Origin of the sequence: Nonomuraea cypriaca, from assembly GCF_015645445.1 — a bacterium.
GTDB lineage: Bacteria > Actinomycetota > Actinomycetes > Streptosporangiales > Streptosporangiaceae > Nonomuraea > Nonomuraea cypriaca.
The window spans coordinates 1-57,671 of the sequence record NZ_JADOGI010000041.1 but is presented as its reverse complement, the minus strand read 5'-3'; the positions used below and the strand labels follow the sequence as shown (position 1 = coordinate 57,671).

Sequence of the window (57,671 nt, the reverse complement as noted above, 5' to 3'; positions counted from 1 at the left end):
CAGCTGCTGGCGTACCATGCCGCCGTGGCGCTCGGCCGCGATGTGGACAAGCCACGCAACCTTGCCAAGAGCGTTACTGTCGAATAACCAGCAGCCAAATTAGCCACAATCACCTCAGGGTAGTGTTATTCGGCCGCTGACGGCATAAATTCAGAGATGTGCGGAAGTTCGACCAACTGCGGCCCCATCCCGCACGCATGTACGACTACATGCTCGGCGGGAAGGACAACTTCGCGGTCGACCGCCAGGCCATCGATCAGCTCGCTGAGCTGATCCCGGAGGCGGTACCGCTGGCCCGCGCCAACCGGGCGTTCCTCCAGCGTGCCGTGCGCTACGTGGCCGCCGCGGGGGTCCGCCAGTTTCTCGACCTGGGCAGCGGGCTGCCGACCCAGGGCAGCGCGCACGAGGTCGCACCCGCGGCCCGGGTCGTCTACGTCGATCACGACCCCATCGTCGCCGCCCACGCCACGGCCCTGCTCGGACGTTCGAGCAGGGCCGTGTTCGTCGAGGCGGACCTGCTCGATCCGGCCGGCGTGCTGGACCAGGCCGGCCGGTTCCTCGACCTGGACGAGCCGGTCGGCGTGCTGCTGGTGTCGATCCTGCACTTCGTGCCCGAGTCCGCGGAGCCGGGGCGGGCGGTGGCGGTGATGCGCGATCGGGTGGCGCCGGGCAGCCACCTGGTGATCACCCACCTCACGTCGATGGGCCGGGCGGAGGGCGAGGAGCGGCCCAGGGGCAGGGGCTCGTCCGGTGGCGGCGCCGACCGCACCCCCGCCGAGATCCGCGCGTTCTTCGGCGACTTCCCGCTGGAGCCGCCCGGGCTGATCCAGGCCGTCGACTGGCGTCCGGACCGCCCCAAGCTGGTGGGCGACTGGTCGTTGCCGTCGTCGCTGATGGCCGGAGTCGGTAAAAAGCCCTGAAAAATGGTTGAGCCATCCCGTACTGCGCGAGCATGGTCCTGATGTGTAACGGCGAGTGAATTGTCAATAACCATAGGTGATCGGGGCACTCGCCAAGCTCGGGGGAGGGCGCATGCACCGTCGGGGGTTCTTCGCGTGGAGCCTGGGCATGGCCGGGTTCCTGGCCGGTTGCGGTACGGAACGGGTCACCGGCGGCACGACCGTCATCCGTACGGAGTACGCGATCAACCCGGGCGGACCCCGGTGGGCCGACGTCGCTCAGGCGTTCGCCGACGCCGCCCGCGCGGCCGGATACCGGACCGGCGGGGGCCGGCCGATCACGGTGACCGGGCTGCCCGAGCTGGCCGCGGCCCAGCTGAACAACGGTCAGTCTCTGTTCAACGCCGCGACCCCGCTGTCCAGGCTGATCGGTGACGTGGAGGTCGTCGTGGTGCCGGCCGGCTCACCCTTCAAGAGCTTCGACGACTTCGGCGCCCAACTGCTCGCCCAGCCCGGCCGCACGCCGCTGGCCGGCGGGCCGCAGGGCGAGCCCGACCATCTGCTGTTCGGCCTGATCGCCAAGGGCCTCGGGGCCGACACCAGGCAGGTCGACTACACCGGCTACCCCAGCAGCGGCGAGGCCGGCGTGGCGCTGCTGGGCGGCAAGGCCGCGGCGGCCGCGGGACTGTTCACCGACTGGCGCACCGGCATCGGCTCCGGCCGGGTCAGGGTGCTGGCGGTGTCCTCGGCCGCCAGGATCCCCGACCTGGAAGACGTGCCGACGCTGCTGGAGTGCGGCGTACGCGTGGACTTCTCGGACTGGGTCGCGGCCTTCGGACCCATCGACATGACGGACGAAGGTCGCGAATCGGCCATCCGCATGTGCGAGGAGGTGACCGCCTCGCCCGGCTGGCGGGCGGCCTGCCGCGCGGCGGGGTGGATTTCCGCTCCGCTCAGCGGCGACGACTTCGGGACGTGGCTCGGCTCGGAGGCCGAGCGCACGCGTGCCGTGCTGCGGGATCTCGGGCTGATCGACACCACCCGATCCACAACATGCTGGGTCGGTTGCAGGAACGGCCACTAGATGTAGGATCCTGGACGTCGCTGGTTCGCCTCTCCGGAGGCGGAGCAAAAGGGAACCCGGTGTGATTCCGGGGCTGCCCCGCAGCGGTGAGCGGGAACGACCGCCGTCATTGTGCACTGGAGCGATCTGGGAAGCGACGGCCAGTAGGAACGATCGACACGCCCGCGAGCCCGAAGACCTGCCGGCGGCGCCGGGCCTCGTGCCCGGCGAAAAGTGTCCATGGCCTCGAGGGAGGGCCGGGAGCGAGGTGGCCGGGGGTTCCCCCATGCCGCCGTGCTCTCGCGCGCCCTCACGGGGATGAGCTCGCGAGGAGAGAGAGCACGTGACGCAGATCGTTGAGGCCGGCCCGGCAGAGCGGCGCCTGGCCATCGAGGAGGCCGCCGCCCGGGTGATCGCCGACCCGGCCAACTCCAGGGTCGCCGCCCGGCTGCTGTCCGAGGAGATCGCCGGCGAGGCGGCCGCGCACGGGGTGAGGTCGTTCTCCGAGTCGATCACGGCCACCCACGCGGCCGGGTTGATCCAGGACGGCCTGGCGGAGTTCGTCGCCGCGCACGCCGCCGAACTGGACGCGTTGATCTCGGACGAGGCCGACGGCCGGTTCGAGTATTTCGGCTTGCGCACGGTCTACGACCGCTACCTGCTGCGACACCCCGAGACGCGGGCGGTGCTGGAGCGGCCGCAGCACTTCTTCCTGCGCGTGGCCTGCGGTTTGTCGGAGTCGGTCGCCGAGGCGGCGGAGCTGTACGCGCTGATGTCCACGCTGTCCTACCTGCCGAGCTCGCCCACGCTGTTCAACGCGGGCGCGCGCCGCCCGCAGCTGTCCTCGTGCTTCCTGCTCGACTCGCCGCGCGACGAGCTGGAGGGCATCTACGACAGGTACGGCCAGGTGGCCAGGCTGTCGAAGTACGCCGGTGGCATCGGCATCTCCTGGACACGGGTGCGCTCCAGGGGCTCGCTCATCCGGGGCACGAACGGCCACTCCAACGGCATCGTTCCGTGGCTGCGCACGCTCGACTCGTCGGTCGCGGCGGTCAACCAGGGCGGGCGGCGCAAGGGCGCTGCCTGCGTCTACCTGGAGACGTGGCACGCCGACGTCGAGGAGTTCCTGGAACTGCGCGACAACACCGGCGAGGACGCGCGCCGCACCCACAACCTCAACCTGGCGAACTGGGTGCCGGACGAGTTCATGCGGCGGGTGGAGGCGGACGAGGTCTGGTCCCTGTTCGACCCGAAGGAGGTGCCCGACCTCACCGACCTGTACGGCGAGGCGTTCACGGCGGCGTACCGCGCCCACGAGGCCGCCGGGCGGTACGTCAGGCAGCTCCCCGCGCGGGTCCTGTACGGCCGGATGATGCGCACGCTGGCCCAGACCGGCAACGGCTGGATGACGTTCAAGGACGCAGCCAACCGCACCTCCAACCAGACCGCCCGCCCCGAGAACGTCATCCACCTGTCCAACCTCTGCACCGAGATCCTCGAGGTCACCAGCGACGCCGAGACCGCCGTCTGCAACCTCGGCTCCGTCAACCTGGCCGCCCACATCACGGGCGGGGACGTCGACTGGGAGCGGCTGCGCGGGACCGTGCGCACGGCCGTGCGCTTCCTGGACCGGACCATCGACCTCGGCTTCTACCCGACGCCAGAGGCCGAGGCTGCGAACAAGCGGTGGCGGCCGATCGGGCTCGGCGTGATGGGCCTGGCCGACGTGTTCTTCACGCTGCGCCTGCCGTTCGACTCGCCGCGCGCGCTGGAGCTGTCCACGCGCATCGCCGAGGAGATCGCGCTGGCCGCCTACGACACCTCGGCCGACCTGGCGGTGGAGCGCGGCCGGCACCCGTCGTACGCCGACACGCGCGCGGCCGGGGGAGTGCTGCACCCCGACCACTACGTCGCCGGCACGCCGCGCTGGGAGGCGCTGCGGGACAGGATCGCCACGACCGGCCTGCGGAACTCGCTCATGATCGCCATCGCGCCGACCGCCACGATCGCGTCCATCGCCGGGTGTTACGAGTGCATCGAGCCGCAGGTGTCCAACGTGTTCAAACGCGAGACGCTGTCGGGCGAGTTTCTGCAGGTCAACCGCTATCTGGTGGCCGACCTGCAGGCGCGCGGGTCGTGGACCCGGCAGGTGCGCGACGACATCAAGCGGGCCGACGGGTCGGTGCAGGACGTTCCCGGCATCCCCGACGATCTCAAGGCGCTCTACCGCACGGCGTGGGAGCTGCCGCAGAAGGCGCTGATCGACCTGGCCGCCGCGCGGCAGCCGTACATCGACCAGTCCCAGTCGCTCAACCTCTTCATGGCCGCGCCGACGATCGGCAAGCTCTCCTCGATGTACGCGTACGCGTGGAAGCGCGGCCTGAAGACGACGTACTACCTGCGCTCACGCCCGGCCACCAGGATCGCCCAGACCACGCTCGCCGCGCCCGCCGCGGCGGAGGCGGTGGCCTGCTCGCTGGAGAACCCCGAGATCTGCGAAGCCTGCCAGTAACCCCCGCCACTCAGCCCGCCCACCAAGGAGGACGACTCATGCTGCTCGACCCCGGCATGGACCTCACCCTGCGTCCCATGCGCTATCCCGAGTTCTACGACCGTTACCGCGCGGCCATCCGCAACACGTGGACGGTCGAGGAGGTGGACCTGCACAACGACCTCGCCGACCTGGCCAGGATGACGCCGCAGGAGCGGCACCTGATCAACCGGCTGGTCGCGTTCTTCGCCACCGGCGACTCCATCGTGGCCAACAACCTGGTGCTCAACCTCTACCAGCACGTCAACGCCCCCGAGGCGCGGCTCTACCTCAGCAGGCAACTGTTCGAGGAGGCCGTGCACGTGCAGTTCTACCTGACGTTGCTCGACACGTACCTGCCGGATCCAGACGAGCGGGTCAAGGCGTTCGCCGCGATCGAGCACATCCCCTCGATCCGGGACAAGGCGGAGTTCTGCTTCAAGTGGATCGACTCGATCGAGGAGTTGCGGCGGCTGGAGAGCGCGCAGGAGCGCCGCCGGTTCCTGCTGAATCTCATCTGCTTCGCCGCCTGCATCGAGGGCCTGTTCTTCTACGGCGCTTTCGCGTACGTCTACTGGTTCCGCTCCCGGGGCCTGCTCGGTGGCCTGGCCACCGGGACGAACTGGGTGTTCAGGGATGAGTCCATGCACATGGAGTTCGCCTTCAGCGTGGTCGACACGGTCCGGGCCGAGGAGCCCGAGCTGTTCGACGACGAACTGCGCGCGCAGGTGACCGAGATGCTGGAGGAGGCCGTCGCCGCCGAGCTGGCCTTCGCCGCCGACCTGTGCGGCGACGGCATGCCCGGCATGGGCGTCGCGCAGATGCGCGAGTACCTCGAGTACGTCGCCGACCAGCGGCTGACCAGGCTGGGCATGCCCAGGAGGTACGGCTCCGCGAACCCGTTCGCGTTCATGGAGTTGCAGGATGTGCAAGAACTGGCCAATTTCTTCGAACGGCGGGTTTCGGCTTACCAAGTGGCGGTTGGGGGCAACGTGACCTTTGACGAGACGTTCTAGACATTTGGGGGCATAAGCGTGCAGTCTCCAGCAGACTGGCCGATCCTTGTGATCTCGGTGATCGGGTCGATCCTCCTGGTCGAGCTGGGCCGGCGGGTGCTGGGCAGGGTCGGGCGCAAGTTCGCGCTCGCCCGGCATCTGGTGGAGCGCTGCACGTGGCCCGCGTTCGCGGTGGCCGCCGTGGTCGCCTTCAACGTCGTGTTCGGGCCGGGGATGTTCGGCCCCTCCCCGGCCGAGCGCGGCGTCGCGGCGTCGGTGGAGCGGGTGCTCGGCCTGGCCACGATCATCGCGGTCACCTGGCTGATCGTCGAGGCCGCGTACGCGCTGACGGACGTCATACTCGATCGGCTGGTGCTCGTCGAGGGCGAGCGCAACCGCCGGGCCCGGCGGATCATGACGCAGATCACACTGGTCCGCCGGATCGCCGTCGCGGTCATCATCGTGATCGCGTTCGGCGCGATGCTCTTCTCCTTCGAGCAGGTGCGGGCGCTCGGCGCCGGCCTGCTCGCCTCGGCGGGCATCGCCGGCGCGGTCGTCGGCATCGCCGCCCAGCCGACCATCGGCAACATGCTCGCCGGGCTCCAGCTCGCCTTCAGCGACGCGCTGCGCCTCGAGGACGTGATCGTGGTCGAGGACGAGTGGGGCCGGATCGAGGAGCTGACCCTGACGTACGTCGTCCTGCGCCTCTGGGACGAGCGCCGCCTCGTCCTGCCCGTCTCCTACTTCACCCAGACCCCGTTCGAGAACTGGACCCGGCACGGCAGCCGGGTGCTCGCCGTCGTGTTCCTGCGCGTCGACTGGTCCGTGCCCGTGGCGAAACTGCGCCACGCGCTGTACGAGTTCCTGCAGGGCAACCCGCTGTGGGACCAGAAGGACTGGGTGCTGCAGGTCACCGACGTGCTCCCGAACGGGCTGGTGGAGCTGCGCGCCCTCATGAGCGCGGCCGACTCGCCGTCCGCGTGGGACCTCAAATGCGACGTACGCGAATTCCTCGTCGACTACGTACGGGACAACCACCCGGAGTCGCTGCCCCGATTCCGCGTCGAATCGCCGGAAACCCGCGTCGGCGCGACCTGGCCCGCCAAATAAACAGGTGGCGCATACGCCGGCCTCCGGTTTACCGTGGACATCGTCCAGCGACGAGAAGAAAGGCGGCGAAGTGCCCTACCTGAGCATCTCACGACCGCCTGCGACCCGCTCTGAGCTGCGGCGGTGGCTTTCCGGATAATCCATCGACGGATTTCCAGGAAAGCCGTCTCGGGCCTTGTTCCGAGGCGGCTTGTTTCATTCACGACCGGGTGTGGGGCAGTTTGGTCAGCCCGCCTGCCTTGGGTGCAGGAGCAGCGCAGGTTCGAATCCTGCCACTCGGACGACGGCCCTGAAAGGAAAGGGCCGCGGGCCACGGCCTGGCCGGTGGGAATGGCGCCCCCCGGCCGGACCCGGCCCCGCCCCGGGCACGGCTCACGCCGGCCAGGCCCGGGGCCCAGCCGCTCTGGCCCAACAGGCAGAGGCGCCGTCTTCAGGAGGCGGAGGTTCAGGGTTCGAATCCCTGGAGCGGCACACAAACCCCCTTGCGCAAGATGAGTCACCGCCGAGCGCAAGAGTTGCGGCTTCTTGCGCGCGCTCGACGTCGCGCCTTGCATGCCACCACAACGCGCTGCCTGGCCAGTTCAGAGGTGCACGCAGGGCGAAGAACCCCAACACATGAGGATCCCTAAGTTATTTCTTTGCGCAATATCGTCGAAATATTGCGGCTATCTGCTCGACATCTTATGGTTCGGCCATCCGCCTTACCCGAAGGGCCACCCCCATGAGAGCACTGTTAGCCGCCCTTACGTTACTCATCGGAGTCCTCGTCGCGCCGCCCGCACAGGCCGCGGCCGACACCGACCTCGCCGCCGGCAAGACCGCCACGGCCAGCGGCTTCGCCGACGTCTACCGCGCCGCCAACGTGACCGACGGCAACCAGGCCACCTACTGGGAGTCGGCGAACAACGCCTTCCCGCAGTGGGTCCAGGTCGATCTGGGCGCCGCCGCCCGCGTGAACAAGCTGGTGCTCAAGCTGCCCTCCGGGTGGCCGGGCCGTACGCAGACGCTGACCGTCCAGGGCGGCACGAACGGCTCCGCCTTCACCACCATCGCCGGCTCGGCCACCCACACCTTCAACCCCACGGCCACCATCACCTTCACCCCAACGACCACGCGGTACGTCCGGCTGCTGATCATCGCCAACTCCGGCTGGCCGGCGGGCCAGCTCTCGGAGTTCGAGGCATGGGGCAGCGCACCGGACAACCCCGGCGGCGGTACGAACCTGGCTCTGGGCCAGGCCATGACCGCCTCCTCCCACACCCAGACCTACGTGGCCGCCAACGCCAATGACGACAACGTCCAGACGTACTGGGAGAGCGCCGCCAACCCGGGCACGCTCACCGTGCGGCTCGGCGGGAACGCCGACCTGTCCTCGATCACACTCAAGCTGAACCCCGACCCGGTCTGGGCCAGGCGTACGCAGACCATCCAGGTGCTCGGCCGCGAGCAGAGCGCGAGCGGATTCACCACTCTCGTCCCGCAGGCCGTCCACACCTTCGACCCGGCGACGGGCAACACGGTGACCATCCCGGTGACGGGCGCGGCGGCCGAGGTACGGCTGCAGATCACGGCCAACACCGGCGCCCCGGGCGGCCAGATCGCCGAGTTCCAGGTCTTCGGCACCCCGTCGCCCAACCCCGACCTCACCGTCACGAACCTCACCTGGACACCCGCCTCGCCCACCGCGACGAGCGCGATCACGCTGTCGGGCACGGTCAAGAACGCCGGCACCGCGGGTTCGGCCGCCACGTCCGTCACCTTCTACGCCGGCACCACCCAGGTCGGTACCGCCGCGGTGGGCGCCCTGGCCGCGGGTGCGTCAACCACCGTGTCCGCCGGCATCGGGACCAGGCAGGCCGGCACGTACCAGCTCTCGGCCAAGGCGGACGAGGACGACAAGGTCATCGAGCAGAACGAGGCCAACAACGCCTTCACCGCGCCCACGTCCTTGGTGGTCGCCGAAGCCCCGGGGCCCGACCTGCAGGTCCTCAGCGTCAGCGCCACTCCGCCGAACCCCGCCGTCGGAGCGCGGGTCACGTTCACCGTGGCCGTGCGGAACCGCGGAACCAGCGCGGCCGGCGCCGCCACGGTCACCCGGGTGGCGGTGGGCGGCACCACGCTCGACACCGGGACGGCGCCGATCGCCGCGGGCGCGACCGCCAACGTGGCCGTCACCGGCGGCTGGACCGCCACCAGCGGAGGCGCCACCATCATCGCCACCGCCGACGCGACCGGCACCGTCGCGGAGACCGACGAGAGCAACAACACGCTCTCGCAGACGATCGCCGTCGGCCGCGGCGCCTCGGTGCCGTACGTCGAGTACGAGGCCGAATCCGCCGCCTACCAGGGCACTCTGCTGCAGGCTGATCCGCTACGCACATTCGGGCACACCAACTTCGCGACCGAGTCCTCGGGCAGGAAGTCGGTCAGGCTCGAAAGCACCGGCCAGTACGTCGAGTTCGCCTCGGTCAACCCCGCCAACTCGATCGTGGTGCGCAACTCGATCCCCGACGCGCCGGGCGGCGGCGGCATCGAGGCCACGATCAGCCTGTACGTCAACGGGACCTTCACGCAGAAGCTCACTCTCTCGTCCCGTCACAGCTGGCTGTACGGCACCAGCGACGATCCGGAAGCGTTGACCAACACCCCGCAGGCCGACGCCCGGAGGTTGTTCGACGAGGCACACGCGCTGCTGTCACGCTCGTACCCGGTCGGCACCAGGTTCCGGTTGCAGCGTGACGCCGGCGACACCGCCGCCTTCTACATCGTCGACCTGATCGACCTGGAGCAGGTGGCGCCCGCGGCCGCCAAGCCGGCCGGATGCACCTCCATCACCGACTACGGCGCCGTACCCAACGACGGAAACGATGACACGGGCGCCATCCAGCGGGCGGTCACGGACGACCAGAACGGCGTCATCGGCTGCGTGTGGATCCCGCCGGGCCAGTGGCGGCAGGAGAAGAAGATCCTCACCGACGATCCGCTGAACCGCGGCCAGTACAACCAGGTCGGCATCAGCGACGTCACGATCCGCGGCGCGGGCATGTGGCACTCCCAGCTCTACACCCTGACCGAGCCGCATCTGGCGACGGGCGGCATCAATCACCCGCACGAAGGCAACTTCGGCTTCGACATCGACGACAACGTCCAGATCTCCGACCTGGCCATCTTCGGCTCAGGACGCATCCGCGGCGGCCCCGGCGGAGCCGAGGGCGGGGTCGGGCTGAACGGACGGTTCGGCGAGCACACGAAGATCACCAACGTGTGGATCGAGCACGCCAACGTGGGCGTCTGGGTCGGCCGCGACTACGACAACATCCCCGAGTTGTGGGGACCGGCTGACGGGCTGGAGTTCAGCGGCATGCGCATCCGGAACACGTACGCCGACGGCATCAACTTCAGCAACGGCACGCGGAACTCGCGCGTGTTCAACTCCTCTTTCCGTACCACCGGCGACGACTCCCTGGCCGTCTGGGCGAACAGGTTCGTGAAGGACCCGGCGGTGGACATCGCCCACGACAACGAGTTCGTCAACAACACCATCCAGCTTCCGTGGCGGGCGAACGGCATCGCGATCTACGGCGGCCACGACAACACGGTCGAGAACAACCTGATCTACGACACCATGAACTACCCCGGCATCATGCTCGCCACCGACCACGACCCGCTGGCCTTCTCCGGCCAGACCCTGATCGCCGGCAACGCTCTCCACCGCTGCGGCGGCGTCTTCTGGGGTGAGGCGCAGAAGTTCGGCGCCATCACCCTCTTCGCGCAGAACAGGGACATCACCGGTGTGACCATCCGCGACACCGACATCTCCGACTCGACCTACGACGGCATCCAGTTCAAGTCGGGCGGCGGCAACATGCCGAACGTCGCCGTCACGAACGTCCGCATCGACAGGTCCAACAACGGCGCGGGCATCCTGGCCCATGGCGGCGCGCGCGGCAGCGCGACGTTGACCGATGTCACCATCACGAACTCGGCCACCGGCGACATCGTCAGGGAACCGGGATCGAGCTTCGTGATCACAGGCGGCCAGCTCCACGGCGCGGCGACGAGGGTCCCCGTGAACAGAGAATGAATTCTGTCGTACGGTCGCCTTCTCGCCTGCCCGGGCCCCGAATTGCCATCCCATAATTTCAGTCATGGGGGTTAATTCACGAAAAGGGATGCGATGAAGCGGTGGATCGGCGTCATTCTGGCGGTCGTTCTCGCCGGGGTGGCGGTGGTGGCGGTCCTCTGGGGCAACGGGTCCGACGACCCTCCGGAACCCATCGTGGTACGGGGGGTCATCGGGTCGGAGAAGAAGCCGTTCTTCGACGATCCGCGGGTCAAGGCGGTCTTCGCCGAGCACGGACTGCGGGTCGAGGTGGACACCGCGGGATCACGGCAGATCATCACCGACGTCGACCTGAGCCGCTACGCCTTCGCCTTCCCCTCCAGCGTTCCGGCCGCCGAGCGGATCAAGCGCGACCGCGGGGCCACCACCACGTACTCGCCGTTCTACTCGCCGATGGCGGTGGCCACGTTCGAGCCGATCGCGCACCTGCTGGCGAAGGTGGGCATGCTCCACGACTCTGGCGACGGTTACCAAACACTCGATATCAAGAAATATCTGGATTTAGTTGCCAAAGGCACCCGATGGGACCAAATTCCGGGTAATTCGACTTACCGGGCTCGCAAGCGGGTGCTCCTCACCACCACCGACATCCGGACGTCCAACTCCGCCGCCATGTACCTGTCGGCCATCGGCTACGTCGCCAACGGCGAGGATGTGCCCACCTCCGACACCCAGATCGGCAGGATCGCCCCGATCGTCGCCCCGGCCGTACTCGATCAGGGCTTCTCGGAGTCCACCAGCGAGGCGTCGTTCGAGGACTACCTGGCGCTGGGCGCGGGCAAGACGCCGATGCTGGTGATCTACGAGGCGCAGTATCTCGCGCACGTCTTCGCCGGCAACGGCGCGATCAAGCCCGACATGCGGCTGGTGTACCCGTCGCCGACCGTGCTCAGCAAGCACACGCTGGTCCCGCTGGCCGAGCCGGGCGCCCGGGTCGGCGAGCTGCTCACCGAGAACCCGGAGCTGCAGGCTCTGGCGGCCGCGTACGGCTTCCGCACCACCGATCCCCAGGCGTTCGCCGACCTCGTCGCCAAGACGAAGGCGCCGGCCGCGGCCGACCTGGTGGACGTCGTCGAGCCGCCGACGTACGAGCGGCTGGACCAGCTGATCACCATCATAGACTCCGCCCGGCCCTAGCAAGGAGATCCCGCACGTGTCCGATCTGGTGCTCACGCCGCCCGCGCCGATCACCCCCGTCCCAGCCGAGACAGCGGTCACCATGCTGCCCATGACCGAGGAGCGCGCCGCCGAACTGGCCGCCAAGGCCCACGAGTTCGTCGGCGAGCTGAGCGGGCTCGACGCGCGCTCGCCGGAGTTCTCCCGCAAGGTGCACGACATCTCCTCGATGGGGGACACCGAGATCAGGTCCGCGTCCCAGGTGGCCAACCGCATGCTCAAGCGGCCGGTCGCGGCCCTGGACGCGGCCAGGGGCGAGGGCTCCGACGCGCAGGGCAGGGTCGCCTCCGAGCTGGTGGCGCTGCGCCGTACCGTCGTGGACCTGGACCCGAAGCAGGCGGCGAGCGGGCCGCGCAAGCTGCTGGGGCTCATCCCGTTCGGCGACCGGCTGCGCGACTACTTCGCCAGGTACCACTCCGCGCAGAAGCACATCGACGACATCATCCGCGCACTCAAGTCCGGCCAGGACGAGCTGCTGCGCGACAACGCCGCCATCGAGGGCGAGAAGGCGAACCTGTGGGAGGTCATGACCCGGCTGCAGGAGTACGCGGTCATGGCCCAGGCCATGGACGCCGCCCTGGAGGAGCAGATCGCGCCGGCCGACGAGGAGCGGGCCACGGCGCTGCGCTCCGATGCCCTGTTCACCGTGCGCCAGCGCCACCAGGACCTGCTCACCCAGCTCGCCGTGTCGGCCCAGGGCTACTTGGCGCTCGACCTCGTACGCAGGAACAACCTGGAGCTCAGCAAGGGCGTGGACCGCGCCACCACGACCACGGTGGCGGCGCTCCGCACGGCGGTCACGGTCGCGCAGGCGCTGGCGAACCAGAAGCTGGTGCTCGACCAGATCACCGCGCTCAACGCCACGACCGGGGACCTCATCCTGGCCACCAGCGAGATGCTCCGCACGCAGGCGGGCGCGATCCAGAACCAGGCGGCCTCGACGACCGTGGACCTGGACACGCTGCGCAAGGCTTTCGACAACGTCTACGCCACGATGGACGCGATCGACACGTTCCGCGAGCAGGCGGTGGAGAGCATGGCGGCCACCGTGGACAGCCTGTCCACCGAGCTGAGACACACGAAGACGTACCTGGATCGTGCCCAGGAGAGCGCGCGATGAGACGCGCCGTACTCCTGCTCCTGCTCATCTCCCTCCTGGCGGGCTGCGTGCGGGACGCGGAACCCGCCGACGCGCCGGACGTGCTGCGGGTGCTGGCGGGCAGCGAGATCAAGGACCTCGAGCCGCTGCTCCAGCGGGCCGAGTCGGAGGCCGGCGTCAAGGTGCGCCTCACCTACACCGGCACGCTCGATGGCGCCGAGCAGGTCGCGAGCGGCCGCACCGACGGCCGGCATGACGCGATCTGGTTCTCCTCCAACCGCTACCTGTCCCTGATCGACGGCGCGCGGGCCAGGCTGTCCACCCAGACCAAAATCATGATTTCTCCGGTCGTGCTGGGCCTGAAGCCCGCCAAGGCGAGCGAACTCGGCTGGACCGGCAGGCCGATCACGTGGTCGGACATCGCGCAGGCGGCCAAGGACGGGAGGTTCAGCTTCGCGATGACGAATCCCGCCTCCTCCAACTCCGGCTTCTCCGCCCTCGTCGGGGTGACCGCGGCGCTGGCGGACGCGGACGGCGCGCTCAGCGCCGAGCAGGTCGAGTCTGTGACGCCGCGGCTGAAGGACTTCTTCTCGGCGCAGCGGCTGACGGCGGGCTCATCGGGTTGGCTGGCCGAGGCCTACGCCCGCGACCCTCGCGTGGACGGCATGGTCAACTACGAGTCGGTCCTGCTGGGCCTGCGCGAACCGCTCACGCTCGTCTACCCGGACGACGGCGTGGTCAGCGCCGACTACCCGCTCACGCTGCTCGCCTCCGCCACCGAGGCCAAGAAGGACCTCTACGGCAAGCTCACCGCCTGGCTGCGCACACCGGCCGTGCAGCGGGACATCATGGCCGGCACCCACCGGCGGCCGATCACGCCCGGCGTGGCCCAGGACCCGCGCTTCGGCGGCAGGAACCTGATCGAGCTGCCCTTCCCGAACCGGCGCAGCACCGCGGACCAGCTGATCGCCACCTATCTCAACCGGGCGCGGGTCCCGGCCGAGGCCAGGTTCGTGCTGGACACGTCCGGCTCGATGCGGGGCGACCGGATCGACGCGCTGCGGCAGGCGCTGGTCGCCCTGACCGGCGCCGACACTTCCGCCTCCGGCGTGTTCTCCCGCTTCAGCGACCGCGAGACGGTCACGATGATCCCGTTCAACGACGTGCCGGGGACGCCGGTCCCGTTCACCGTGCCGGAACGCGACCCCGAGCCGGCGCTCGCCGAGATCAAGGGCTTCGCGGAGGGGCTCGGCGCGGAGGGCGGCACCGCGATCTACGACAGTCTCGGCACCGCCTACGACCTCCCGGTCGTGTCCGGGCGCTACACCTCGATCGTGCTCATGACCGACGGTGAGAACACCCACGGCTCCGACCTCGCCGCCTTCGAGGCCCGCTATCTGGCGCTGCCGGAGGAGCGGCGGGCGCCGACGTTCGTGGTGCTGTTCGGTGAGAGCGACGCCGAGGAGATGCGCAAGGTCGCCGAGCTGACCGGCGGCGCCGTGTTCGACGCCCGCGAGACCTCGTTGAGCGGCGTGTTCAAGGAGATCCGTGGCTATCAGTGAACGCGTGCCGCGCTACCTGGGCTCGACGAAGAACATCGTCGGCTGTTCGCTGGCGCTGCTCGGCCTGGTGGCTCACTTCCTGGGGCTCGCGGGCGCGTTCTGGCCGGTGGTCGTGGCCGCGCTGTACGGGGCCGGCGCGCTGCTGGCCCCACAGGAACGCGTCCGGCTGACGATCGCTCACGCCGAGGTGGAGACGCGTGCCCTGCGCGCCGACCTGGACACGCTGCTCCAACGGATCGACGGGCGGTTCCCCGCCGACGTGCACGCGGCCGTGGACACACTGGCCGAGGTGCTCAGGGGCGTGCTGGACCGGGCCGAGCAGCTCACTTCCTCCCCCGACCAGCTGCACGTGGTGTCGCAGACGATCCGCCGTTACCTGCCCGCCAGCCTGGAGGCGTACGCGAACCTGCCGCGCGGCTATGCCCTCACCCGCCGCGGTGGGCGGGAGCGCAGTGCGCACGAGGAGCTGCTCGCCCAGCTCGCGTTGCTCGACGCCCAGCTGCGCAAGGTGGCCGAAGCGATCCACAGCGGCGACGAGCAGGCGCTGCGCGACCAGGGCAGGTTCCTGCGGGACAAGTTCGGCCGCTCCGAACTGGACCTCGGCTAGAGGCCGAGCCGCCGAGGAGCGGCTGAGGGCCTGAGCCTGGGATGGACGGGGCACGTGCGCTCGGGTCATTCTGTGGCGTGCTGTTACGCCAGTTGGAGTATCTGGTGGCCCTGGCCCGCGAGCGGCATTTCGCTCGGGCGGCGGCTGCCTGTCACGTTTCGCAGCCGTCACTGTCGGCGGCGATCCGCAAGCTGGAACGCGAGCTCGACGTGCCTCTGGTGAGGCGGGGCAGGCGGTTCGCCGGACTGACCCCCGAGGGTGAGCGGGTGCTGCTGTGGGCACAGCGCATCCTCGCCGACGCCGACGCCCTGCGCCAGGACCTGTCGAAGATGCGAGGGGGGTTGTCGGGCACGCTGCGCATGGGCGCGATCCCCACGGCGCTGACTGCCGCCTCGCTGCTGACCACGCCGTTCTGCGAGCAGTACCCACACGTACGGGTCCTGCTGACGTCCCTGTCCTCTAGGGAGATCAGCCGGCGGCTGGCCGAGTTCGAGATCGACATGGCGATGACGTACCTCGACGATGAGGAGGATCTTGGCGAGGTGCGCTCCTATGGGCTGTACGAGGAGCGCTACCTGCTGCTGACGCCCTCGGACGGAGAGCTGGCAGATCGGAGGGTGGCGCGCTGGGCGGAGGTGGCGGCGTTGCCGCTGTGTCTGTTGGCTCCCGAGATGCGCAACCGGCGCATCCTGGACGCGAACTTCCGTCAGACGGGGGCCGTGGCCGTTCCCGCGATCGAGACCGACACCGTCTCGGCCCTGTTCGCGCATGTCGCGACCCATCGCTGGTCGAGCGTGATCGCGCACGCGTGGCTGCACATGTTCGGCGTCCCCGAGGGCATGCGGGTCGTCCGGCTGGAGCGGGTCGCAAGAGAGCCGCGGGTGGGGCTGGTCGTGGCCGGTACGGGGCCGGAGCCGATGATGGCGCGGGTGCTGCTGGACATCGCGCGCGATCTCGACCTGCGCGAGGTGTTCGACCGGCTCGCCCGCGAGTACCTGACATAGACGCCGCCTATCAGCTGATAGCGACAAACGCTTTGACCTGCGAATATTCGTCGGCGGACAGTGGGATCACCCCTACCGACGAGGAGCCGAGACCATGGCCAAGGTGCTGTGCGTGCTGTACGACGACCCAATCAACGGATACCCGACCACCTACGCGCGAGACGGCCTGCCCGAGCTGGCCGGCTACCCGGGCGGCCAGACGCTGCCCAGCCCCAAGGCGATCGACTTCACCCCCGGTCAGCTGCTCGGCAGCGTTTCCGGCGAACTCGGGCTGCGTCGCTTCCTGGAAGAGCGCGGTCACACCCTGGTGGTCACCTCCGACAAGGACGGCGACGGCTCGGCCTTCGACCGCGAGCTGCCCGACGCCGACGTGGTGATCTCCCAGCCGTTCTGGCCCGCCTACCTCACCGCGGAACGCATCGCCAGGGCGCCCAAGCTGAAGCTGGCCATCACCGCCGGCATCGGCTCCGACCACGTCGACCTCGACGCCGCCATCGCCCACGACGTCACCGTGGCCGAGGTCACCTACTGCAACAGCATCAGCGTCGCCGAGCACGTCGTGATGATGATCCTCTCCCTGGTACGCAACTACCTGCCCAGCCACCAGACGGTGCTGGACGGCGGCTGGAACATCGCCGACAGCGTCGCCCGCTCCTATGACGTCGAGGGCATGCATGTCGGCACCGTCGCCGCCGGCCGCATCGGGCTGGCCGTGCTGCGCCGGCTCAAGCCGTTCGACGTGCACCTGCACTACACCGACAAGCACCGCCTGCCGCGCGAGACCGAGGAGGAACTTGGCATCACGTTCCATCCGGACGCCGCCGCCATGGTCCCCGTCTGTGACGTGGTGACCGTCAACGCGCCGCTGCACCCGCAGACCGAGGGCCTGTTCGACGACAAACTGATCGCCACGATGAAGCGCGGCGCGTACCTGATCAACACCGCCCGCGCCAAGATCGCAGACCGCGACGCGATCGTCCGCGCCCTGGAGAGCGGGCAGCTCGCCGGCTATGCCGGCGATGTCTGGTATCCCCAGCCCGCCCCGGCAGACCACCCCTGGCGCAGCATGCCGCACCACGGCATGACCCCGCACATCTCGGGCTCCTCCCTGTCGGCCCAGGCCCGCTACGCCGCCGGCACCCGAGAGATCCTCGAATCGTGGCTGGAGGGCACGCCGATCCGCGAGGAGTACCTGATCGCCCACGGCGGCGGGCTGGCAGGTGCCGGCGCTCACTCCTACACCACCCGGGCGCGCTAGAGGGTCATTCGGCAGCTGATCAGGCCATCGCGTGCGGTCGAGCCGCTCACGCAGGTCCCTTCCGCAGGGCTCGATCACCTACACGGACAGCGACCACATGTCGGTCGACAACGTGACCGCCTGCGGCTGATCGCCCGCTCGCCAGCGGACCATGGTGAACCGGCCCGGTCGTCACGCCGCTGCGTGGGCCCGGAGGGCGGCCTTCCGCCACACCTTGAACAGGCGCCTGGCGGAGCCGCCCACCGGGCCGGCCGCCTCGTAGAGCACCTTCCGCGAGACGGGCTCGGCCGTTTCCACGGCGGTCACCGCGTCGTCAGCGGTAGTGATCGTGTGCGTGCAGACACTCAGCAGGTAGTCGGGGATGCGCAACCTCGGGTCCGTGCAGCCCACCAGCGGCACGCCCACCGCGGCGACGATGGGGAAGACGGTGCCGGGGATGCCGATGGCGGCTTCGGCCCGGGCCGAGGCCTGGACCGACGGGACGGCGCTGATCTCGTACTTCTCCCACAGCGAGCGGTCCTCGCGCGGGTGCAGTCCGACGAGGATGTGCCTGCCGTCCGCCGCGAGCCGCTCGGCCGCGGCGAGCAGCAGCTCCGTGCCCGGGGCCGACCCGCCGGTGTCACTCGATCTGGTCACGCTGGTGAGCACCAGTACAGTGCCCGCCTCCGGGGCGTGCCTGGGCAGGTCGTCGGTCTGCGGCGTGCCCACGACCGTGATCGGGCGGCGCGTGCCGAGGTAGTCGTCGAACACCTTCGCCTCGGCGGGCGACGACGCGGTGATCGCCCGCAGCCGCCCGCGGAACTCCTTCGCGCGCGGCGCCTCCTCGGGCAGCTGGTAGGCGAGCGAGGCGGCGACCAGCGGCAGGCGGCGCAACCGCGCGGCGCAGTCGGCGGGCCAGTCCCCGGCGCCCGTAACCACCAGCAGGTCGGCCTCCGGGAGCTCGTCAGGCGTGGCCACCGTGACCGGATCGTCCGGCTTCACCTGCGACCGGTCGGGCACCAGCTGCACGACCTCCCACCCCAGGCGCCGGGCTTCGGGCAGCAGGGGCGCCGCGTGGTAGGTGCCCCACGGCTCATTTGTGGCGATCAGCACGCGCGGCGCTCTCCCGCCCGGCCGTGCCGCCGCCTGGGCGGTGGTCGCGCCCAATGCGGCGATCCCGACCCCGGACAACGCGCCGGTGAGCAAGGAGCGTCGGGAAACAAGGGACATGTCATCAAATGTCATGGGAGAGGAATCTACGGCTGGTTCGTGAACACAGATCGTCAGCTGATGTACGGGTAGCCGAACTGGACCTCCAACCCCGACGTCAGCCGGGCCGGTCGATCGCGGTCGTGCCGTAGACGGCGATCTCGGCGGCCGTCCGGCCCGCCGCCAGCACCTGCTCAGGGGAGCCGCCGCGCTCGTAGGCGGCGATGCCGGCGGCGGCGATGGCGCCGAAGAAGGAGCCGATCAGCGCGGCGGCCGTGATGGGGTCGAGCCGGCCCGTCACCTGGTAGCGAGCAGGGATTTGGGGATGTAGGCGACGATGACCTTGTTGCCGTCGACCGCCTCGGCGACGACGAAGTCGACCGCGATGCTGCACAGCGCGTACGCGTCGGCGGTCGTGAGCCTGCCCGCGCCGGCCTCGACGAGGTGGCCGACCGCCTCCTTGACGGCGATCTGGAGCGCCACGTCCAGGTCGGCGTCGATGCCCATGCACCAGAAGTAGTCGTCGCTCTCCGCGCGCGGCCACTCCAGGCTCGCGCCCTTGCGGACGACGAACCGCGCGGTGACCGCCATCGAGTGCTCGACCGCGGTCTGGTCGACCTCGCCGTGGCCCTGCGCGCCGTGCGTGTCGCCGATGTAGAACACGCCGCCGGGCTGGAATACCGGCAGGTACAGCGTGGTGCCGGCGACCAGGTCGCGGAAGTCCATGTTGCCGCCCCACCGGTCCGGCGGGTACGCGGAGACGAAGCCGGCCGACGTGGGCGGCGCGACCGCCATGATGCCGGCGAACGGCTTGAACGGCACCTTGATGCCGTGACCGAACACGTAGTGGCGGCCCGTGTCGTCCAGCCGGAGCAGCCGGGTCGACGCCGTGTCCAGCAGGTCGCCGCAGACGCCGCTGCCAGGGCCTGTGCTGTTCACGCCGTACGGCACCCGGGGGGAGACGTCCAGTACGCGGATCTCCAGCACGTCTCCCGGCTCGGCGCCCCGCACGTGGATCGGGCCGGTGAGGACGTGGCCGCTGGCGCCGTCCGGTCGGGGGTTCTTCGCGATCTCCGCCAGTTCGGGCAGCACCTGGCCCGCCGGTACGCCCAGCGCCTCGAAGTACGCGACCGGCCCCTCGGCGGCGGAGACGCCGGCCTGGTTGACGGCATCGATCCTGACGACCGTCCCGGAGTCCACGGTCAGCACCGGCGCCCGATCGGTGGGGTAGTGGCCCCAGAGCGCGGTCTCCTGGGTGGTCGCGAGCACGACGGGCTCCGGGTGGCCCGGCGTGGCGGACGGTATCGCGGTCCCGAGCGCGGGTCCGGGGGACTGGAGGGGCTTGGGGGTTCTCACGTCTGTCTCTCTCCAGCGGGGGAGGATCGCCAAGGGCCTGGCGCGGGTTTTGTCATGATAAGGCGCTGTTACGCCTGTGGCAGATTCGGCCGTCACCGGTTGGTGAGCCCGCCGGTCCCCTGGTTGGGTGAGTTCATGGATCTTCTCGTTCTTGGGGGCACGGCCTGGCTGGGCCGTGAGGTGGCGCGGCAGGCGATCGCCCGCGGAGACAGGGTGACCTGCCTGGCGCGCGGCGAGAGCGGGCAGGCGGCCGACGGCGCGGTCATGGTCACCGCCGACCGGCGGGCGGCGGACGCGTACGAGAAGGTGCGTCACCAGGACTGGGACGCGGTCGTCGAGGTGTCGTGGCAGCCGGGCATGGTCCGCGGCGCGCTGGCGGCCCTGGGGGAGCGGGCGGGCCACTGGGCCTACGTGTCCTCAGGCAACGCGTACGCCTCCCACGCCGTGCCAGGATCCGACGAGACGACGCCGCTGCTGCCGCCCACCGATCGCGACGAGGTGGATCGGGAGCTGTACGGCGAGGCGAAGGTAGCCTGCGAGCAGGCCTGCGCCGCGGCTGTGGGGGACCGGCTGCTCATCGCGCGGGCCGGGCTCATCGGCGGGCCAGGCGACCACAGCGGGCGCTCCGGTTACTGGGTGGCACGCGCGGCGCGCGACCCGTACGGGCCGATGCTCGTCCCGGACTCCCCGGACCTGCCCACGCAGGTGATCGACGTCAGGGACCTGGCGGCCTGGCTGCTCGACTGCGCGCGGGCCGGGACCACCGGCACCTACGACGCGGTCGGCCCGGTGCTGCCGCTCGGGGAGTGGATCGAGCAGTGCCGCGCGGTCGCCGGCCACACGGGGCCGGTCGTCCGCGCGGACTCCGCCTGGCTGCTCGACCAGGGCGTCAACGAGTACATGGGGCCGGAATCGCTGCCGATGTGGCTGGTCGAAGCCGGCTGGGAGGGCTGGTCGGCCCGGTCGGGGGAGGCGGCGCGCGCCGCGGGCCTGCGCCACCGTCCCCACGCCGAGCTGATCGCCGACCTGCTGGCCTGGGAACGCGACCAGGGCCTCGACCGGGCCAGGCGAGCCGGCCTCAGCGAGGAACGCGAACGAGGGCTCCTCGCCTCCCTGGCCTCCTGACTCCGCCCGCAGGACATGTGAGGACAGGGCCGCGTCAGGCGGTGCTGAGGGTGCGTTGGTGGAGTTCGGTGACGACCTTGCGGGCGGACTCCAGGGCTCCCGACTGCCAGGCGATCATGTGACTCAGCCAGTCACCCGCGAAGTACACGTGCCCGGCCGGGCTGTTGAGCAGCTGGTACGCCCCCTGCCGGGACGGCCACCCCACCCACGCGCCCTCGATGTGCGGCTGAAGCTTCCAGGCGACGGACACCGACGACACCAACTCGTCGCGGTACTTCGCGCCGTGGATCCGCATGCCCTGCTCGACCGCGCGGCGCTCGCGGTCGGCGTGCTTCAGCGCGGCGTACGCGTCGGCCTGGGCGCCGAAGTTGTAGTAGCCGACGACCAGGCCGCGGGCGGCGCCGTACCCGTGGGAGGGGTACCAGATGGTGGCGAGGTCGAGGTCGGTGCTGGTGATGCCGCCGTAGATGTCCTCGTCGATCTCCCACCAGCGGCGGCGGTACTCCAGCCCGATCTTGCCGGAGTTGGTGACGTTCGGGGTGGAAAGGGCGGCCTGGACCTCCGCGCCCAGGTTGTGCGGGGTCCTGGCGAGGATGTGCGGGGGCATCGCGGCGACGCACAGATCCGCCCTGATCTTCTGGGTACGCCCACGGCCGTCCCGGTACTCCACCTCCACGCCATCCGCCCAGTCGGTGATCTTGGTGACGACGGAGCCCAGCCGGATCCGCTGCCGCCCGATCTTGGCGGCGAAGGCCCGCGGGATCGCGTCCATGCCGCCGACCGGCTGGAACATCAGCATCGCCTGGTCGTAGCCGAACTCGAAGGAGAACCGCTGCCCGACGCCGCTCGACAGCACCTCCGACAGCGACGGCACCGGCCCGAGCGGGGTGCCCGTCTGCTCGCCCGCGCCCGGGTCCACGCTGTAGCCGCGCCGGGAGCCCCCGGTGTAGGCGAATCCGCTCGCCCTGTTGCCCACCGACCCGAACCCCGACAGGAAGGCGATCAGCCGTTCCTTGTCCTGCGTGGTCAGCGCGGCGTCCAGCGCGCCGGCGTCGGTCGCCCGTGACAGCAGCTCCGAGACGTATCCGTACACGTCGGCCTTGGCCGTGCGCCAGCGGACGGGGGCCGGCATGCTCTGGTGGTAGATGTAGGCCTGGGCGTTGGAGTTGGTGAAGACCTCCAGGTCCACGCCGAGTTCGCGGCAGTAGTCCATGGTGACCATCCACTGCGCCAGCCGCGCGGGGCCCGCGTTCATGTAGACGCCCTCGCGGAACCGCGCCACCTGGGTGGAGCCGTCCAGCTCGGTCAGGCGGTCGCCGCCGCGGATCGTCCAGTTCCGCCCGCCGACCCGGTCGAGGGCCTCCAGGATTGTGCAGTCGTAGCCCGCCTTGCCCAGCTCGTACGCCGTCGCGAGGCCGGCGACCCCCGCGCCGAGGATCACCACCTTCTTCGCGGAGCGCCCGGTGAGCGAGAAGTGGGACGGTTCCGGCGGCTCGAAGGCGGCCTTCGCGGACGCCTCCGCGGACGGCGCCAGCCCCAGCGCGCCCATGGTCGCGAAGAGCGCGCCCGCCCCGCCGGACACGCCGACGGCGGACAGGAAGTCACGTCTGCTGTTCCCCAACACCCACCTCCGTGATCTTGTTAGAGGCGAGTCTGAGCACGCTGTGTTGCCGGTGATCCCACTCCTTGTTCTAAATAGGTTTCTGGGCGATCACCACCATTCGGGGTGGCGGGTGAGGGTCAGGCCGGGGCGACGCCGTCGTAGTCGATCAGCAGGTGGCGCGGCCCCCTCAGGATGGGGCTCGGCCGGTACGGAGGCGGGTCGTCGACGAGCCGCGGACCACGGACCCTGCGGACGAGCTCGGTCAGGGCGATCTGGGTTTCCAGCCTGGCCAGCGGCGCGCCGAAGCAGTAGTGGACGCCGCCGCCGAAGCCCAGGTGCTCGTTGCCGGGGCGGTCCAGGACGAAGCGGTCTGGATCGCTCACGTGGGAGGGGTCGCGGCTGCCCGCGGCCAGGGCCAGGACGATGGGCGACCCGGCGGGGATGGTCGTGTCACCGAGGGTGATGTCGTCGAGGGCGACCCGCGAGGACACGAGCTGCACGGGCGGCTCGTAGCGCAGCAGCTCCTCGACGGCGGGGATGACCAGGCCCGGGTCGTCGCGGAGCCGTTCCAGCAGGTCCGGCTGTCGCAGCAGGGTGAGCATGCCGTTGGCGATGAGGTTGATCGTGGTCTCGTGGCCGGCGATCAGCAGGAGCACGGCGGTGGCGACCACGTCCTGGCGCGTCATCGCCCCATCGGGGCCCTGGTAGGTGATCAGCCGGGAGATCATGTCGTCGCCCGGCCGCCGGCGGCGGTCGTCGGTGAGCCCGCCGAGGTAGCGTTCCAGCTCCAGCACCGCGGCCTCGCGGGCGCGCTCGCGTTCCGCCCGGTCCTCCTCACCCGGCCCGAGCGTCTCGATGACCTGGTCGGCCCACGCGTGGAAGCGCGGCTCGTCCTCCTGCGGCACGCCGAGCAGCCGGCAGATCACCGCGACCGGCAGCGGGTAGGCGACCTCGTCCACGATGTCGGCCCGACGCCGGCCCGCCATGCCGTCGATCAGCTCGGTGGTGATGGCCAGCATCTGCGGGCGCAGTCCGTCGATCATGCCCGGCGAGTGCGGCGGCCCGAAGTGGCGCATGGTCAGGTGGCGCAACCGGTCGTGCTCGGGCGGGTCGAGGCCGATGAAGGAGGGCGTCCGGTCGTGGAAGGGGTCGTCCGCCGATCCCGCGCCGAGGTTGCGGCGGTCGGAGCTGACGCGCGGGTCGTGCAGCAGGGCGACGATCTCCCGGTACGTGCTGACGACGTACGTGCCGTCGTCCTGCCGTGCCACCGGGGTCTCGCGGAGTTCGCCGAACAGCGGGTAGGGGTCGGCGCGGTGCGCGGGGTCGAGGATCCGCTCGAAGACGCTCTGCGATGTCATGGCCTGGCTTTCCTCGCTCTTTCTTATCGCCGCCGCGCGTGCAGCAGTGAGGCGCGGCGTTCCGCCGGGTCGTGGCCGGTCACCACGACGGTCGCCCCGGCAGTGGGCAGCACGCGCTCGGGGACCCTGGCGGGCACGGGCACGGTCGCCTCGCGCCTGTTGACGTGCCGGAACGAGGGCGGGAACGGCGCGGCCCGCTCGATGAGACGCTGGTAGAACTCCAGCCACATGCCCTGGTCGAAGGTGATCGCGGCCGTGACGCGCCCCTGGTATCCGTAGACGGCGACGAAGCGGCGTTCGGCCATCGAGCCCTGGGTGACGACGATCTCGTCGGCGAACGTGGGCACCCCCACGGACTTGATGTTGACGCCGAACTGGCTGGACCAGAACACCGGCGTCGACAGGTGCGGCCAGCGGTGCGCCTGGTCGCTCACCATGTTGTGGGCGGCTATCTCGGCCTGGGCGACCGCGTTCCCCCAGTGCTCCAGCGTCATGAACTGGTACTGGTACAGCGGGTGCGGGAAGCGGGCGATGTCACCGGCGACGAAGACGTCGTCGGTCACCAGGCCGTTGGTGTCCACCACGCGGCAGCCCGCGTCGCAGGTCACGCCCCACACTCCGGCGGCCAGCCCGGAGTCCAGCAGCCATTCGACGTTGCGGACCGAGCCGAGCGCCACGACGGCCACCTCCGCCTCCACCGAGCTCCCGTCCGACAGGTGCGCCCGGCGCAGCCGTCCGTCCGAGTCGCCCTCCAGGGAGGTGACGGTCGTGTCGCACCGCAGGTCCACGCCGTGCTCGCGCTGCATCCCCGCGGCCACGTCGCCGATCACGCCGCCCAGCGCGCTCGTGAGCGGGGCGGCGCCGCGTTCGACGACCGTGACGGGCAGGTCCAGCTCGCGGCAGGCGGAGGCGGTCTCGCAGCCGGTGAAACCCGCGCCGAGGATCAGCACCCGGCGCGGGCGGCTGGCCAGGTCCTCCCGGAGCCGGGCCGCGTCCGCCGCCGTGCGCAGCGTGTGGACGCCCTTCAGCGCGGCCTCGGTCTCGTCGGGCCAGGGACGGGCGCGGGTGCCCGTGGCCAGCAGGACCCGGTCGAAGCCGATCTCGCGGCCGTCGGCCAGGCGTACCTTCTTGGCCGCCACGTCCAGTCCCGTCGCCCGCGTGCCGCGCAACCACTCGGCGTGGACGTCGCGCAGGCGCGGCAGCATCGTGTGCCCGGCCGGCACCTGCCCGGTGAGGATCTGCTTGGACAAGGGGGGCCGGTCGTACGGTTCGCCGACCTCGTCGCCGATCACCGTGAGCGACCCGGTGAAGCCTTCCCTCCTGAGCACCTGGGCCGCCCGCGCCCCGGCCAGCGAGGCGCCGACGATGACGATGCGGCCGTCGTACCTGGTGCCGGACGGCCGCCCGGCCTGCTCCTGGCCGGGCCGGGCCGTACGGTCGAGGTGAACGGCCTGGACCGGGCAGGCCGCCGCCGCCCGCAGGACCTGCTCGCGGTGGGCGTCGCCGGGCTCGAGGTCGTACAGGAGCGCCTCGTCGCGCATGGCGAAGACGTCCGGGGCGAGGAACACGCACTGCCCGTAGCCCTGGCAGCGGGTCAGATCGACGACGACTCTCACAAGCCACTCCCCCCGAGCGAGCACGCTCCCGCGACGTACCCCGTCCGCGCGGCGCCGTAGCCGGTCGGCACCGATCCTTACGCGCTCTTTGCGGGGACGGCGGCGGGCTGGGGGGTCAGCCGAGGCGGGCGAGCTCCTCCTCGCTCAGTTCCAGGGTGGCGGCGCCGATGGAGTCGAGGATGGTCTCCGGGCGGCTGGCGCCGGGGATGGGGATGACCACGGGGCTGCGGGCCAGCTCCCAGGCGAGGCAGACCTGCTGGCGGGAGACGCCGTGCGCGCCGGCGATCTCGGTGAAGGCGTCGCCCCGCGCGCCCAGCTCGCCGTGCCGGCTGATGCCGCCCAGCGGCGACCAGGGGAGGAACGCCAGGCCGAGCTCGGCGCAGACGTCGATCTCGGGCTCGCTGGAGCGGAAGCGCGGAGAGTACTCGTTCTGGACGCTCACCAGGCGGTCGCCGAGGATGTCGTGGGCGAGCCTGATCTGCTCCGGGTTCGCGTTCGAGATGCCGGCCATCTGGATCTTGCCGGCGTCGTGCAGGTCCTTCAGGGCCCCCATGGTCTCCTCGTACGGCACCCCCGGGTCGGGGCGATGGTGCTGGTAGAGGCCGATGCTGTCCACGCCGAGGGCCTTGAGCGAGCGGTCGCAGGCCTCCTTGAGGTACGACGGGCTGCCGTCGACGTCCCAGCCGCCGGGCTTACGGGTGTGTCCGCCCTTGGTCGCGACCACCACGGTGCTCGCGTCCCCGCCCCACAGGGACAGGGCGCGGGCGACGAGGCGTTCGTTGTGGCCGACGTCCCTGTGCGAGGGGGCGTAGGCGTCGGCCGTGTCGATCAGGGTGATGCCGGCGTCCAGTGCCGCGAGAATCGTCCGGATCGACTGGGCCTCGTCGGGCATGTGTCCGGCCACCGACATGGGCATCGCGCCGAGTCCGATGGCGCTGACCTGGTGGCTGCCGAGGGCGCGTGCGCGCGTGGCGTTGTGCATGGGACAACCCTGTCTGCTGGAGTGCACTCCAGGTCAAGTCGGGAGAGGTTTGTCCAATTGACTCAATATTTACCCACTTGTCAACCGCTTGTCTGATGTATTAGTTTCTGCGGCATTCACGGTATATGCCGTGGGTTTGTCTGTTTAATACTCTGATCACCATCACAGGTACGCCTGTGACCGCTGAGTCCGCCGCGAGCGGAACCGGGGACCCAAGCCCCCATGGGGTGAATCGGCACCAAGGTGCAGTAGGGCAGCTTCCTCGCCCGAACCCGTCAGCTAACCCGGTAAGCGGTAGGGAAGCAAGGAGAGCCCCCACCCATGCCCGATCACGACTGCAAGACCCCCATCCGGCGCGTCACGCGCAAGTACGCCGCCATCGCGGCCATGGCCGCCCTGGTCGCCGTCGCCACCGCCACCACCGCCCCCGCGTACGCGGGGGCCGACGACCTGGTCTACGGCCAGGACGCCTCCCACTACCAGGCGACGCACGACTGGGCCGCCAGCGGCGCGAAATTCGGCATCGTCAAGGCGACCGAGGGCACCGACTTCACCGACGACTCCTTCGCTCGTCACTGGGCTGAGCTGGCCGGGCACGGCATCGTGCGCGGCGCCTACCACTACGGCCATCCGGCCAACGACCCCGTGGAAGAGGCCGACTTCTTCCTGTCCGTGGTGAACGAGCAGCCGGCCAGGACCGGCGACCTCCTGGTCCTGGACCTGGAGACGGCCGACGGCCGGTCCGGCGCCGACGTCAACGCCTGGGCCAAGAAGTGGCTGGAGCGGGTGAAGGACAAGACCGGGGTCACCCCGATGTTCTACTCCAGCTGGAACTTCGCCAGCGAGTACGGCCAGGGCCTCGGCGAGTACCCGCTCTGGGTCGCCAACTACAACGAGGCCAGGGGCACGGTCGCCGCGCCCGCGCCGTGGAAGAAGTGGGTCATCCACCAGTACAGCGACTCCCCGGTGGACCAGAACGTCTCCTCCGTGAGCCTGGACGAACTCCGCGCCCTGGGCCGCAAGGTGGAGGTTCGCGCGTAGCCGTACCTACGGCCGCCTGGCGCGTACGTGGTACAGCAGGTACGGCAGCTCACCCTCCGACTCCACCTGGAAACCGGCATCAGGGATCATGCTGCCCAGCAGGTCACGGGGGTCGTGCCGCATGGCGGGCCCCGAGAGCGCTCCGACGACGTGCCTGGCCAGGCGATGGGCCGGCGGGCGGAACTCGGCGACGAGCAGCCGCCCGCCCGGCCGCAGCACCCGGAACATCTGGCGCAGCGCCTCCGGCCGGTCGCCGGCGGGCATGTGGTGCACGGCGAGACTGGACACCACCAGGTCGAACGAGCCGTCGGGGAACGGCAGCCGCTGGCCCTCGCCGAGCACGTACGCGCAGTTCTCGGGAGCGTGCCGGGTGGCGTAGCCGATCATCGCGGGCGACGGGTCGACGCCGGTCACGTGGCCGCCGGGCGTGACGACCGGGGCGAGGATCCGGCTGAGATAGCCGGTGCCGCAGCCCACGTCCAGGACCCGGTCCCCGGGCCGCGGACGGGCCGCGGTGGCCACGCGGGTGAAGGCCGCCCGCCGGCCGCCAAGGAAGCCGATCGAGGCGAAGATCTCGTACGCCCGCGGGCGATCGATGGTGCCGCCCCCGTCGGCGTGCTCCGCGTGGTCGTGCAGCAGTTTCCCCAGTCCCATGGTTGCCTCCTCAGATGTATGGATAGTGCGCTCGCCGGAGGGAGTCAACGAGCGGATCGGCGGCCGCCCGCTCTGGGACAAGCATTACCGCTTCGGCCACCTCTGATTACCGGCCTGCGGGAAGGCCCTGGAGACAGGATGTGGCCGCGCGGACGAAGAGGACGGGTGATGATGGCGGTGGAGGACGACGGAAGGTGCGCCGAGCAGCCGCCGGCGATGCGCCGGCGCGAGCTGCTGGGGGTGCCGGCCGCGCTCGCGGGCGGTCTGGTCGTGGCGGGCTGCGCGAGCGCCCCGGGCATGGACGCGGTGCTGGGCGCGGGCACCGCCGTGTCGCCGCCGGCCGGTACGCCGGGCGCTGAGGACGAGGTGCCGGTCACGCCGCCGGAGGATCTGATGCGCGAGCACGGCGTGCTCAAACGGATCCTGCTGATCTACCGGGAGGGCATCAGGCGGCTCGAGGTCGGCGAAGCGGCCCCCTACCAGGAGCTGAACGCCGGCGCGCGCATCATCCGCAGCTTCATCGAGGAGTACCACGAGCGCCTGGAGGAGCGGTACGTGTTCCCGCGCCTGGTCAAGGCGGGCAAGCTGACCGACGTGGTCCCCGTACTCGTGCTGCAGCACCAGCGCGGACGTCTGGTGACCAGCCGCATCATCGACGCCACCGGCAGAGCGGCGCCCAGGGAGAGCCCGCCGGTCACCCCCAGGCCGACCCGCTCACCCCGTCAGGGCCTCGTCGCCGACATGAACGCGTTCATCCGGATGTACGAGCCGCACGAGGCCCGCGAGGACACCGTCGTCTTCCCCGCCCTGCGTGACGTCGTCCCGCCCAAGGAGTTCCTGGACATGGCCGAGATCTTCGAGGACGAGGAGCACCGCAGGTTCGGCGCGGCGGGCTTCACCGGCGTCGTCAACCAGGTCGCCGACATCGAGAAGCGCCTCGGCATCTACAACCTCGCCCAGTTCACCCCGCGCGGATGAGGGGCCGCCAGGCGCACACTGAGGGATCTTGCCTTTCGCTCGATAGTGGTCGATAGTTGAGCAATATCGGTCAGGTTCGGTCGGATATGTCCGATCGGATCTGAGCAGGCCGGGTGCCGTCACCCCCGAGAACGCTTGAGGTGACCATGAGACGCACGGCTGCGGCCCTCGCGGCGCTCGTGACGCTGGTCGCGCCGGCCATCGTGATCCCCGGCCAGGCGAGCGCCACCCGGACACCGCCGCCTGCGTACCCGGAGGTCGGCAGGGGCACCGCGGTCCTCGACCACCGCGCGCTGCTGACGGGCTACGCCGAGCCGGAGTGGTACGAGGCCAACATCCCGTTCCTGGAGGTGCCCGACCAGGAGATCCAGGACGTCTACTACTACCGCTGGAGCACCTTGAAGCGGCACATCCGCTACACCGACACCACGACCGGCGACATCATCACCGAGTTCCACAACGCCCCCGGCTACGCCGCCCCGCTCGGCGGCATCGCCGCCGCCGCCGGCCACCACGTGTACGAGGGCCGCTGGCTGCGCGACACCCGCCCGATCGACGACTACCTCACCTACTGGCTCCAGGGCCCCGGCGCGGGACCCAAGCCGAAGGAGGACTACGTCAACGAGGACACCGACGACTGGGCGCACCAGTACGCGTGGTGGGCGGCCGACGCGGCCTACCAGCGTTACCTGGTCACCGGCGACGCGTCCTTCGTCGAGGACCTGCTGCCCGACCTGGTCCGCCAGTACGACAAGTGGGGCGGCCAGTACGACGAGGACCTGGGCCTGTACTGGTCGGTCCCGGTGTGGGACGCGATGGAGTACACCGCCTCCTCCTACGAGACCGACCCGGCCGACCCGTACCACGGAGGCGCGGGCTACCGGCCGACACTGAACGCCTACCAGTACGGCGACGCCAAGGCCATCGCGGCCGTCGCCAGGATGCGCGGCGACCAGGCCCTCGCCAGGACGTTCGAGCGGCGGGCGGGATCGCTGCGCGAGGCGCTGCACCGCCACCTGTGGGACCCCGAGCGGTCGTTCTTCTACCACAAGGCCCGCGCCGACCTGGATCCCGAGCGGAAGCTGGTGTCGACCAGGGAGCAGATCGGGTTCGTGCCGTGGGCGTTCGGCATGGCCGAGCCCGGCACCGAGCGGGCGTGGGCGCAACTGCTCGACCCGCAGGGGTTCGCCGCGCCGTACGGACCGGCCACCGCCGAGCGGCGCAGCCCGCTGTTCATGCGTGACGCGCTGACCGGCTGCTGCCGCTGGAACGGCCCGAGCTGGCCCTACTCCACCTCGACCACGCTCACCGCGATGGCCAACCTGCTCAACGACCGCGACCAGGACGTGGTCACCGCCGCCGACTACTACCAGGTGCTGCGCGGGTACGCCCGCACCCAGTACAAGGACGGCCGACCGTACGTCGCCGAGGCGCACCACCCCGACGAGCCGCGCTGGATCTACGACGGCCGGGGGCACAGCGAGCACTACAACCACTCCACCTTCAACGACCTGGTGATCAGCGGCCTCATCGGGCTGCGCCCGCAGGCCGGCGGCGAGGTCGTGGTGAACCCGCTCGTCCCGGCCGGCTGGGACCACTTCGCGCTGGAGAACGTGCCCTACCACGGGCACAACGTGACGGTCCTGTGGGACCGCGACGGCACCAGATACGACCGCGGCGCGGGTCTGCGCCTCTACGTGGACGGCCGGCTCGCCGCCGCGCGGACCGGGCTCGGCGAGCTGGCCGCCCGGGTCCCGGCCGCCGTCCCGCCGGACCGCTCCTCCCGGCCGGGCAACGACGCCGCCAACCCGTACGGCACCGGCTACCCCAGGCCGTTCGCGTCGTACACGAACGGCATCGACGACGTGTGGGACGCCGTGGACGGCCGGATCTTCTACGACGACATCCCGCACAGCCGGTGGACCAACTACCGCTCGCCGAACCCCGAAGACCATCTCGGCGTGGACTTCGGCGTGCCGACCGAGGTGAGCGACGTGCGGTTCCACACCTACGACGACGGAGGCGGGGTGCGGGCGCCGGCGTCGTACCGGCTGGAGTACTGGGACGGCGCGGCGTGGCGGGAGGTGCCTGGCCAGGCGCGCACGCCGGAGCGGCCGGCCGGCGCGGCGCTGAACCGGATCACGTTCCCGGCCCTGACCACGACCCGGATCCGGCTGGTGTTCGGCAACCCGCCCGGCGCGTACGTCGGCGTCACCGAGCTGCAGGCGTGGTCGCCCGCCGCGGGCGACACCGCGCTGGGGGTGGCCGTCACCGAGCAGGTACGCCCCGGCGCGCCCGCCGAGGTGACCACCACCTTCGCCAACCACGGGCGCAGGCCCGCCACCCGGGTGCGGACCGAGCTGGCGGTGCCGCCGGGCTGGTCCGCCGAGCCGGTCGGGCGCGCGGAGACGCCGGTGGTGCGGCCGGGCGGCGAGTTCGCGGTCCGCTGGCTGGTGTCGCCGCCGCCGGGGACCGCGCCGCGCCCCGACGTCCATACGGTGCGCGCCTTCGCGGCCTACGACCGGTCGGCGCGAGCCGCGAGCACGTACGCGCAGGTGGAGATCGCGCTGGACCCGGCCGCCTACCCGAAGACGGAGGCACGGGACGACTTCACCACCGACACCTCGGCGGGCTACACCGTGTACCGGCCGGAAGGCGGCGAGGACGCGCCGGCGATCGCGGCCGGCGGCGGCCGGTTCGCGGGCAGCGGCACGCGGCCGTTCTTCGGCCTGGTCGCCGGGCCCGCCGGACCGTCGTCGGCGGACGCGATCAGCATGGTGACGGCCGGCTCGTTCGCCGGGACCGGCAGCCAGGAGGACCATCGCCATCGCCGGACTGGAGGGCCGGGCCGGGTAGCCCTCCGTGCTTAGAGCGGCTTCACGCGGGAAGGGCGGACGCACGGAGTCGACGATCGGCGGTGGGGGCCTCATGGTCACTTCGCGAGGCGTCTTCAGGCGCAAACCGGTGGAGCAGATCGCCACCGAGCACGAGGGCGAGCTGGCCAGGTCGCTCGGGCTGTGGCAGCTCACGGCCATCGGCGTGGGCGGCATCATCGGCGCGGGCATCTTCGCCCTGGCCGGCGCGGTCGCCAACGAGACCGCGGGGCCGGCGGTGCTGGTGTCGTTCCTCATCGCGGGGGTGGCCAGCGCCGCCGCGGCGTTCTCGTACGCCGAGTTCGCGGGCATGATCCCGAAGGCCGGGTCCGCCTACACCTACGGCTACGCGGTCCTGGGGGAGGTGGTCGGCTGGTTCATCGGCTGGGACCTGCTGCTGGAGTACACCGCGATCGTCGCGGTCGTGGCCATCGGCATCTCCGGCTACTTCGGCTTCCTGGTCCAGCAACTCGGGGCCGGGCTGCCCGCGTGGATGCTCGGCGCGCCAGGTACGGGGGACGGCCGCGTGGTGGACCTGTTCGCGGTGGTCCTGTGCCTGCTCATCGCCTTCCTGCTGAACCTCGGCATCCGCGCCGCCGCCAGGTTCGAGACGTTCGTGGTGGGCATCAAGGTCGCCGTCGTGCTGCTGGTGATCGTGGTCGGCTTCTTCCACATCAGCACCGCGAACTACACGCCGTTCTTCCCGTACGGGATCGGCGGCGCGATCACCGGAGCCGCCACCGTGTTCTTCGCGGTGTTCGGCTACGACGCGATGAGCACGGCGGCCGAGGAGTCGCGGGACGCGCAGCGGCACATGCCGAAGGCGATCGTCTACTCGCTGGCCATCTCCATGGTGCTGTACGTGCTGGCCACGCTCGTGCTCACCGGCATGCAGAACTACCGGGAGATCGACCCGGAGAGCGGCTTCTCCTCGGCGTTCGCCGCGGTCGGGCTGTCCGGGCTGGCGTCCGTGATCGCGGTGGGGGCCATCGTCGGCATCCTCACCGTCATGTTCACGTTCATGCTGGGCGTGACCCGGGTCTGGTTCTCGATGAGTCGGGACGGGCTGCTGCCGCATTGGTTCGCCAAGCTGCACCCAGTGCGGCGGGTGCCCTCGCGGGTCACCTGGATCGTCGGCGTCGCCTCGGCGCTGATCGCCGGGTTCCTGCCGATCCGGCAGGCGGCCGAGCTGACGAACATCGGGATCCTGCTGGCGTTCGTGGTCGTGTGCGCGGCGGTGATCGTGCTCCGCTACCGGCAGCCCGATCTGCCCCGCTCGTTCCGCACGCCAGGCATGCCGGTGGTGCCGGCCATCGGGGTGGTCTTCTCGATCTGGCTGATCACCTTCCTGGATCCGGTGACGTGGCTGCGGTTCGCCATATGGTTCGCGATCGGCCTGGTCATCTACTTCGCGTACAGCAGACGACACTCGCTCCTTTCCGTGGCCTCACGTCCCGAACAGGATCTACCGGAGGACCCGGGGTAGCCTCGTTGGCAAGGGTAGCCTAACCTAATCTTCGTGACTGAGGAGATCTCGCTGCGCGGCGAAGGCCTGCGGCTCGGCTATCACGGCGTCACCGTGGTGGAGGACGGCCGCATCGCCCTGCGGCCCGGACGCGTGACCGCGCTCGTCGGGCCGAACGGCAGCGGCAAGTCCACCCTGCTGCGCGCGCTGGCCCGGCTGCACCGGCCCGACGCGGGCACGGTGACGCTGGGCGACGGCACCCCCGCGCAGGACCTGTCGGCCCGCGACTTCGCCCGGCGGGTCACGCTGCTGGCGCAGAGCCGTCCCACGCCGGGCGGCGTGCACGTACGTGACGTCGTCGGCTACGGGCGGCACCCGTACCGGGGACGCTGGAAGGCGGGGGACCCCGAGGGGACGGAGGCCGTCGTGCGGGCGATGGAGCTGACCGGCGTGACGGCGATGGCCGGGCGCCCGGTCGACGAGCTGTCCGGCGGCGAGCTGCAACGCGTGTGGCTGGCCACCTGTCTGGCCCAGGACACCGCCGTCCTGCTGCTGGACGAGCCGACCACGTTCCTCGACCTGCGTTACCAGGTGGAGCTGCTGGAGCTCGTCCGCGACCTGGCCGACGAGCACGGCGTCGCCATCGGCGTCGTCCTGCACGACCTCAACCAGGCGGCCGAGCTCGCCGACCACGTCGTGCTCCTGTGCGACGGCCGCGTCCGCGCCGACGGCCCGCCCGCCGAGGTACTCACCGAGGAGCTGCTCAGCGCCGCGTACGGCATCCGCATCGAGGTCACCCACGACCCCAGGACGGGAACGGTGAGCACCCGCCCGATCGGCCGGCACACCAGAAGCGTCCCCGCCCCGACCTGAGCCCTCGACCTGATCCCCGGCTTGAGCCACCGGCTTGAGCCACCGGCCTGAGCCCTCGCCTTGATCCACGACCTGAGCCCCCGGCCTGAGCCGGCCTCAGTGACCGGCCACAGCCCCGACCTGACAAGTCACGACATGACAGGAACGACCATGCGCAGCCCCCTGGCGGTTCTCGCCGCGGCCATCTTCGCCCTCGCCGCCTGCGGCACGACAGAGACCGCCGCTCCCGAGCCGGCGACCTCCGGCGGCACGGCCGCCCCCGTCACCGTCACCGACTCCCTCGGCCGGCAGGTCAAGCTCGACCGCCCGGCCACCAGGGTGGTGAGCCTGGAATGGGGCGAGACCGAGATGCTGGCCTCACTCGGCGTCATGCCCGTCGGCGCCGCCGACGTGAAGGGCTACGCCACCTGGAACACGGCCGCCAAGCTCGACCCCTCCGTCAAGGACGTCGGCAACCGGCAGGAGCCGAGCGTCGACTCCATCGCCGCACTCCAGCCCGACCTCGTCGTCATGCAGGCCGCACGCGACTCCGCGCTGGTCCCGCAACTGGAGAAGTTCGTGCCGGTGCTGGTGACCAAGGGGGCCGACGCGGGCGACGACCTCAAGCGCATGAGCGCGGACCTCACCATGATCGCCACCGCCGTCGGCAAGACCACCGAGGCGACCGGCCTCCTGGCCGACCTGGACGCGGCGCTGGCGGACGGCAAGGAGCGGATCGCCGCCGCGGGGGCGGCCGGGCGGGCGTTCGTCATGGCCGATGGATGGAAGGAGGGCAGCACGATCTCGATCCGCCCGTTCGGGCAGGGCTCGCTCGTCTCCCAGGTGGCCGGCCGGCTCGGACTGAAGAACGCGTGGACCGGGAAGGTGGACGAGGTCGGGGCCTGGGCAACACCGACGTCGAGGGCCTGACCGTGCTCAAGGACCCGGACACGCGCTTCTTCTACAACGCCTCCGACGGCGTCGACGTGTTCGCCGACGGGCTGGCGGGCAACGCCATCTGGAAGTCGTTGCCGTTCGTGGCCAAGCAGCAGGTCACCAAGCTGCCCGCGGGCATCTGGACGTTCGGCGGGCCGCTGTCGTGCGAGCAGTACGCAGAGGCCCTCGTCCAGGCGTACGCGGGTTGAGCACGCAGGCACTCACCCCAGCGCCGCCCGTCACGCCGCTGCGGCGGCTGGGGACCGCCGGGGTCCTCCTGCTCGCGCTGGCGGCCACCGTCCTGGTCGCCGCCGTCCACGTGACGCAGGGCACCTCTTCCGTGGGCGCGCTCGACCTGCTGCGGCTGCCGTTCGGCGGGAGCGACGAGGCCGCCCGGGTGCTCCTGGCCTCCCGGTTGCCCAGGCTGCTGGCCGGCGTCGCGGTCGGGGTCGCCCTGGGCGTCGCCGGTGCGCTGCTGCAGTCGATCGCCCGCAACCCGATGGCCTCGCCGGACACGCTGGCCGTCAGCGCCGGCGGTTACCTGGCGGTCGCGACGGCCGCCGCGTTCGGGCTGACGCTGCCCGTGCCGATCTCCGGCGGGCTGGCCTTCCTCGGCGGGCTCGCCGCCGCCGCGCTCGTGCTGGCGCTGTCGGCGGGCGGTCGTACCGGCACCACGCGGCTGATCCTGGCAGGCTCGGCCACCGCGCTCGCGCTCGGCTCGCTGACCAACCTGGTCATGATCCTCTTCGAGCAGCAGACCACCGGCCTGTTCGCCTGGGGGAGCGGGTCGCTGGTGCAGAGCGACCTCGACGCCGTCACCCAGCTCGGGCCGGTGATCGCGCTGGCCCTGGCGGCTGGGATGCTGGCCGGGCCACGGCTGGACATCCTCGGCCTGGGCGACGACACGGCCGCGGTGCTCGGCGTGAACGCCCGGCGGTTGCGGCTGTGGCTCACCCTGCTCGCCGTCGTGCTGTCGGCCGCCGCGGTGACCATCGCGGGGCCGATCGGGTTCGTCGGGCTGTGCGCGCCGGTGATCGTACGGCTGCTGCCCTCCTCCGTTCCCGGCCTGCACCGTCACCGCAGCCTGCTGCCGCTGTCGGGGCTGACCGGGGTGCTCGTCGTGCTGGGCTCCGACATCGTGCTGCGTGCCGTGCTGGGCGGCCAGGCCGGGGTGGACGTGCCGCCCGGCGTGGTGACCACACTGCTGGGCGCGGGCGTGATGGTGTGGCTGGCCCGCCGCTACCGCGACGTCGGGCCCACCCGGCAGCCGCCCGCCGTACGCACCGGAGCCGTCCGTTCCCGCGCCGGTCACCTGGCCATCGTGGTGGTCTGCGCCGTCCTGCTGGCAGGGGCGGTGCTGGTCGGCCTGCTCGGCGGCGACACCTGGGTGCTCGGCGGCGACGTGGCGAACTGGCTGCAGGGCAGGACGGGACGCGCGCTCACGTACGTGCTCGACCAGCGCTACCCCCGCGTGCTGGCCGCGGTGCTGGCCGGCGCCGCGCTGGCCGTGGCGGGCACCGCCGTCCAGGCGGCGTGCCGCAACCCGCTCGCTGAGCCGGGCGTTCTGGGCGTCACCGCGGGCGCCGGCGTCGGCGCGATCTCGCTGCTGGCCTTCGTGCCGCTCGCGGGGATCTGGTCGATGTCCGCCGCGGCGGGCACGGGGGCGCTGGCCGCCTTCACCGTGGTGTACCTGCTGTCCTGGCGCGGCGGGCTCAGCTCGGACCGGCTCGTGCTGATCGGCGTCGGCGTGCAGGCCGCCTGCACCGCCGTCACCGTGCTGATCATCGTCAAGGCCGACCCGTGGAACACCGCCATGGCCCTGACCTGGCTGTCCGGCTCGACCTACGGCCGCGTGCCGGTCCAGCTCATCCCGGTCGCACTGGCGCTGCTCCTGGTGCTCCCGCTGATCGTCTGGCTCCGCCGCGACCTGGACCTGCTGGCCCTGGACGAGGACACCCCGCGCGTCCTCGGCATCCCGCTGGAGCCGGTACGGCTGGCCGCGCTCGGCGGCGCGGTGCTGCTGACCGCCACCGCGGTCGCCGCCGTCGGCGTGGTCGGCTTCGTCGGCCTGATCGCCCCGCACGCCGCCCGCGCCCTGGCCGGCGGCAGGCACTCCCGCGCGCTACCGGTCGCCGCCCTGCTCGGCGCCCTCCTGGTCAGCCTGGCCGACACCCTGGGCCGGACCGTCATCGCCCCTGCCCAGGTGCCCGCCGGGCTGGTCACCGCGCTGATCGGCACGCCGTACTTCGTCTGGCTGCTGTGGCGCTCCCGCGCCGGCGCGCGCTGAGGACGCCGCGCGCGTTCGCGGCGGGTTCGCGGGGAACAGGTCCGGCATGGAGGTACTGAGCAGCCGCGTGTTGTTGCGTCCTTACGATCTGGCGCGCAGCCGCCGCTTCTACGCCGAGACGCTCGGGCTGGCGATCTACAGGGAGTTCGGCCCGCCCGACCACCCGGGCGTGGTCTTCTTCCTGGGCCAGGGGTTCCTGGAGGTCTCCGGGCACTCCGGCGACGGCGCCGCCCCGGGGGTGTCGCTCTGGCTCCAGGTGCGCGACGTGGCGCGCGAGGAGGAGCGCCTGCGGCAGGCGGGCGTCAGCGTGCTGCGCGAGGCCCGCGTCGAGCCGTGGGGGCTCATCGAGTCGTGGATCGCCGATCCCGACGGCCATCGCATCGTCCTGGTGCAGATCCCGTCCGACCACCCCCTGCGGCGCGACCAGCGCGCCCCCTGACGCCTCACCCCAGGGCCTGGTCCAGGTTGAAGGCCGCGCTGATGAGCGCCAGGTGCGTGATGGCCTGCGGGAAGTTGCCGAGCTGCTCGCCGGTGTGCCCGATCTCCTCCGCGTACAGGCCGACGTGGTTGGCGTACGTGAGCATCTTCTCGAAGGCCAGCCTGGCCTCGTCGACGCGGCCGGCGCGGGCCAGGGCCTCGACGTACCAGAAGGAGCAGATCGAGAACGTGCCCTCCGGGCCCTCAAGCCCGTCCGGGCTGGCCATCGGGTCATAGCGATAGACCAGCGAGTCGGAGACCAGGCCGCGGCCGAGGGCGTCCAGGGTGGACAGCCACTTGGGGTCGGTGGGCGAGACGAACTTGGCCAGCGGCATCATCAGGAGGGAGGAGTCCAGGACGTCCTCGTCGAAGTGCTGGACGAACGCCTGCAGCTTGCCCGACCAGCCGCGGGACATGATCTCGTGGTAGATGGCGTCGCGGGCCCGCCGCCAGGTCGGTATGTCGGCGGGCAGGCCGCGCTGGGCGGCCATCCGCATGGCGCGTTCGATGGCGACCCAGCACATCAGCCGCGAGTAGACGAAGTTCTTGCGGCCGCCGCGGGTCTCCCAGATGCCCTCGTCGGGCTGGTCCCAGTTGTGGCAGACCCAGTCGACCAGCGTGCACACGTTGTCCCAGCGCTCGCTGGAGATCGGGCTGCCCCACTTGTTGTAGAGGTAGATGGAGTCGATGAGCGCCCCGTAGATGTCCAGCTGGAGCTGGTCGGCGGCGGCGTTACCGACGCGTACGGGCGCGGAGCCGCGGTAGCCCTCCAGGTGCCGCAACTCGTACTCGGGCAGGTCGGGGCGGCCGTCGATGCCGTACATGATCTGCAGCGGGCCAGTGGGCCCTGCGCGGTCGAGCGGGATGTGCTGGGACAGGAAGCCCATGAAGGCCTCGGCCTCCCCGGTGAAGCCCAGCCTGAGCAGCGCGTACACGCAGAACGCGGCGTCGCGGACCCACACGTAGCGGTAGTCCCAGTTGCGCCCGCCCAGGAACCGCTCGGGCAGGCTGGTCGTGGGCGCGGCGACGATTCCGCCCGTCGGCGCGTAGGTGAGCAGCTTCAGCGTGAGGGCGGAGCGGTGCACGACCTCCCGCCAGCGGCCCCGGTAGCGGGAGGCGGACAGCCAGCGCCGCCAGTACCGTACGGTGGCGGCGAACTCGTCCTCCGCCTCCGAGATCGCGCAGCCCCGTGGCAGGACCCCCTCGCCGACCCGGTCCAGCGCCAGGACCGCGTGCTCGCCTTCCTTGAGCTCGAACCTGGCCCAGGCGTCCCGCCCGTCGGTGTCGACCGGCACGCTGGAGGAGAGCGCGAGGGAGAGCGGCTCCGAGGCGAAGGTCGTCCGGGATCCGTGCTGGTGGACGGTGTGCGGGGTGCGGGCGTAGTCGAATCGGGGCGCGATCCTGGCGCGGAACGGTAGCTTGCCGCGCACGCACGTGACCCGGCGGATCAGCCGGTGCCTGTCGGCCTCGCGGGAGTCGTCCGCGATGGGCATGAAGTCCAGGATCTCGCCCACCCCGTCGACGGCGAAGAAGCGGGTGATCAGGACGTTGGTGTCGGGGAAGTAGAACTGCTTGGTCGTGGCCGGGATGTCGGCCGACAACTCGAACGAGCCGCCCCGTTCCGCGTCCAGGATCGAGGCGAACACGCTGGGCGAGTCGAACCTGGGGCAGCAGTACCAGTCGATCGTGCCGTTGGTGCCCACGAGCGCCACGGTGCGCAGGTCCCCGATCAGGCCGTGCTCACCGATCGACAGATACCGGTCATCGCTTTCTGTCATAATCCTTTCCTATTTGCCTCCATGGCGGCAAACATGCAGGTCAGATGGTCTATTGTTCGCCAAGAGGGCGCAGATCTTCACTCCCGGGCCCGAGCCGCCGCGGTGCCGGACAGCGATCTCGTGTGACCGAACGCGGCAGTGACCGTGCCGTGCCCCGCCCCTCCTAGACGCGGGGTGTCCGCCTTGAAACCTTACTGGGGGATAACTGTGCGATAGTTCGCTTTATAGGCGAAAACAGGACATACTCTCGGCGCACGGGTCCTTGACGGGACGGTTCGTGTTCCGGGGGGAAGGCACGAATGAAAGACGGGGTAACGAGAACGGCCGGGGGATTGCGGCTGGACGTCTTCGATCACGTTCCGGTAGGCGTGATCGTGAGCAGCGGCCCAGAGCACCGTCTCGTCTACATGAACGCCGTTTCCGAGGAGATGGTGGGGAAACGTCCACTCGGGTCGCCGGTCCGCGAGACGTTCGGGGACCTTCGCCGGAAGGTGGGCTACGTCGCACTGCTCGACCAGGTGTTGAAGACGGGAGAGGCGGTCAGCCTGAAGAAGGTCCCGTTCGCGTTCGGCGATCACGCCATGCTCGGGGAGGAGCGGTACGCCTCGATGAGTCTGTCGAGGGTCTCGCTCGAAGCCGGCGAGCACGGCGTGCTGATCGTGGCCATGGAGATCACCGACCAGGTCGCCTCGGCCCGGGTGATCGGCTCCATCACCGAGGGTCACCGCAGGTCACTGCAGCGCTTCCAGCACCTCCTGCAGATGGAGACGCAGGTGGTGTGGGTCGGCGACCCCCTGGGCCGGATAACCGAGCCGAGTCCCGGCTGGCAGCGGCTGAGCGGGCGCCGACGATCCTCATGCCACGATCGATCCCGCTGCGCCAGCGTGCCGCTGAGCCGAGGTTCGTGGTCGTCTAGCCTGGCTTCATGCGTTTCGGGGTCCTTGGCCCGCTGTGACGCCAGAGGAGGAATCGCTGGATGAGAACAAATCGGCTCGGCTCCACCCAGGTCGAGGTGACGGAACTGGGATTCGGCGGCGGTCCGCTCGGCGGGCTGTTCCAACCGCTGGACGACGACACCGCCGCGTGGGCGATGGCGGCGGCCTGGGAGCACGGGATCCGGTATTTCGACACCTCGCCGCACTACGGCATCGGGACCTCGGAGCGCCGGATCGGCGAGTTCCTCCAGCGGCAGGCGCGGGCGGAGTTCACCCTGTCGACGAAGGTCGGCAGGCTGCTCGTCCCGCAGGACCCGGCGGACCGCATGGACGAGAGCTTCCAGGTGCCGGCGGCGTACCGGCGGGTGTGGGACTTCTCCCGCGACGGCGTACGGCGCAGTGTCGAGGACTCGCTCGCCCGCATGGGCGTCGACCGGATCGACACGCTGTTCCTGCACGACGCCGAGGAGCATTTCGAGACCGCGCTGCGCGACGGCTACCCGGCGCTGGCCGAGCTGCGCGCCGAAGGCGTGGTGGGGGCGATCGGCGCCGGGATGTACGACAACGTCAAGCTGGCCAGGCTCGTCGAAGAGGCCGACGTCGACGTCGTGATGTTGTCCGGCCGCTACACCCTGCTGGACCAACGCGCACTGGACGACCTGTTCCCGGCCTGCGAGCGGCGCGGCGTGTCCGTGCTCGCGGCCTCGGTCTTCAACTCCGGCCTGCTGGCCACGCCCAGGCCCGTGCCCGGGGCCCGCTACGACTACATGCCGGCCTCCGACGAGGTGCTGAAGCGTACGTACCGTCTCGCCGACGTCTGCGCGGCGCACGGCGTGCCGCTGCCGGCGGCGGCGATGGCGTTCCCGCTGCGCCATCCCGTCGTGGCGGGCGTCGTGGTCGGGATGCGCTCCGCCGAGGAGGTACGCCGCAACGTCTCGGCCTTCGGTGTGCGGATCCCCGAGCAGTTGTGGGCCGACCTCCGCGGCGAGGGCCTCCTCGACGCACGCCTCCGACAGTGATCGGCTGAGACCGCCCGCGGGCGTGGGTGGTCAGGGCTGGGGGGTCGAGAGGGGCGTCCACGACCGCCCACCCGGTTCGGCGATGCGTACCTCGAACTCCTCGGACGGCGGCTCGTCGAACGCGGCCACCTTGCGTCGAGCGAACCGTAGACTGTACGGTACAACGTACGACGACTCTGGAGGAGATGCTTTGACGTTGACCGGCATCCGGCCCTTCCGCCTCGAGACCGCCAGGGAGGACCTGGACGACCTGCGCGCGCGGCTCGACCGGGTGCGCTGGCCGGACGAGGTCCCCGGCCTCGGCTGGCGCTACGGCGTCCCGCTCGACCACCTCAAGGGGCTGGTCGAGCACTGGCGCACCGGCTACGACTGGCCCCGCGCCCAGGCCGAGCTCAACCGGCACGACCAGTTCGTCACCGACATCGACGGGCAGCGGGTCCACTTCCTGCACGTCCGCTCCGCCGACCCGGCCGCCCTGCCGCTGCTGATCACCCACGGCTGGCCCAGCTCGCCGGTGGAATACCTCGACGTGATCGAGCCGCTCAGCCGCGACTTCCACCTGGTCATCCCGTCCATCCCCGGCTTCGGCCTGTCAGGGCCCACCCATGAGACCGGATGGGGCTCCACCCGCGTCGCCCGCGCCTGGCTGGAGCTCATGACCAGACTCGGCCACGAGCGCTTCGGGGTGCAGGGCGGCGACTGGGGCACGTGGATCTCGCGCGAGGTCGGCGTGCTGGCCCCGGAACGCGTCGTGGGCATGCACGGCAACGGCATCATCTGCTTCCCCATCGGCGCGCCCGGCGAGTTCGACGGCCTGAGCGAGGTGGAGCAGGAGCGGCTGGCCTTCCGCGAGCGCTACCAGAGCGAGCAGTACGGCTACAAGCTGATCCAGTCGGCCAGGCCGCAGACGTTCGCGTACGGGATGGCCGACTCGCCGGTCGCGCTGCTGGCCTGGTTCGCGAGCGTCTACCACGAGTGGAGCGACGCCGAGATCGACACCGACCGGCTGCTCACCACGGTCATGCTCTACTGGCTGACCAACACCGCCGGCTCGGCCGCCCGGTCCTTCGCCGAGACGCCGGACACCGAGCAGGACACCAGCGTCGAATGGGAGCTCAAGCCCGCCACGGTGCCCACGTCGGTCTCGGTGTTCCCGAAGGACATCCTGCGGCCGATCCGCCGCTTCGCCGAGCGCGACAACAACATCGTCGGCTGGGTGGAGCACGAGCGGGGCGGCACGTTCGCCGCCCTGGAACAGCCGGAGGCGTTCGTCGCCGACGTCCGCGCGTTCTTCATGCACTGAACCGCCCGCCCGCGAGCCCTGACCCCACCCGCTGTGCCCCCGGCCATCACGCGCTGAGCACCCGCCGTAACGAACGGTCCCCGTCCGGCTATAAGTCATCGACGGGGTCTCGGCGCGCGGGAAACGGGGCTTGATGAAGGAGACACCCTCCGTCCGGGCTCCCATCCTCATCGGGTTCGGGGCCCTGGCGGTGACGGCTCTGGTGCTCGGATACGCCGGCCTGGACACCTACCTGGCGGCCCGCACCGAGCTCACCTCGCTCGACCTGGTCTACTACGCGCTCCAGCTGTTCGTGATGGACAGTGAGCCGCTGGGCGAGGGCGGCCCGCTCCCGTGGACGCTGGAGTTCGCCAGGTTCGCCGCTCCCGCTGTCACGGTCTACGCCCTCGCCGAGGCCGTACGCCTGCTGCTGAGCAGCGAGTTGCGCAAGGTCAGGGCCCGTGAGACGCGGCGGCACGCGATCGTGTGCGGGACGGGGCCGCTCGGCCAGACGCTCACCCAGCGGTTGCGCGAGGCCGGCCGCAAGGTCGTCGTGGTCGGCGGCACCCCGCACACGCCGCCGCACGCGCGGGACGTCTTCCACGTCACGGGGGACGCCAGGGACGCCGTCGTGCTGCGCGCGGCCGGGGTGCTGCGGGCCGACGTCGTCTACGCCTGCGAGGACGACGCGACGGCCAATATCGCCATCGCGGCCACCGTGCACAACCTGCGCCGTTCCCGGCCGGTCGCCGCCTACGCGCACGTGCCCGACCCCGAGCTGTGCGCCGCGCTGCGGGCGCGCCGGCTGGGCGTGACCGAGCGGCCCGAGCACCGGCTCGACTTCTTCAACCTGGACGAGCTCGCCGTGCGCGTGCTGCTGGCCCGCGACCCGCTGCGCGAGCCGCGCCCGGTGCTGCTGCTGGGGCTGGAGTCGTTCGGCGGGGCCCTGCTCGTGGAGCTGGCCAGGCAGTGGCGGCTGCGGGTACCGCACGGCGGCGTACGGCTCCCCGTCCGGGTGATCGCCCCCGAGGCGAAGGGGGAGGGCGCCGCCCTGTGCAGGCGCTATCCCTTTCGTCGCCGAGTCCTGCGCGCTGACCCTGGAGGACGCCCCGCCCGAGCGGCTGTTCGAGCTGCTGGAAGGCGCGAACGAGACGCCTCAGCGGATCTTCGTCTGCTACCGCGACGAGCACCTGGCGTTGAAGACCACGCTGACCGTCTCCGCGCTCTGGACGGGATCGCCGGTCGTGGTCCGCGTCGACCAGCGCAAGGCGTTCGGCGACGCGTTCCGCGCGGCCCGGCTGATGGAGGACCTGGCCGGCACCCTGCGCGTCTTCGCCGTCATCGAGGAGGCGGGTGAGCCGGAGTTGATCGACGAGGACCTGATCGAGCGGCTCGCGCGGGCCATCCACGACAGGTACGTCCTCGACGCCGCCAGGCGCGGCGACCTGCCCGGCCTGAACGGCTCCATGACCCCGTGGGCCGAGCTCACCGAGCCCAAGAAGGAGCAGAACCGGCGGCAGGCCGCCGACATCGGGCTCAAGCTCAGGGCGGTCGGTTGCGTCCTCGCGCCGAGCACGGACGCGCCGGGGGCGTTCCCGTTCAGCGACGCCGAGGTGGAACTGCTGGCCAGGATGGAGCACGCGCGCTGGATGAAGCACCACACCGGCCATGGGTGGACGCACGGCCCTGAGCGGAACGAGGAACGCAAGCAGCATCCGGACATCCTCGACTGGAACGCCCTGCCGGAGGAGAGCCGCGACAAGGATCGGGCGACCGTGCGGAACCTGCCCGACGTCCTCGCCGACGCGGGCTTCCGCATCGTACGGCTCACCCCGGCGAAGGATCACCAGTGAGTCAGCCGAGCCAGCCGGGGGCCACCAGGACGGCCCAGGCCGCGAGCGGACCGACCAGGACGACCGCCGCGCCGTACGCGAGGAGCTTGCGGTAGAACTCGTCCCTGTGCATGCCCCTGACGTTGGCCACGAGCAGCGCCCCGGTCGTGGAGAACGGGCTGACGTCCACGATGGCCGACGACACCGACAGCGCCGCGATCATCGCGATCGGGCCCAGGGTGCCCTGCGCCAGCAGGGGCACGGCCAGCGGCACCAGCGCGCCCAGGATGCCCACGGTCGAGGCGAAGGCGGACACGACGCCGCCCACGTAGCAGATGAGCAGCGCCACCAGCAGCGGGATGCCGATCGCGGCCGCCGACGCGCCGACGTAGTCGATGGTGCCGATCTCCTGCAGGACGCCGACGTAGGTGACGACGCCGCAGATCAGCAGCACGGCCGGCCAGGCCACCCGTTCGACGGCGCCCTTGTTCACCCGCGGGGAGGTGAGGGAGAGCACGACGGCGACGGTGACGGCGGTCAGGCCGACGTCGAGCTGGAACACCAGCACGGCCAGGCAGAGCGCGAGGATGCCGACCAGCGTCAGCGCCTGGTGCGGGGTCAGCCGGAGGCCGCCGCCGCCGGTTCCGGACGCGACCTCGGTGGTGGCCGTGCCCCCGGACGCCGGCGCGCCGGACTCCGCCCCGGCCACGGACCCGCCGCCGCCCGCCGCCACGGGAACGCCGCGAGCATCATCGGGAACGCTCTCGGGAACACCCGCGGGAACGCTGTCGGGAACGCTCTCGGGAACGCCGCCGGGGTCGGGGGCCGCAGGGGCGATGGCGCCGCGGCGCAGCAGTTCGCGGCCGCCGAAGACGAAGAAGACGATCGCCGCCGCGGCCGCGTTGAACACGAAGCTCGACACGAACAGCACCAGGTCGTCACCCGGCAGGTTCGCGTCCCGCCGGACGCCGTTCACGATCCCGCCCAGCACGCTGATCGGCGAGAACGCGCCCGCCTGGGTGCCGTGCGCGACCATGAGCCCGATCAGCAGCGGGTGGATGCGGTAGTCGGCCGCGAACCCGAACGCGATCGGCGCCAGGATCGCCGCCACCGCGGGCGCCGGCGCGCCCACGGCCGTCAGCAACGCCGAGATGGCGAACACCACCGGCGGGATCGCGGCCAGCCGCCCCCGCACCAGATGCACGGCGGCACGTACGAGCCAGTCGACCGTCCCGTTGTTGGTGGCGATCGCGAACAGCAGCGTGACCCCGACCAGGATCACGAACAGGCTGCCGGGGAACGCCCCCAGGATGTCGTCGGTGCTCATACCCGCGGCCAGCGTGCCGACGAGGAAGGCGCCGACGAGCGCCAGCGCTCCCAGGTTCACCGGGAAGATGGTGGCGACGACGAACATGGCGACGAGGGCGAGAATGGACAGGAGCTCTGCGGACACTGCTAACTCCGATCTCCCCCGAGCGTTTATGGCCGGTCGGCCGCCTGATGGACGAGCTCGACCGGGTGGCGGGCAGCGCGTCCCGCACCGTGGGCGACCTGCTGGCGGCAGGAGACCCCCGTGGCCGCGAGCAGGGTGTCGGGCGAGGATGCGGCGATCGCCGGGAAGAGCCGGAGGCCGCCGATCTTCATGGACAGGTCGTAGTGCTCGGCCTCGAAACCGAACGATCCGGCCATGCCGCAGCAGCCGGCGTCGATCTCCTCCACCTCCGCTCCCGGGATTCTGGACAGCAGCGCCCGCGTGGCCGCGGTGCCGACGACGGCCTTCTCGTGGCAGTGGCCGTGCAGCAGGATCCGGCGCCCGCGCAGCGCCTCGCCCAGCACCAGCGAGCCGTCGTCGATGGCCTCAGTGAGCAGTTCGGGGATGAGCCTGGCGCGGGCTGCCACGGCGGCGACGCGGGGGTCGCCGGGGAGCAGGGCGGCGTACTCGTCCTTCAGGGTGAGCAGGCAGGACGGCTCCAGGCCGACGATCGGCGCGTCGGTGGCGGCCAGGCGGTCCACCATCGCCGCGGCCATCGCCTTGGCCTGGTCCAGCAGGCCCTTGGAGATGCTGGAGCGGCCGCAGCAGCCCTCGGCGGCCAGCCGCACCCGGTATCCCGCGCGTTCCAGCAGCTCGACGGCGGCGCGGCCGATGCCGGGCTCGCTGTAGGTGGTGAAGGAGTCGGCCAGCAGGATGACCTCCCGTCCCGTCGAGCCGGGCCGGCGCGCGTGCCAGCGCACGAGGTTGTCGCGCCTGAAGCGGGGCAGCGGCCGGCGCCTGCTCAGGCCGAGCGGGCCGCGTACGGCGCCGGCCAGCCAGTTCGACAGCGGCGCGGTGGCCGAGCCGAGCCGGTTCAGCGTCCTGATCGCGCCGAACAGCCGCGCGCGCAGCGGCACGCCGTGGACCGAGTGGTACTGGTGGAGGGTCTCGCTCTTCAGCGCCGCCATGTCCACCCCGAGCGGGCACTCCGACTGGCAGGCCTTGCACTCCAGGCAGAGGTCGAGGATCCCGTGCAGCCGGTCGTCGCCGAGCGCCTGCCGGGGATCGTCCGAGTACAGCGCCTTGACCAGGGCGTTGGCCCGGCCGCGGGTGGAGTGCTCCTCCTCACGGGTGGCCATGTACGAGGGGCACATGACGCCCGAGTCCTCCTTACGGCAGACCCCGACGTTCATGCACCGGTCGGCCGCGGCGTGCATGCCGCCGGCGAAAGACAGGGTCGTGCGCAGCGGGCGCGGCTCGGGCAGCGCCGGATCGCGCAGGTGCTCGGTCATCGGCGGCGCGTCCACGATCTTGCCGGGGTTCAGCCGGCCGTCCGGGTCGAAGATCCGCTTGATCTCCCGCATCGCCTCGTAGATCTCGTCGCCGAACAGCCGCCGGTTGAACTCCGAACGGACCAGGCCGTCGCCGTGCTCGCTGGAGTTGACGCCGCCGTGCCTGGCGGTCAGCTCGGCGATCTCCGCGGCGACCGTACGCATCGTGGCGATCTCGCCGGGCGCGCGCAGGTCGACGAACGGGCGTACGTGCAGGCAGCCGACCGAGCAGTGGCCGTAGAAGCCGGCGCGCAGCCCGTGACGGTCGAGGACCCGCGCGAACTCCTCGACGTACGGCAGCAGCCGGTCCGGAGGCACGGCCGTGTCCTCCACGAACGCCAGCGGCCTTCGGCTGCCCACGCTGGAGGCCATCAGCAGGCCGAGCCCGGCCTTGCGTACCTTGAGCACGGCCGCCTGCTGCTCGGCGGTGACGGCCCGGAGCGTGTGGTAGCCGTGGCCGTTCGACTTCCAGACGGCGGCCAGTTCGTCCACCCGGCAGGCCACCTCGGCCGGGGTGTCGCCGAAGAACTCGACGAACAGCAGCGCCTCCGGCTCGCCCGCCAGGAGGTCGCCGAGCGCGGCGTAGCCGATGCGCTGTCTGGACAGGTCGAGGATGGCCCGGTCCAGGAGCTCGACCGAGGCGGCGGCGAAGGACAGGGCGTCCGCGGTGGCGGCGACGGCGGCCGGCGTGGAGGTGAAGTGGCCCACCGCGATGGCCTTGGCCTTCGGGCGCTCCACCAGCGCCACCGTGGCCTCGGTGACGACGGCCAGCGTGCCCTCCGAGCCCACCATGAGCTTGGTGAGATCCGGCGACGGCTCTCCCCGGGCGGCGAGGTCCAGGCGGTAGCCGCCCGCGTGCCGCCAGAAACGCGGGAACCCGGACAGGTCCAGCCCGCGCAGCACGCCGGCCACCGACGCGTTCAGCCGGGCGTCGGAGACCAGGTCCGAGGTGGTGGCGTCGGCGAGCACCACCCGCAGCGCCTCGACGTGGTCGGCCGTCGACCCGTAGCGCACGGAGTGGCTGCCCGCCGAGTTGTTGCCGATCATCCCGCCGATCGTGGCGCGGTCGCTGGTCGAGGTGTCCGGGCCGAACATCAGCCCGTGCTTGCGCGCCGCCCGGTTGAGCTGGTCCTGCACGACTCCCGGCTGCACCCGGGCGGACCTGCCGTCGATCTTCAGGATGCGGTTCATGTGCCGGGAGAAGTCGACGATCACGCCGCGCCGACCGTCTGCCCGGCCAGGCTGGTGCCCGCCCCGCGCGGCAGCACCGGCACCCCCAGCTCGCCACACGCCGCGACCAGGGCCTGCACGTCGTCGGCGTGCCTGGGGAAGGCGACCGCGAGCGGCTCGATCGCGTACATGCTGGCGTCGGACGCGTACAGATGGCGGGTGTACGCGTCGTCCCGTACCTCGCCGCCGAGCAGCGGTGACAGGGTCCTCGCCAGGCTCATCCGGTCTCCTCCAGGTACGCCAGCGCCGCGCGCACCCCGCCCTGCTTCACCGGCACCCCGGCCCCGGCGAGGCCCATCTCCACCCCGCTCAGCGTGCCCGCGAGCATGAGATCGTTGAAGTGGCCGAGATGCCCGATCCGGAACACGCGCCCCGCGAGCCGCCCGAGCCCGGTGCCGAGCGACATGTCATACCGCTCCAGGATCAGCCGCCGGACCGCGTCGGCGTCGTGCCCGTCCGGCATCAGCACCGCCGTGAGCGAGCTGGAGTATTCGCGCTCGTCGGCGCAGAGCACCTCCAGCCCCCACGCGCGCACGGCCCGCCGGGTCGCCTCGGCGTGCCGGTCGTGCCGGGCGAAGACCGCCGGCAGGCCCTCCTCCTCCAGCATGTCGAGCGCCTCGCGCAACCCGTACAGCAGGTTGGTGGGGGGTGTATACGGGAAGAAGCCCTGCCGGTTGGCCGCGATGATCGGCTCCCAGTCCCAGTACGACCGCGGCAGCCGCCCCCGGTGCGCCAGCGCCTTCGGGCCGACCGCGTTGAAGCCGAGGCCCGGCGGCAGCATGAGGCCCTTCTGCGAGCAGCCGACGGTCACGTCGACGCCCCACTCGTCGTGCCGGTAGTCCATCGAGCCCAGCGACGAGATCGTGTCGACCAGCAGCAGCGCCGGATGACCGGCCCGGTCGAGGGCGGCGCGGATCTCCGGGACGCGGCTGCGTACGCCGGTCGAGGTCTCGTTGTGCACCACCATGACGGCGGCGACGTCGCCCGTGAGGTGCTCGGCCACCAGGCCGGGGTCCGCGCCGTGCCGCCAGTCGCCAGGTATCAGGTCGACCACCAACCCGAGCCTGGCCGCCATCTCGCACCACAGCGTCGAGAAGTGCCCGGTCTCGAACGCCAGCACCTTGTCGCCCGGCGACAGCGTGTTGACCAGCGCCGCCTCCCAGGCCCCCGTCCCCGACGACGGGTAGACGACCACGTGGTGGCGGGTCATGAAGACGGTCTTCAGCCGCTCCAGCAGCTCGGTCGCCAGCCGGGCGAACTCTGGCCCTCGGTGGTCGATCGTGGGGGCGGCGACGGCGCGCAGCACCCGTTCGGGAACGTTCGTCGGCCCGGGAATCTGCAGAAAGTGCCGGCCCACGCTTTGGAACACCTCCGTGCCATTACACGGCACGGCGTGCCGCGGTGCGGTTCATTAACATTAAAATCGGCGCGCAGAGGAGTCAATGCATGCGGAACGTGATCAACGCCCTCCGGGTGCTCGAAGAGGTCGCCATCCGCCAGCCCGCCGGCGTCGGCGAGCTGGCTCGCGGATTAGGCCTCCCCAAGAGCACGGTGCAGCGCTCGCTGCGGACGCTGTACGAGGCGGGCTGGATCAGGCCCGCCGGGGGCGGGCTCACGCGCTGGCAGGTGACCGGCAAGGCGCGGCAGGTGGGCCGCCGGGCCGAGTTCGGCCTGCGCGACGCGGCCATGCCGGTCATGGAGGACCTGCGTCAGCGCACCGGCGAGACGATCCACCTGATGGTCCCGGAGGGTGACGCGGTGGTGCTGATCGAACGGCTGGAGACCGACAAGCCGCTGCGCATCGTGCTGCCGCTCGGCATCAGGCTGCCGCTGCACGCCTCGGCCAACGGCAAGGCCGTGCTCGCCCATCTGTCCCGGCCGGTCGCCGAGCTGCCCGCGTACACGGAGACCACGATCACCGACCCGGACGCGCTGCGCGCCGAGCTGGCGGCGGTCCACGTGCGCGGCTACGCGGACAACCGCGGCGAGTGGCGCTCCGACATCGCCGCCGTCGCCGCGGCCGTCCTGGGCCCGGACGGCCCGGTCGCGAGCCTGAGCGTCTCCACCCCGGCCAGCCGCATGCCGGACGATCGGCGGGTGGAGTACGGCAAGCTGGTCACCCTCGCGGCCCGCGCCCTGAGCGAGTCCCTGGGCTGATCGCCGCACACTTCCGGGTTTTTTGAATCGCCGCCACGCTCACCACCGCCGCCGGGACCATGGCGGGTGACGAGGGGAAGCCGATGACGATACCGACACAGCAGGTGACCGCCGAACGGGCGGAGCAGGCGCCGGACCTGGAGGAACGGCAGGGGCCGACGCTGGAGGAGCGGCTGCTCCGGGCCGAGGCCAGGATCGAACGCCTCAGGGCGGCCGCGCTCGGCGCGGCGGCCGAACCGATCGAGTGAGATCACGATCACGCACCGTTTCCCGGCCTCCTACGGCGGTTCCGGGACGATTCGCCGATAATAACGGCGAGATCAACACGGAGTCAGTACGGAGGATCATGCTGCACAGGATCGCCACCGCCCTGGTAGTCGGCTCGGCCCTCGCCGCCGGCGGTGTGGCCGCGCCCGCGTCCGCCGCCGCCTCGACGGCCGCCCCCAACCTGCGGGCCTGCTACGACGGCAAGTGCAATCTCACTCTCACCAAGCGGGCGTCGTTCCGGGTCAGCCCGCGCTTCGGCATCACCAGACTGACCATCACGTTCAACTCGCAGATCGTCCGCGTGAAGGGCACGGCTCCCGGCGTGATGTCCGAGGCGGTGCTCGGCCGCAGCGCGTCGGGCTCGGTCAACGACATCGGCGTCCGGATCAGGTCGCTGTCGGGCAGCAAGGCGGTCCTGCGCCTGTCGCCCGTACGCTGACCGCGGCGGCCAAGCAACACCTACCGCAGTAGCCACGCAACGCTAACTGCGGCGGCCACGCAACACCTACCGCAGATAGCCACGCAACGCTGACCGCGGCGGCGACGCACTAACCGCGGCAGCCACGCAGCAGCAGCACCGCGATGTCGTCGGAGCGCTGCTCCAGTGCGGCCGGCTCGATGAGTGAGTCGGCGAGTTCGTGCAGGTTCTGGCCGGGCGCGGGAGCGAAGCGTCCGGCCAGGCGCGCGATCGCCTCACCCAGGTCCAGGCCGGGCACCTCGACCAGGCCGTCGGTGTAGAGGGTCAGGACCGAGCCGGGCGGCAAGGCCAGGTCGGAGGTGGCGTACTCCGCGTCCGGGTCGATGCCGAGCAGCAGGCCGGGGGACGTGTCGATGACCTGGGTGGCCGCGCCGGGGCGGCCGAGCAGCGGCGGCAGATGGCCGGCGCTGGCCATGCGGCCGGCGCGCGTGCGCAGGTCGAGGCTGATGTACACGCAGCTCGTGAACCGGTCGGGTGCCAGCTCGGCGAGCAGCCGGTTGGTGTGCGTCAGCACCTCGCCAGGGCTGGCCCCGGCGGTGGCGTGGGCGCGGATGGCGGTACGCACCTGCCCCATGAGGGCCGCGGCGGTCACGTCATGGCCCTGCACGTCGCCGATGACGGCCGCGGCCTTGGTGTCGTCCAGGCGGATGAGGTCGTAGAAGTCGCCGCCGATGTCCATCCCGGGGGTGGCGGGCAGGTAGCGCGCGGCCAGGTCGAGCCCGGGGACCTGCGGCAGCGTACGCGGCAGCAGGCTCGACTGCAGGCACTGGGCGAGCGACTGCTTGGCGTCGTAGAGCCGGGCGCGCTCGAACGCCTGCGCGATCAGCCCGGCGAGCGCGGTCAGCGTGGCGCGCTCGTCGGTGCTGAAGCGGTGCGGGCGGTCGTACGCGAGGACGCAGGTGCCGATCGGCCGGCCCGAGGTGACCAGCGGCAGGAATGCCCAGGCCGACAGGTTGTCGTAACGGATCGCGCCGGGATGCGACTGGCGCAGCTCCTCCCAGTTGGAGAAGAACGCCGGGTCGCGGGCGTACATGGGGTGCCTGGCGGAGGGGAGGCGGCCGTCGAACTGCTCCAGGGCCTGTCTGCTGTAGCCGCGTGAGGCGTGCACCCGCATCCGGCCGCCCTTCATGGCGAGGATGGACAGGGCCTGGACGTTGTGGACGGGCATGACGTGGTCGGCGACCAGGTCGATCACCTCCTGGGCGGTCACCGCCCGCGCGAGCGCGGTCGCCAGGTGCAGCATCTCGTGCAACGCCATCGCCCGTGCCGGCGGATCCTCCGGGACCGGGGTAGCCGGCGCCGGGTAGCCGTCCTCGCGGGCCTCCCCACGGGCTTCTCCGTCAACCTCCTCGCGGGCTTCTCCGTCAACCTCCTCGCGGGCTTGCTCACCGGTCTCTCCGCGGGTTCCCCCACCGGCCTTCTCGTGGGCTTGCTCGCGGGCTCCCTCACTGGTGATGCGCAGGGTGATGCCGGACAGGCCGGGATAGAGCCGGAAGGTCAGCAGGCGGCCGTCCGGGTGCCGGGCGGTGAAGTGGGTGACCTGGCGGCTGACGACCGCGGCGCGGTACCGGTCTTCGCAGGCGGGGTCGGCCAGCCACGGCAGCGCCTGCCACGGGCGCTCGCCAAGCAGCTCGTACGCGGAGCTGGCGAGCAGGTCGGCGGCCGGCGCGGTGAGCAGGGTCACCCGGCCTTCCACGTCCAGCGCGCAATAGCCCTCGGGCAGGCGGTTGAGACAGTCGAGCGCGACCAGGTCCGCTCGCGGGTCGGCCTTGCGTACGGGATACGGGTCCAGGATGCGCGGCCGCTGCCCCGGTTTGATCGCCCGGCCCAGCTCGGCCCCCTCACGGAGCAGGTCCCCCATCTCGGTGCAGGCCTCGTTGATCACGTCGAACTGGTGCCGGGTGAGCTGCCAGACGAGCCCGGACGGCCACAGCAGCAGGACCGCGCCCCAGACGGCCGCGCCGGCGCAGATGGGGGAGACGGCCACGGCGAAGTGGTACGGCAGGGTCAGGGCCGCCGCCGGGAACGTACGGGCGAGTTCCTCCCGGCCGGAGAGCCAGATCAGGCGCTGCTCACGCACCGCCACGGCGATCGGCATGGGGTCGTTCGTCCTGATCCTGGCCAACGCCAGCGCGATCGGGGCGGGCAGGCCCAGCTCCGTTTCCATGCGCAGGACCTGGCCGTCCTCGTCGAGGAGGTAGGCCGCGCCGATGTGCGCGCCGGTGCCGGTGACGGCTTCGATCAGCAGGTCGTCCAGCCGGGACGAGCCATTCGCCGAACCCGGGGCCGAGGCGGTTTGCTCCGGCACCGCTTCAGCCCGCCTCACTCACCGGGCGTGAGTGCGATCTCGTCCAGAAACCTCGCATACAGGCACACTACCCGCAGGCATGTAGCGAACCTCTTACAGACTGCAAACCTGCTCACCCTGGACGGCGCTCCGCTACCGTCGTCCGACATGACGGTCCTCCGCTCCCTCCTGCTGTTCGCCCTGGCCGCCCTCGCCGAGATCGGCGGCGCGTGGCTCGTCTGGCAGGGCGTACGCGAGCAGCGCGGAGCCGTCTGGATCGGCGCCGGCGTCATCGCGCTCGGCCTGTACGGCTTCGTCGCGACCTTCCAGCCCGATCCGAACTTCGGCAGGATCCTGGCCGCCTACGGGGGCGTGTTCGTGGCCGGCTCGCTGGCGTGGGGAATGATCGTCGACGGGTTCCGCCCCGACCGCTGGGACATCATCGGCGCCCTGATCTGCGTCGCAGGCGTACTCGTCATCATGTACACTCCCCGTCCCTGACCCACTCCGCGCTGCCCAGGCCATCCCCGGCCGCAGACCGGTCCCGGCACCGATCCGGCCTGTCACCCGGGACCCGCCCGCTGACCCGCTCCCGGGCGGGTCGGGATGCGGACGGGCCGGGATGTGAGTGGGGGCGGGTTACAGCGGGCCGCGTTGCCAGGGGCCGCGGATCGCGTAGGTGCGTCCCGGTGGATCCAGCGAGGCGGTGTTCCCGAGCTGGTTGACGAACAGGACCGAGCCGTCCGGGCTGAAGCAGGCCCCGGCGAACTCGCTGTCGTCGGCGACGTTGACCGCGAACTCGAACGGCTCGCCCCGCCGCGGATCCAGCGCGATCAGCCGGTTGACGTTGACCAGTCCGGGAGCCAGCGGATGGGGGTCGGCGTCGGCGGAGCCCGCGTCGTCCTCGCACAACACGATGCCACCGCGCGGGGTGAACACCAGGTTGTCCGGCGAGTCGAGCTCCTTGCGGCCCGGCGACTCGTACACCAGGACCAGTGTTCCGCCGTCGCGGCGGCCGGGGATGTAGCGCCAGACCTGGCCGTAACCCTCCACGTAGCCGTCGGCGCCGGGCGCGTCGCCGTTCTTGGCGTCGCCGCCGCTGGTGGAGTTGAAGAAGATACTGTCGTCGCCGTACCAGCAGCCTTCGAGCCGGTTGAACTTCGCGCCGCCCTTCTCCAGGCCCTGCTCGGTGCAGGTCAGGGCGCCGTTCTCCAGGTCGGGGTCGGGGTCGTCGATGGTCACCCACTCGACGGGCAGCCTGGCGCCCATCCTCTGCCCCTCGCGGCAGTCGTAGTTGCGGGCGCCCTTGACCTTGAGCATCTCCAGCACGCCGCCGGCGGCCAGGTCGCGCGGGTCGCGGGGGCGGAAACGGTAGAAGCCCGCGGGCCTGCCGGACTCGTCCTCGGTCTCGTGGACGTATCCGGTGCGGGGGTCGACCGCGACCGCCTCGTGGGAGAAGCGGCCCATCGCGGTCAGCGGCTGCGAGGGGGCGGGCCTGCCGGGCTCGGGGCCGTCAAGCGGCACCTCGAAGATGTAGCCGTGCTTGCGCGTCCAGCCCTGGTTCGGTCCCGCGGTCGTCTCCTCGCACGTCAGCCAGCCGCGCCGGTGCGCCATCATGCCGCCCGCGCAGTTGACGATCGTGCCGTTGAGGCTGACGAAGTGGCGTAACACCTCGCCGCTGCGCAGGTCGACCTCGAGGGTCGTGGTGCCGGCGACGCCCAGCTCGTCGTAGCGCCGCGAGCCCTCGACGTGGACCCGGCCGACCGGCGATCCGGGCGTGGTGCGGACCTCGTGGTTGCGGATGAGACGGGCGGTGTGGCGGCGGGTGCCGGGGAAGGCGGCCATGCCGTCGTGGGCGATCGGGGTGGCCACGCCGTCGGACATGGGGGTGCCGGTCCGGCCAAGCACGACGTACGAGAAGCCGGCGGGCAGGGCGAGGAGTTCCTCGCCGGTGTTCCTGGCGGGGGTCCGGCGCAGCGGCCCGTACCCCACCTGGTGCGGGTCCGCCGCGGGGCGGCCGGCGTCGGCCCAGGACGCGTGGGCGGTCAGGGTCTCGATGGCGATGCCGCTGGCCAGGACGCCTCCGGCGGTGGTCAGGCCGCGGCCGAGAAAGGATCGTCGATCAAGCTCGGTCATGCTGTGCTTCCCCTCGGGACGTTCGCATGTCCGTACGGTGAACGGATGCTTTCGTCAGCGTAAACGCGGACTCGTGCCCCGAGAGGGCCCAAAATGGATCAACGGATGATGCCGGTGGGCACGCCCCGCAATGGGCGTGCGGGCGCGGGGCGTGCTCACCGGCCCCGGTCTTCACGGGCCGATGCGATGATCGACGGTGAACGTGACCGGTGCGGAGACGGGCGAGGCCCGTGTCGTCCTGCTGGGTCGGCCGTCAGCCCGGCCAACACAAACTGTAATCGTTCGACTGCGAAGAGTAATAATAGCGCCAAGGTAAGGTCTTGCTACCCCGGCCTCCCCTCGGCCGGCGAACCGCCTGGTCGCGCGCACGGCTCAGCCGGGGAGGCGGTCCGGTGGTGGGCTTGCGGGGTCCAGGACGTAGGCCAGGTCGGCCTCCATGCGGGCGGCGGCCTCCCTGAGCGCGGGCAGGACGTCGGCACGAAGGTCGGCGGGGGTGGCGCGGCTGGCGTGCGTGGCGACGTTCACGGCCGCGATCACCCGGCCGGCGCGGTCGTGGACGGGCACCGCGATCGACCGTACGCCTTCCTCGAGCTCCTGGTCGACCACGGCGTAGCCGTCGGCGGCGGCCTGCCGGACCGCGGCCCGCAGCTCGGCCGGGGAGGTGATGGTGTGGCTGGTCAGCGGCGGGGAGACGATGCCGTTCTGCGGCTCGTCGGGCAGGCCGGCGAGGAGCACCCGGCCCATCGCGGTCGCGTACGCGGGGAAACGGGTGCCGACGGTGATGTCGACGCTCATGATGCGTCGTGTGGGCACGCGTGCCAGGTACACGATGTCGTCACCGGACAACACGGCGACCGAGGCCGACTCGTGCACGCGGGCGACCAGGTCCGCAAGATGCGGCTGCACGACCGCGCGGAACGTGCGTCCCGACAGGTGGGCGTACCCGAGCTCCAGGACCTTGGGCAGCAGGACGAAGCGGGGGCCGTCGGCGGCCACGTACCCCAGCCGTTCGAGGGTCTGGACCGCCCGCCGTGCGGTCGCCCGCGGCAGTCCGGTGGCCCGGGCGGCGCCGGCCAGCGTGGCCCCGCCGGGGCGGCCGAGTGCCACCAGCACGGCCAGGCCCCGAGCAAGCGACTGCAGGTAACCGGCCCCGAGCTCCTTCTTGGCGGCCGGCGATGCGTCCACAACCGCCTCGCGCGGGCGGGGCGGCGGTGAGGCGTCCACGGCCACATCGTGTGGGTGGGGTGGGGG

The 57,671-nt window shown here is 71.2% G+C and carries 47 protein-coding genes, 2 tRNA genes, 1 pseudogene and 2 riboswitches (1 of these 52 running past the window's edge); of the genes and pseudogenes, 34 read left to right on the top strand and 16 right to left on the bottom strand.

Going from position 1 to position 57,671, the window contains the following annotated elements:
- The 15 genes from glmS to ITP53_RS16045 all read left to right on the top strand — a co-directional run.
- Window positions 1-87, top strand: partial view of a glutamine--fructose-6-phosphate transaminase (isomerizing) gene (gene glmS, locus ITP53_RS16115; protein ID WP_195896196.1) — the 3' portion only. 1,734 nt of this gene lie to the left of the window's left edge; the window shows 87 of its 1,821 coding nt (coding positions 1,735-1,821); its start codon lies off the left edge, out of view; its stop codon occupies window positions 85-87.
- Window positions 88-158: 71 nt separating this feature from the next.
- Entirely contained in the window at window positions 159-920 is a 762-nt protein-coding gene (locus ITP53_RS16110; protein ID WP_328814669.1) for an SAM-dependent methyltransferase, read from the top strand.
- 112 nt (window positions 921-1,032) lie between these two features.
- The gene (locus ITP53_RS16105; RefSeq protein WP_195896195.1) at window positions 1,033-1,983 is read left to right on the top strand and encodes a Bug family tripartite tricarboxylate transporter substrate binding protein; all 951 of its coding nucleotides are present in this window, start codon (window positions 1,033-1,035) and stop codon (window positions 1,981-1,983) included.
- A 4-nt stretch (window positions 1,984-1,987) separates the two neighbouring features.
- A riboswitch (cobalamin riboswitch) is annotated at window positions 1,988-2,183 on the top strand.
- A 122-nt stretch (window positions 2,184-2,305) separates the two neighbouring features.
- Window positions 2,306-4,474 carry a ribonucleoside-diphosphate reductase subunit alpha gene (locus ITP53_RS16100; RefSeq protein ID WP_195896194.1) on the top strand — a complete coding sequence of 723 codons (2,169 nt, stop codon included), beginning with the start codon at window positions 2,306-2,308 and terminating at the stop codon, window positions 4,472-4,474.
- Window positions 4,475-4,512: 38 nt separating this feature from the next.
- Entirely contained in the window at window positions 4,513-5,508 is a 996-nt protein-coding gene (locus ITP53_RS16095; protein ID WP_195896193.1) for a ribonucleotide-diphosphate reductase subunit beta, read from the top strand.
- A gap of 18 nt (window positions 5,509-5,526) precedes the next feature.
- Window positions 5,527-6,597: a mechanosensitive ion channel family protein gene (locus ITP53_RS16090; RefSeq protein ID WP_195896192.1), complete on the top strand. Its 1,071-nt coding sequence runs from the start codon at window positions 5,527-5,529 to the stop codon at window positions 6,595-6,597.
- 205 nt (window positions 6,598-6,802) lie between these two features.
- A tRNA-Pro gene (locus tag ITP53_RS16085) sits at window positions 6,803-6,878 on the top strand.
- Between the two features lie 116 nt (window positions 6,879-6,994).
- Window positions 6,995-7,068, top strand: a tRNA-Leu gene (locus ITP53_RS16080).
- 250 nt (window positions 7,069-7,318) lie between these two features.
- On the top strand, window positions 7,319-10,681 hold the full coding sequence (locus ITP53_RS16075; RefSeq protein ID WP_195896191.1) for a CARDB domain-containing protein: 3,363 nt from the start codon (window positions 7,319-7,321) through the stop codon (window positions 10,679-10,681).
- A gap of 93 nt (window positions 10,682-10,774) precedes the next feature.
- Window positions 10,775-11,857 carry a hypothetical protein gene (locus tag ITP53_RS16070; RefSeq protein ID WP_195896190.1) on the top strand — a complete coding sequence of 361 codons (1,083 nt, stop codon included), beginning with the start codon at window positions 10,775-10,777 and terminating at the stop codon, window positions 11,855-11,857.
- A gap of 16 nt (window positions 11,858-11,873) precedes the next feature.
- Window positions 11,874-13,016: a toxic anion resistance protein gene (locus tag ITP53_RS16065; RefSeq protein WP_328814664.1), complete on the top strand. Its 1,143-nt coding sequence runs from the start codon at window positions 11,874-11,876 to the stop codon at window positions 13,014-13,016.
- Window positions 13,013-14,557: a vWA domain-containing protein gene (locus tag ITP53_RS16060; protein WP_195896189.1), complete on the top strand. Its 1,545-nt coding sequence runs from the start codon at window positions 13,013-13,015 to the stop codon at window positions 14,555-14,557. Before ITP53_RS16065 ends, ITP53_RS16060 begins: the two co-directional genes overlap by 4 nt.
- Complete coding sequence (locus ITP53_RS16055; protein WP_195896188.1) at window positions 14,544-15,164, top strand: hypothetical protein; 621 nt, start codon at window positions 14,544-14,546, stop codon at window positions 15,162-15,164. The genes ITP53_RS16060 and ITP53_RS16055 overlap by 14 nt, the downstream gene beginning before the upstream one ends.
- Window positions 15,165-15,205: 41 nt before the next feature.
- Window positions 15,206-16,168, top strand: coding sequence for a LysR family transcriptional regulator (locus tag ITP53_RS16050; RefSeq protein ID WP_207756013.1), 963 nt, complete (start codon window positions 15,206-15,208; stop codon window positions 16,166-16,168).
- A 94-nt stretch (window positions 16,169-16,262) separates the two neighbouring features.
- On the top strand, window positions 16,263-17,426 hold the full coding sequence (locus ITP53_RS16045) for an NAD-dependent formate dehydrogenase (RefSeq protein WP_195896187.1): 1,164 nt from the start codon (window positions 16,263-16,265) through the stop codon (window positions 17,424-17,426).
- A 171-nt stretch (window positions 17,427-17,597) separates the two neighbouring features.
- Here ITP53_RS16045 and ITP53_RS16040 read toward each other — a convergent pair whose 3' ends face one another.
- The 3 genes from ITP53_RS16040 to ITP53_RS16030 all read right to left on the bottom strand — a co-directional run bounded on the left by ITP53_RS16040 (window position 17,598) and on the right by ITP53_RS16030 (window position 19,970).
- Entirely contained in the window at window positions 17,598-18,635 is a 1,038-nt protein-coding gene (locus ITP53_RS16040) for a hypothetical protein (protein WP_195896186.1), read from the bottom strand.
- A gap of 97 nt (window positions 18,636-18,732) precedes the next feature.
- Window positions 18,733-18,915 (bottom strand): hypothetical protein, encoded by a 183-nt coding sequence (locus ITP53_RS16035; protein ID WP_195896185.1) that lies wholly within the window; start codon window positions 18,913-18,915, stop codon window positions 18,733-18,735.
- Window positions 18,912-19,970 (bottom strand): acetamidase/formamidase family protein, encoded by a 1,059-nt coding sequence (locus ITP53_RS16030; protein WP_195896184.1) that lies wholly within the window; start codon window positions 19,968-19,970, stop codon window positions 18,912-18,914. The genes ITP53_RS16035 and ITP53_RS16030 overlap by 4 nt, the downstream gene beginning before the upstream one ends.
- A 135-nt stretch (window positions 19,971-20,105) precedes the next feature.
- Here ITP53_RS16030 and ITP53_RS16025 point away from each other — a divergent pair, with 135 nt between their 5' ends.
- Complete coding sequence (locus ITP53_RS16025; protein WP_195896183.1) at window positions 20,106-21,095, top strand: NAD-dependent epimerase/dehydratase family protein; 990 nt, start codon at window positions 20,106-20,108, stop codon at window positions 21,093-21,095.
- A 34-nt stretch (window positions 21,096-21,129) separates the two neighbouring features.
- Here the strand turns inward: ITP53_RS16025 and ITP53_RS16020 are convergent, their stop codons facing one another.
- The 4 genes from ITP53_RS16020 to ITP53_RS16005 form a co-directional block, all read right to left on the bottom strand.
- Complete coding sequence (locus ITP53_RS16020) at window positions 21,130-22,716, bottom strand: flavin monoamine oxidase family protein (protein WP_328814659.1); 1,587 nt, start codon at window positions 22,714-22,716, stop codon at window positions 21,130-21,132.
- Window positions 22,717-22,835: 119 nt separating this feature from the next.
- Complete coding sequence (locus ITP53_RS16015; protein ID WP_195896182.1) at window positions 22,836-24,056, bottom strand: cytochrome P450; 1,221 nt, start codon at window positions 24,054-24,056, stop codon at window positions 22,836-22,838.
- Between the two features lie 23 nt (window positions 24,057-24,079).
- Window positions 24,080-25,672 (bottom strand): FAD-dependent oxidoreductase, encoded by a 1,593-nt coding sequence (locus ITP53_RS16010; protein ID WP_195896181.1) that lies wholly within the window; start codon window positions 25,670-25,672, stop codon window positions 24,080-24,082.
- Between the two features lie 115 nt (window positions 25,673-25,787).
- Window positions 25,788-26,654, bottom strand: coding sequence for an aldo/keto reductase (locus ITP53_RS16005; protein WP_195896180.1), 867 nt, complete (start codon window positions 26,652-26,654; stop codon window positions 25,788-25,790).
- Window positions 26,655-26,825: 171 nt separating this feature from the next.
- Window positions 26,826-26,963, top strand: a riboswitch (cyclic di-AMP (ydaO/yuaA leader).
- Between the two features lie 12 nt (window positions 26,964-26,975).
- Here ITP53_RS16005 and ITP53_RS16000 point away from each other — a divergent pair.
- Window positions 26,976-27,695, top strand: coding sequence for a glycoside hydrolase family 25 protein (locus ITP53_RS16000; protein ID WP_195896179.1), 720 nt, complete (start codon window positions 26,976-26,978; stop codon window positions 27,693-27,695).
- A gap of 6 nt (window positions 27,696-27,701) precedes the next feature.
- On the opposite strand, the gene ITP53_RS15995 is transcribed toward ITP53_RS16000, so the two are convergent.
- Entirely contained in the window at window positions 27,702-28,349 is a 648-nt protein-coding gene (locus ITP53_RS15995; RefSeq protein ID WP_195896178.1) for a class I SAM-dependent methyltransferase, read from the bottom strand.
- 168 nt (window positions 28,350-28,517) lie between these two features.
- Between ITP53_RS15995 and ITP53_RS15990 the strand changes: the two genes are divergently transcribed.
- From ITP53_RS15990 to ITP53_RS15960, 8 genes are all read left to right on the top strand, one after another.
- The gene (locus tag ITP53_RS15990; RefSeq protein ID WP_236050857.1) at window positions 28,518-29,327 is read left to right on the top strand and encodes a hemerythrin domain-containing protein; all 810 of its coding nucleotides are present in this window, start codon (window positions 28,518-28,520) and stop codon (window positions 29,325-29,327) included.
- 146 nt (window positions 29,328-29,473) lie between these two features.
- Window positions 29,474-32,197, top strand: coding sequence for an MGH1-like glycoside hydrolase domain-containing protein (locus ITP53_RS15985; RefSeq protein WP_195896177.1), 2,724 nt, complete (start codon window positions 29,474-29,476; stop codon window positions 32,195-32,197).
- A gap of 58 nt (window positions 32,198-32,255) precedes the next feature.
- On the top strand, window positions 32,256-33,686 hold the full coding sequence (locus ITP53_RS15980; RefSeq protein ID WP_195896176.1) for an amino acid permease: 1,431 nt from the start codon (window positions 32,256-32,258) through the stop codon (window positions 33,684-33,686).
- 33 nt (window positions 33,687-33,719) lie between these two features.
- The gene (locus ITP53_RS15975) at window positions 33,720-34,538 is read left to right on the top strand and encodes an ABC transporter ATP-binding protein (RefSeq protein WP_195896175.1); all 819 of its coding nucleotides are present in this window, start codon (window positions 33,720-33,722) and stop codon (window positions 34,536-34,538) included.
- A gap of 150 nt (window positions 34,539-34,688) precedes the next feature.
- On the top strand, window positions 34,689-35,447 hold the full coding sequence (locus ITP53_RS15970; protein ID WP_236050856.1) for an ABC transporter substrate-binding protein: 759 nt from the start codon (window positions 34,689-34,691) through the stop codon (window positions 35,445-35,447).
- A 2-nt stretch (window positions 35,448-35,449) separates the two neighbouring features.
- A complete protein-coding gene (locus ITP53_RS57490) occupies window positions 35,450-35,662 on the top strand; it encodes an ABC transporter substrate-binding protein (protein ID WP_236050855.1) in 213 nt (70 codons plus the stop codon).
- The gene (locus ITP53_RS15965; RefSeq protein ID WP_195896174.1) at window positions 35,659-37,740 is read left to right on the top strand and encodes an iron ABC transporter permease; all 2,082 of its coding nucleotides are present in this window, start codon (window positions 35,659-35,661) and stop codon (window positions 37,738-37,740) included. Before ITP53_RS57490 ends, ITP53_RS15965 begins: the two co-directional genes overlap by 4 nt.
- A gap of 46 nt (window positions 37,741-37,786) precedes the next feature.
- Entirely contained in the window at window positions 37,787-38,179 is a 393-nt protein-coding gene (locus tag ITP53_RS15960) for a VOC family protein (RefSeq protein ID WP_195896173.1), read from the top strand.
- A gap of 4 nt (window positions 38,180-38,183) precedes the next feature.
- On the opposite strand, the gene ITP53_RS15955 is transcribed toward ITP53_RS15960, so the two are convergent.
- The gene (locus ITP53_RS15955) at window positions 38,184-39,995 is read right to left on the bottom strand and encodes a glycoside hydrolase family 15 protein (protein WP_195896172.1); all 1,812 of its coding nucleotides are present in this window, start codon (window positions 39,993-39,995) and stop codon (window positions 38,184-38,186) included.
- A gap of 299 nt (window positions 39,996-40,294) precedes the next feature.
- On the opposite strand from ITP53_RS15955, the gene ITP53_RS15950 reads away from it, so the two are divergent.
- The 5 genes from ITP53_RS15950 (at window position 40,295) to ITP53_RS60275 (ending at window position 45,084) form a co-directional block, all read left to right on the top strand.
- Complete coding sequence (locus ITP53_RS15950) at window positions 40,295-40,975, top strand: PAS domain-containing protein (protein WP_236050854.1); 681 nt, start codon at window positions 40,295-40,297, stop codon at window positions 40,973-40,975.
- Window positions 40,972-41,949, top strand: coding sequence for an aldo/keto reductase (locus ITP53_RS15945; RefSeq protein ID WP_195896170.1), 978 nt, complete (start codon window positions 40,972-40,974; stop codon window positions 41,947-41,949). Before ITP53_RS15950 ends, ITP53_RS15945 begins: the two co-directional genes overlap by 4 nt.
- A 190-nt stretch (window positions 41,950-42,139) precedes the next feature.
- Window positions 42,140-43,252 (top strand): epoxide hydrolase family protein, encoded by a 1,113-nt coding sequence (locus ITP53_RS15940; RefSeq protein ID WP_328814650.1) that lies wholly within the window; start codon window positions 42,140-42,142, stop codon window positions 43,250-43,252.
- 133 nt (window positions 43,253-43,385) lie between these two features.
- The gene (locus ITP53_RS15935) at window positions 43,386-44,588 is read left to right on the top strand and encodes an NAD-binding protein (protein ID WP_195896168.1); all 1,203 of its coding nucleotides are present in this window, start codon (window positions 43,386-43,388) and stop codon (window positions 44,586-44,588) included.
- Complete coding sequence (locus ITP53_RS60275) at window positions 44,476-45,084, top strand: RyR domain-containing protein (protein ID WP_195896167.1); 609 nt, start codon at window positions 44,476-44,478, stop codon at window positions 45,082-45,084. Before ITP53_RS15935 ends, ITP53_RS60275 begins: the two co-directional genes overlap by 113 nt.
- 1 nt (window position 45,085) lies before the next feature.
- On the opposite strand, the gene ITP53_RS15925 is transcribed toward ITP53_RS60275, so the two are convergent.
- The 4 genes and pseudogenes from ITP53_RS15925 to ITP53_RS15915 all read right to left on the bottom strand — a co-directional run bounded on the left by ITP53_RS15925 (window position 45,086) and on the right by ITP53_RS15915 (window position 50,452).
- Window positions 45,086-46,516, bottom strand: coding sequence for an SLC13 family permease (locus ITP53_RS15925; protein ID WP_195896166.1), 1,431 nt, complete (start codon window positions 46,514-46,516; stop codon window positions 45,086-45,088).
- 26 nt (window positions 46,517-46,542) lie between these two features.
- Window positions 46,543-47,502: a (Fe-S)-binding protein gene (locus ITP53_RS57480; protein ID WP_236050860.1), complete on the bottom strand. Its 960-nt coding sequence runs from the start codon at window positions 47,500-47,502 to the stop codon at window positions 46,543-46,545.
- Between the two features lie 60 nt (window positions 47,503-47,562).
- Window positions 47,563-49,226 (bottom strand): annotated as a pseudogene (locus tag ITP53_RS57475) (FAD-linked oxidase C-terminal domain-containing protein); the annotation flags it as partial.
- 86 nt (window positions 49,227-49,312) lie between these two features.
- The gene (locus ITP53_RS15915) at window positions 49,313-50,452 is read right to left on the bottom strand and encodes a pyridoxal-phosphate-dependent aminotransferase family protein (RefSeq protein WP_328814646.1); all 1,140 of its coding nucleotides are present in this window, start codon (window positions 50,450-50,452) and stop codon (window positions 49,313-49,315) included.
- Between the two features lie 89 nt (window positions 50,453-50,541).
- Here ITP53_RS15915 and ITP53_RS15910 point away from each other — a divergent pair, with 89 nt between their 5' ends.
- The 3 genes from ITP53_RS15910 to ITP53_RS15900 all read left to right on the top strand — a co-directional run bounded on the left by ITP53_RS15910 (window position 50,542) and on the right by ITP53_RS15900 (window position 51,958).
- A complete protein-coding gene (locus ITP53_RS15910) occupies window positions 50,542-51,252 on the top strand; it encodes an IclR family transcriptional regulator (protein WP_195896164.1) in 711 nt (236 codons plus the stop codon).
- Between the two features lie 83 nt (window positions 51,253-51,335).
- Window positions 51,336-51,500: a hypothetical protein gene (locus ITP53_RS15905; RefSeq protein ID WP_195896163.1), complete on the top strand. Its 165-nt coding sequence runs from the start codon at window positions 51,336-51,338 to the stop codon at window positions 51,498-51,500.
- Between the two features lie 98 nt (window positions 51,501-51,598).
- Window positions 51,599-51,958, top strand: coding sequence for a hypothetical protein (locus ITP53_RS15900; RefSeq protein WP_195896162.1), 360 nt, complete (start codon window positions 51,599-51,601; stop codon window positions 51,956-51,958).
- Between the two features lie 109 nt (window positions 51,959-52,067).
- Here ITP53_RS15900 and ITP53_RS15895 read toward each other — a convergent pair whose 3' ends face one another.
- A complete protein-coding gene (locus ITP53_RS15895; protein ID WP_328814643.1) occupies window positions 52,068-54,305 on the bottom strand; it encodes a SpoIIE family protein phosphatase in 2,238 nt (745 codons plus the stop codon).
- A gap of 147 nt (window positions 54,306-54,452) precedes the next feature.
- Here ITP53_RS15895 and ITP53_RS15890 point away from each other — a divergent pair, with 147 nt between their 5' ends.
- Window positions 54,453-54,785 (top strand): YnfA family protein, encoded by a 333-nt coding sequence (locus ITP53_RS15890; RefSeq protein ID WP_195896161.1) that lies wholly within the window; start codon window positions 54,453-54,455, stop codon window positions 54,783-54,785.
- A gap of 138 nt (window positions 54,786-54,923) precedes the next feature.
- Here ITP53_RS15890 and ITP53_RS15885 read toward each other — a convergent pair whose 3' ends face one another.
- Together ITP53_RS15885 and ITP53_RS15880 are read right to left on the bottom strand one after the other, a co-directional pair.
- A complete protein-coding gene (locus ITP53_RS15885) occupies window positions 54,924-56,420 on the bottom strand; it encodes an alkaline phosphatase PhoX (protein WP_195896160.1) in 1,497 nt (498 codons plus the stop codon).
- A gap of 372 nt (window positions 56,421-56,792) precedes the next feature.
- Window positions 56,793-57,605, bottom strand: a complete 813-nt coding sequence (locus ITP53_RS15880) for an IclR family transcriptional regulator domain-containing protein (protein WP_328814672.1) — start codon at window positions 57,603-57,605, stop codon at window positions 56,793-56,795.
- Between the last annotated feature and the right edge of the window lie 66 nt (window positions 57,606-57,671).

Coding starts and splice junctions, on each gene's coding strand:
- ITP53_RS15910 (WP_195896164.1), top strand. CDS start 50,542: ATGCGGAACGTGATCAACGCCCTCCGGGTGCTCGAAGAGGTCGCCATC.
- ITP53_RS16015 (WP_195896182.1), bottom strand. CDS start 24,056: ATGACATCGCAGAGCGTCTTCGAGCGGATCCTCGACCCCGCGCACCGC.
- ITP53_RS15900 (WP_195896162.1), top strand. CDS start 51,599: ATGCTGCACAGGATCGCCACCGCCCTGGTAGTCGGCTCGGCCCTCGCC.
- ITP53_RS16005 (WP_195896180.1), bottom strand. CDS start 26,654: ATGCACAACGCCACGCGCGCACGCGCCCTCGGCAGCCACCAGGTCAGC.
- ITP53_RS15950 (WP_236050854.1), top strand. CDS start 40,295: ATGAAAGACGGGGTAACGAGAACGGCCGGGGGATTGCGGCTGGACGTC.
- ITP53_RS16060 (WP_195896189.1), top strand. CDS start 13,013: ATGAGACGCGCCGTACTCCTGCTCCTGCTCATCTCCCTCCTGGCGGGC.
- ITP53_RS15885 (WP_195896160.1), bottom strand. CDS start 56,420: ATGACCGAGCTTGATCGACGATCCTTTCTCGGCCGCGGCCTGACCACC.
- ITP53_RS15905 (WP_195896163.1), top strand. CDS start 51,336: ATGACGATACCGACACAGCAGGTGACCGCCGAACGGGCGGAGCAGGCG.
- ITP53_RS16070 (WP_195896190.1), top strand. CDS start 10,775: ATGAAGCGGTGGATCGGCGTCATTCTGGCGGTCGTTCTCGCCGGGGTG.
- ITP53_RS15955 (WP_195896172.1), bottom strand. CDS start 39,995: ATGACAGAAAGCGATGACCGGTATCTGTCGATCGGTGAGCACGGCCTG.
- ITP53_RS16095 (WP_195896193.1), top strand. CDS start 4,513: ATGCTGCTCGACCCCGGCATGGACCTCACCCTGCGTCCCATGCGCTAT.
- ITP53_RS15995 (WP_195896178.1), bottom strand. CDS start 28,349: ATGGGACTGGGGAAACTGCTGCACGACCACGCGGAGCACGCCGACGGG.
- ITP53_RS15985 (WP_195896177.1), top strand. CDS start 29,474: ATGAGACGCACGGCTGCGGCCCTCGCGGCGCTCGTGACGCTGGTCGCG.
- ITP53_RS15970 (WP_236050856.1), top strand. CDS start 34,689: ATGCGCAGCCCCCTGGCGGTTCTCGCCGCGGCCATCTTCGCCCTCGCC.
- ITP53_RS15890 (WP_195896161.1), top strand. CDS start 54,453: ATGACGGTCCTCCGCTCCCTCCTGCTGTTCGCCCTGGCCGCCCTCGCC.
- ITP53_RS16000 (WP_195896179.1), top strand. CDS start 26,976: ATGCCCGATCACGACTGCAAGACCCCCATCCGGCGCGTCACGCGCAAG.
- ITP53_RS15960 (WP_195896173.1), top strand. CDS start 37,787: ATGGAGGTACTGAGCAGCCGCGTGTTGTTGCGTCCTTACGATCTGGCG.
- ITP53_RS15945 (WP_195896170.1), top strand. CDS start 40,972: ATGAGAACAAATCGGCTCGGCTCCACCCAGGTCGAGGTGACGGAACTG.
- ITP53_RS16105 (WP_195896195.1), top strand. CDS start 1,033: ATGCACCGTCGGGGGTTCTTCGCGTGGAGCCTGGGCATGGCCGGGTTC.
- ITP53_RS15980 (WP_195896176.1), top strand. CDS start 32,256: ATGGTCACTTCGCGAGGCGTCTTCAGGCGCAAACCGGTGGAGCAGATC.
- ITP53_RS16075 (WP_195896191.1), top strand. CDS start 7,319: ATGAGAGCACTGTTAGCCGCCCTTACGTTACTCATCGGAGTCCTCGTC.
- ITP53_RS15935 (WP_195896168.1), top strand. CDS start 43,386: ATGAAGGAGACACCCTCCGTCCGGGCTCCCATCCTCATCGGGTTCGGG.
- ITP53_RS15990 (WP_236050857.1), top strand. CDS start 28,518: ATGATGGCGGTGGAGGACGACGGAAGGTGCGCCGAGCAGCCGCCGGCG.
- ITP53_RS16045 (WP_195896187.1), top strand. CDS start 16,263: ATGGCCAAGGTGCTGTGCGTGCTGTACGACGACCCAATCAACGGATAC.
- ITP53_RS16025 (WP_195896183.1), top strand. CDS start 20,106: ATGGATCTTCTCGTTCTTGGGGGCACGGCCTGGCTGGGCCGTGAGGTG.
- ITP53_RS16050 (WP_207756013.1), top strand. CDS start 15,206: ATGGACGGGGCACGTGCGCTCGGGTCATTCTGTGGCGTGCTGTTACGC.
- ITP53_RS16040 (WP_195896186.1), bottom strand. CDS start 18,635: ATGTCCCTTGTTTCCCGACGCTCCTTGCTCACCGGCGCGTTGTCCGGG.
- ITP53_RS57480 (WP_236050860.1), bottom strand. CDS start 47,502: ATGGCGGCGCTGAAGAGCGAGACCCTCCACCAGTACCACTCGGTCCAC.